Origin of the sequence: Bacillus sp. ABP14 (genome assembly GCF_001831375.1) — a bacterium.
GTDB lineage: Bacteria > Bacillota > Bacilli > Bacillales > Bacillaceae_G > Bacillus_A > Bacillus_A paranthracis.
In genome coordinates, this window is the sequence record NZ_CP017016.1 from 305,001 (window position 1) to 362,671 (window position 57,671).

A 57,671-nucleotide genomic window follows, 5' to 3' on the forward strand; every position below is an offset into this window, starting at 1 on the left:
AGGTTTCCTGAGGAAGGCTCGTCCGCTCAGGGTTAGTCAGGACCTAAGCCGAGGCCGACAGGCGTAGGCGATGGACAACAGGTTGATATTCCTGTACCACCTCTTTATCGTTTGAGCAATGGAGGGACGCAGAAGGATAGAAGAAGCGTGCGATTGGTTGTGCACGTCCAAGCAGTTAGGCTGATAAGTAGGCAAATCCGCTTATCGCGTATGCTGAGCTGTGATGGGGAAGCTCCTTATGGAGCGAAGTCTTTGATTCCCCGCTGCCAAGAAAAGCTTCTAGCGAGATAAAAGGTGCCTGTACCGCAAACCGACACAGGTAGGCGAGGAGAGAATCCTAAGGTGTGCGAGAGAACTCTGGTTAAGGAACTCGGCAAAATGACCCCGTAACTTCGGGAGAAGGGGTGCTTTCTTAACGGAAAGCCGCAGTGAATAGGCCCAAGCGACTGTTTAGCAAAACACAGCTCTCTGCGAAGCCGTAAGGCGAAGTATAGGGGGTGACACCTGCCCGGTGCTGGAAGGTTAAGGAGAGGGGTTAGCGTAAGCGAAGCTCTGAACTGAAGCCCCAGTAAACGGCGGCCGTAACTATAACGGTCCTAAGGTAGCGAAATTCCTTGTCGGGTAAGTTCCGACCCGCACGAAAGGTGTACGATTTGGGCACTGTCTCAACCAGAGACTCGGTGAAATTATAGTACCTGTGAAGATGCAGGTTACCCGCGACAGGACGGAAAGACCCCGTGGAGCTTTACTGTAGCCTGATATTGAATTTTGGTACAGTTTGTACAGGATAGGCGGGAGCCTTTGAAACCGGAGCGCTAGCTTCGGTGGAGGCGCTGGTGGGATACCGCCCTGACTGTATTGAAATTCTAACCTACGGGTCTTATCGACCCGGGAGACAGTGTCAGGTGGGCAGTTTGACTGGGGCGGTCGCCTCCTAAAGTGTAACGGAGGCGCCCAAAGGTTCCCTCAGAATAGTTGGAAATCATTCGTAGAGTGCAAAGGCATAAGGGAGCTTGACTGCGAGACCTACAAGTCGAGCAGGGACGAAAGTCGGGCTTAGTGATCCGGTGGTTCCGCATGGAAGGGCCATCGCTCAACGGATAAAAGCTACCCCGGGGATAACAGGCTTATCTCCCCCAAGAGTCCACATCGACGGGGAGGTTTGGCACCTCGATGTCGGCTCATCGCATCCTGGGGCTGTAGTCGGTCCCAAGGGTTGGGCTGTCGCCCATTAAAGCGGTACGCGAGCTGGGTTCAGAACGTCGTGAGACAGTTCGGTCCCTATCCGTCGTGGGCGTAGGAAATTTGAGAGGAGCTGTCCTTAGTACGAGAGGACCGGGATGGACGCACCGCTGGTGTACCAGTTGTTCTGCCAAGGGCATAGCTGGGTAGCTATGTGCGGAAGGGATAAGTGCTGAAAGCATCTAAGCATGAAGCCCCCTCAACGATGAGATTTCCCATAGCGTAAGCTAGTAAGATCCCTGAAAGATGATCAGGTTGATAGGTTCGAGGTGGAAGCATGGTGACATGTGGAGCTGACGAATACTAATAGATCGAGGACTTAACCATATAATATGTAGCAAATGTTATCTAGTTTTGAAGGAATATGCCTTCAATAGTTTGGTGATGATGGCAGAGAGGTCACACCCGTTCCCATACCGAACACGGAAGTTAAGCTCTCTAGCGCCGATGGTAGTTGGGACCTTGTCCCTGTGAGAGTAGGACGTCGCCAAGGCAAAAACCTAAGTCGTTTCGACTTAGGTTTTTTTGTGTTTATTTTTATATATCAAATGTCATAATCCGTAAATTTAGTAATCTTAATGAGAGAAAAGAATGAAAATGAGGCTATTGAGGGTAACTGTTATTTCTTACTACAAGTATATATTTTACATAATGAGAGTAAGAAAAGCGGGATGATATAAGAATGAAAATAAGTATTCAATCATTACAGTAATGAATGCGATACAAAGGAATAGAAACGATATGCTTTATTCCGCATTAACGGGCAGTAAGACCCCCACCTCAAATTTCAGCGGTAGCAAAGAAGCTAGGTGTGGGATCAACTGCCCGTAAAAGCCCGATTGTTGAAGGTTGATTAAAGTTTCACTTTATATAAAAGCATACGGAATTAATATACAAACCGTTTTGTGTATGGTAGATCTCTAGAAATATATATTCTAATTGCTTATCCTTCTTGCATATAGTTACAATTATTCTTTTGAATATAACTAAAACACGAACGTTATTGATGAGTAATAAAAAAACATTCGATTATTTGTTGACATTGTTTATAAAATATTGTTAATATAGCCATAGAAAGAATAATATATAAGACCTCATATAATCGCGGGGATATGGCCTGCAAGTCTCTACCTAACGACCGTTATTCGTTAGACTATGAGGGAAAGTCACTCGGTATTTTTCTATTCACAAGGGATACGTATGCCTGAGTAGAGCGCTTTCTCTCATAGTAAAAGAGAAAATGTTCTATTTCAGGCTTTTTTTATTTGAATCGGGGGGATTCTAATATGAAATCACTAGTTGGAGTCATAATGGGAAGCACGTCAGACTGGGAAACAATGAAATATGCTTGTGACATTTTAGATGAATTAAATATACCGTATGAGAAAAAAGTTGTATCCGCTCATCGGACTCCGGATTATATGTTTGAATATGCAGAGACGGCTCGTGAACGTGGATTGAAAGTTATTATTGCTGGAGCTGGTGGAGCAGCGCATTTACCAGGAATGGTTGCAGCGAAGACAAATCTTCCTGTAATCGGAGTTCCAGTTCAGTCAAAAGCGTTAAACGGCTTAGATTCATTATTATCCATCGTCCAAATGCCAGGAGGGGTTCCAGTTGCAACTGTTGCAATTGGTAAGGCTGGTTCAACAAATGCTGGTTTACTTGCTGCACAAATACTTGGATCATTCCATGATGACATATATGATGCATTAGAATTGAGAAGAGAAGCAATTGAAAAAGATGTGCGCGAAGGTAGTGAGCTAGTATGACGAGAATCATTTTACCTGGAAAAACAATCGGTATTATTGGAGGCGGCCAGCTAGGAAGAATGATGGCATTGGCAGCTAAGGAGATGGGATATAAAATTGCTGTTTTAGATCCTACAAAAAACTCACCATGTGCACAAGTTGCTGATATTGAAATTGTTGCATCATATGACGATTTAAAAGCAATTCAGCATTTAGCGGAGATCAGTGATGTTGTCACATATGAATTTGAGAATATTGATTATAGATGTTTACAATGGCTTGAAAAACATGCTTACTTACCGCAAGGCAGTCAGTTGTTAAGTAAAACACAAAATCGTTTTACAGAAAAGAATGCGATTGAGAAAGCAGGATTACCAGTAGCAACGTATAGATTAGTTCAAAATCAAGATCAGCTTACTGAAGCAATCGCTGAATTATCATATCCTTCCGTCTTAAAAACGACGACAGGCGGATATGATGGGAAAGGGCAAGTTGTTTTAAGAAGTGAGGATGACGTTGATACAGCGCGAGAGCTTGCGAATGCAGCAGAGTGTATTTTAGAGAAATGGGTGCCTTTTGAAAAAGAAGTATCAGTTATTGTCATTCGTAGTGTAAGTGGTGAAACGAAAGTATTTCCGGTAGCGGAAAATATTCATGTAAATAACATTTTGCATGAATCCATCGTTCCGGCTCGCATTACAGAAGAACTTTCTCAAAAAGCTATTGCTTATGCAAAAGTGCTTGCGGATGAACTAGAACTTGTGGGAACACTAGCGGTAGAGATGTTTGTTACAGCTGATGGTAAGATTTACATTAATGAATTAGCACCAAGACCTCACAATTCAGGACACTATACACAGGATGCATGTGAAACGAGTCAATTCGGCCAACATATTCGAGCAATCTGTAATTTACCTCTTGGAGAAACAAATTTGTTAAAACCAGTTGTCATGGTAAACATTTTAGGCGAACATATAGAAGGGGTCCTAAGACAAGTGAATAGATTAACCGGGTGCTATTTACACTTGTATGGAAAAGAAGAAGCAAAAGCGCAGCGAAAAATGGGGCATGTTAATATTTTAAATGATAATATTGAAGTCGCTCTAGAAAAAGCGAAGAGTTTGCATATTTGGGACCATCAAGAACAACTGTTGGAGGGAAAAAGATGATTAGTCGTTATACACGCCCAGAAATGGGTGCAATTTGGACGGAAGAGAACAAATTTAAAGCGTGGTTAGAAGTTGAGATTTTAGCTTGTGAAGCATGGGCTGAGCTTGGCGATATTCCGAAAGAAGATGTTAAGAAAATTCGTGAGCATGCATCATTTGATATTGATCGTATTTATGAAATTGAAAAAGAGACACGTCATGACGTAGTTGCATTCACTCGTGCTGTATCAGAAACACCAGCATTAGGCGAGGAACGTAAATGGATTCATTACGGTTTAACATCTACAGACGTAGTAGATACAGCGTTATCTTATATCTTAAAACAAGCGAATGAAATCATATTAAAAGACTTAGAAAACTTCGTAAGTATTTTAGCTAATAAAGCAAAAGAGCATAAATACACGATTATGATGGGAAGAACACACGGTGTTCATGCAGAACCAACAACATTCGGTTTAAAACTTGGTCTTTGGTATGAAGAAATGAAACGTAACGTAGAGCGTTTCAAACAAGCTGCTAATACAGTTCGTGTTGGTAAATTATCTGGTGCGGTTGGTACATATGCAAATATCGATCCATTCGTAGAAAAGTATGTTTGTGAAAACTTAGGATTAGAAGCAGCACCAATTTCAACACAAACATTGCAACGTGATCGCCATGCTCATTACATGTCAACACTTGCATTAATCGCAACGTCTATCGAAAAGATGGCAGTTGAGATTCGTGGTTTACAAAAGAGTGAAACACGTGAAGTTGAAGAAGCTTTCGCAAAAGGTCAAAAAGGTTCTTCTGCAATGCCGCATAAGCGTAATCCAATTGGATCTGAAAATATGACTGGTTTAGCTCGTGTTATCCGCGGTTATATGATGACAGCTTATGAGAATGTTCCATTATGGCATGAGCGTGATATTTCTCATTCTTCAGCAGAACGCGTAATTTTACCAGATGCTACAATCGCGTTAAATTACATGCTAAATCGCTTTGGTAATATCGTTAAAAACTTAACTGTATACCCAGAGAATATGAAACGCAATATGACAAGAACATACGGCTTAATTTATTCTCAGCGCGTAATGCTTACATTAATCGATAAAGGTATGGTGCGTGAAGAAGCTTACGATATCGTACAACCTAAAGCGATGGAAGCTTGGGAAACCCAAGTACAATTTAAAGAGCTTGTAGAAGCTGATGAGCGTATTACGAGCAAGTTAACACAAGAAGAAATTAATGAATGCTTCAACTATGAGCATCATATGCAACACGTTGATACAATCTTTGAACGCCTCGGATTAAACGAAGCGTAAAATTTCATATGGCACAGAATAGAGTCATTCTGTGCCATTCTTTATAAAAAAATTATTCACATTTTTCAAACTACAGGGGGCTTGCGAAATGCAAAAGCTAGAATTGCTGTATGAAGGTAAGGCAAAAAGAATTTATCGTACAGAATCAGCAGATATGGTTTGGGTAGAGTACAAAGATAGTGCGACTGCTTTCAATGGGGAGAAAAAAGAGACGATTACAGGAAAAGGTCGTTTGAACAATGAGATTACAACTTTATTGTTCAGAAAGTTACAAGAAGTAGGAATTAAAACACACTTTGTTGAGAAGCTATCTGAAACAGAACAACTTGTTAAAAAAGTGAGTATTATTCCTTTAGAAGTTGTCACAAGAAATGTAATTGCAGGAAGTCTTTCAAAACGATTAGGAATGGAAGAGGGAACTGTACTTGCAGAACCAATCGTAGAATTTTACTTCAAAGATGATGATTTAGGAGATCCGCTTGTAACGGAAGATCATATTCGTGTATTAAACGTTGCATCGCCAGAGCAAGTAAGCGTATTACGAGATATGGCTCTACAAATCAATCAAGTGTTGATTGATCATTTCGCAAGCTGTCGTGTAAGATTAGTAGATTTCAAATTAGAGTTTGGTGTAACCGATGAAGGAGAAATCATTTTAGCAGATGAAATTTCACCAGATACTTGCCGTTTATGGGATGAAACGAGCAATGAGAAGTTTGATAAAGACGTATTCCGTCGTGATCTTGGAAATTTAACAGATGCTTATGAAGAGATTTTAAAACGTTTAGGGGGAATTTCACATGTATAAAGTTAAGGTATATGTAACATTAAGAGAAAGCGTATTAGATCCACAAGGAACAGCAGTAAAAGGAGCACTTCATAGCCTTTCATTCACAGAAGTACAGGATGTTCGAATTGGAAAATACATGGAACTAACAATTGATAAATCGGTAACTGACTTAGATAGCAAGGTAAAGGAAATGTGTGAAAAACTATTAGCAAACGTTGTAATGGAAGACTTCCGTTATGAAGTTGAGGAGGTTGTCGCACAGTGAAATTTGCCGTAATAGTATTTCCAGGTTCGAACTGTGATGTCGATATGTTCCATGCAATTAAAGATGAGCTTGGCGAAGAAGTAGATTACGTTTGGCACGATACAGAGAATTTAGATGAATATGATGCAATTCTACTACCAGGTGGTTTCTCTTACGGTGACTACTTACGCTGCGGTGCTATTTCTCGCTTTGCAAATGCAATGAAAGCAGTACAAAAAGCTGCTGAGCAAGGAAAGCCAATTTTAGGTGTATGTAATGGATTCCAGATTCTTGTTGAATCAGGATTATTACCAGGAGCATTAATGAGAAATGAAAACTTAAAATTTATGTGTCGAACAGTTCAGTTACGTGTTGAAAATAATGAAACGATGTTTACATCACAATATGAAAAAGATGAAGTAATCAATATTCCAATTGCACATGGTGAGGGGAATTACTATTGTGATGAAGAGACTCTTAAACAATTAGAAGAGAATAATCAAATCGCATTTCGTTACGTAGAAAACCCGAACGGAAGCGTTTCAGATATTGCTGGTATTGTAAATGAAAAAGGAAATGTACTTGGTATGATGCCACACCCAGAGCGTGCTGTAGATGAACTACTTGGCGGTGCTGAAGGGTTAAAAGTCTTTCAATCTATCTTAAAACAGTGGAGGGAAACATATGTCGTTAATGCTTGAACCAAATCCAACACAAATTAAAGAAGAGCGCATATATGCGGAAATGGGGCTAACAGACGAAGAGTTTGCCATGGTTGAAAAGATTTTAGGTCGTCTGCCAAATTATACAGAAACAGGTTTATTCTCTGTAATGTGGTCAGAACATTGTAGTTATAAAAATTCAAAACCAGTGCTTAGAAAATTCCCAACAACAGGTGAGCGCGTCTTGCAAGGACCTGGGGAAGGTGCTGGAATTGTAGATATCGGTGATAATCAAGCGGTTGTATTTAAAATGGAAAGCCATAACCATCCTTCTGCTATTGAACCATATCAAGGAGCAGCAACAGGCGTTGGTGGTATTATCCGTGACGTATTCTCTATGGGAGCACGTCCAGTAGCTCTATTAAACTCACTTCGATTTGGGGAATTACAATCACCACGTGTGAAATATTTATTCGAAGAAGTAGTAGCAGGGATTGCAGGATACGGTAACTGTATCGGTATTCCGACTGTTGGCGGCGAAGTACAGTTCGATCCATGTTATGAAGGAAATCCACTTGTAAATGCAATGTGTGTAGGCTTAATTAACCACGAAGATATTAAAAAAGGGCAAGCGCACGGTGCTGGAAATACAGTAATGTACGTAGGAGCATCAACTGGTCGTGACGGTATTCACGGTGCAACATTCGCATCTGAAGAGTTATCTGAAAGCTCAGAAGCGAAGCGTCCAGCAGTTCAAGTAGGAGACCCATTTATGGAGAAACTTCTTATTGAAGCTTGCTTAGAACTTATTCAATCAGATGCACTTGTTGGAATTCAAGATATGGGGGCAGCTGGTTTAACATCATCTTCTGCAGAAATGGCAAGTAAAGCAGGAATGGGTATTGAAATGTACTTAGATGATGTACCACAGCGTGAAACAGGAATGACACCATATGAAATGATGCTATCTGAATCACAAGAGCGTATGCTAATAGTTGTGAAAAAAGGTAGAGAGCAAGAAATAGTAGATTTATTTGAGAAGTATGGTCTTGCAGCCGTTACGATGGGGAAAGTAACGGAAGACAAAATGCTTCGTTTATTCCATAAAGGTGAAATGGTAGCTGAAGTGCCAGCAGATGCCCTTGCAGAAGAAGCGCCAATTTATCATAAACCATCAAAAGAAGCAGCATACTTTGCTGAATTCCAGCAGATGAAAATGGAAACACCAAAAGTAGAAAATTATAAAGAAACGCTATTCGCTCTATTACAACAACCGACGATTGCAAGTAAAGAGTGGGTTTATGATCAATATGATTATCAAGTTCGCACAAGCACAGTTGTTACACCAGGTTCAGATGCAGCGGTTGTACGTGTACGCGGTACAGAAAAAGGATTAGCAATGACGACAGACTGTAACTCTCGCTACATTTATTTAGATCCAGAAATGGGCGGTAAAATTGCAGTAGCAGAGGCAGCACGTAATATCGTATGTTCTGGCGGGGAGCCACTTGCAATTACAGATTGCTTAAACTTCGGTAACCCAGAAAAACCAGAAATCTTCTGGCAAATTGAGAAATCAGTAGATGGTATGAGTGAAGCTTGTCGCACATTACAAACACCAGTTATTGGCGGAAATGTATCAATGTATAACGAACGTAGTGGTGAAGCGGTATACCCAACACCGACAGTTGGGATGGTTGGACTTGTACACGATTTAAAACATGTAACAACACAAGAGTTTAAGCAAGCTGGCGATTTAGTTTATGTTATCGGAGAGACGAAAGCTGAGTTTGGTGGAAGTGAATTACAGAAAATGCTTCACGGCAAAATTTTCGGCAAATCACCAAGTATCGATCTAGACGTAGAATTAAAACGTCAAAAACAAGTATTAGCAGCAATTCAAGCTGGCCTTGTTCAATCTGCACATGACGTTGCTGAAGGTGGTTTAGCAGTTGCGATTTCAGAAAGTGCAATTGGTGCTAACGGCTTAGGTGCTACTGTGAAATTAGACGGGGAAGCAACAGCGGCATTATTTGCGGAATCACAATCTCGCTTCGTGATAACTGTAAAACGTGAAAATAAAGAAGCGTTTGAGAAAGCGGTAGAAGCAATTCAAGTTGGAGAAGTAACAAATACAAATGAAGTGACAATTCATAATGAAGAAAATGAAGTGTTACTTACAGCAAATGTAGATGAAATGAGAAAGGCTTGGAAAGGGGCAATCCCATGCTTGCTGAAATAAAGGGGTTAAACGAAGAATGTGGCGTTTTCGGAATTTGGGGGCATGAAAATGCGGCACAAGTTTCATACTACGGATTGCACAGTTTACAGCACCGTGGACAAGAAGGCGCAGGCATTGTCGTAAATAATGGAGAAAAAATCGTCGGTCACAAGGGGTTAGGCTTAATATCAGAAGTGTTTTCAAGAGGAGAGCTAGAAGGATTGAACGGAAAATCAGCAATCGGACACGTACGATACGCGACGGCTGGTGGAAGTGAAGTGGCTAACGTTCAACCATTACTATTCCGTTTTTCTGATCATAGTATGGCATTAGCTCATAACGGGAATTTAATTAATGCAAAAATGCTTCGCCGTGAATTAGAGGCAGAGGGAAGTATTTTTCAAACAAGTTCAGATACAGAAGTACTTTTACATCTTATTAAACGTAGTACGAAAGATTCGTTAATTGAAAGTGTAAAAGAAGCTCTAAATAAAGTGAAAGGTGCGTTTGCATATCTTTTACTAACTGGAAATGAAATGATTGTTGCGCTAGATCCAAATGGATTCCGTCCCCTTTCAATTGGAAAGATGGGAGATGCTTACGTTGTAGCGTCTGAAACATGTGCTTTTGATGTAGTAGGTGCAACATACATTCGTGATGTAGAACCAGGTGAATTACTTATCATTAATGATGAAGGAATTCACGTAGATCGTTTTACAAATGATGTAGAACATGCAATTTGCAGTATGGAATACATTTACTTCGCACGCCCAGATTCAAATATCGCTGGTGTTAATGTCCATGCAGCACGTAAAAACATGGGGAAACGTTTGGCGGCAGAAGCTCCTATTGAAGCTGATGTTGTTACTGGTGTACCAGACTCTAGCATTTCAGCAGCAATTGGTTATGCGGAGGCGACAGGCATTCCATATGAGTTAGGATTAATTAAAAATCGTTACGTTGGACGTACGTTTATTCAACCTTCTCAGGAACTGCGAGAGCAAGGGGTTAAGATGAAGCTTTCAGCAGTAAGAGGTGTAGTTGAAGGGAAACGAGTTGTTATGATTGATGATTCTATCGTACGAGGAACAACGAGTAAACGAATTGTTCGTATGCTTCGCGAGGCTGGAGCGACAGAAGTTCACGTAAGAATAGCTTCACCACCTTTGAAATATCCATGTTTCTATGGCATTGATATTCAAACGAGAAAAGAATTAATTGCAGCAAATCATACGGTAGAAGAAATTCGTGAAATGATTGGTGCAGACTCATTAACATTTTTAAGTGAAGATGGATTAGTAGATGCAATTGGACGTCCATATGAAGGGAAATACGGTGGCCTATGTATGGCGTACTTCAATGGAGATTATCCAACAGCTCTTTATGATTATGAGCAAGAGCTTTTAGAAAGTATAAAATAAGAAGAAAAAAGCTTCTACTTCTTTTTGATGTAGAAGCTAGCTTCTTTCTTAAAACGGCCCGCACAGGATAGGGAGAAATTAAAAGACGAGGTGTAGATAACGATGGCGAATGCATATAAGCAAGCAGGAGTAGATATTGAAGCTGGATATGAAGCGGTATCTCGCATGAAAAAACACGTACAAACAACAATGAGAAAAGAAGTACTAGGCGGTTTAGGCGGTTTTGGAGGTATGTTTGACCTATCAAAATTTGCATTAGAAGAACCTGTATTAGTATCTGGAACAGATGGCGTGGGAACGAAATTGATGCTCGCTTTTATGGCAGATAAACATGACACAATTGGTATTGATGCGGTTGCAATGTGTGTAAATGATATTGTTGTGCAAGGAGCAGAGCCGCTTTTCTTTCTTGATTATATTGCTTGTGGTAAAGCTGAACCTAGTAAAATTGAAAACATCGTCAAAGGTATATCAGAGGGCTGTCGCCAAGCAGGCTGTGCTTTAATTGGTGGAGAAACAGCTGAAATGCCAGGAATGTATTCTACAGAAGAATACGATTTAGCTGGTTTTACAGTTGGGATCGTTGATAAAAAGAAAATTGTAACAGGTGAAAAAATTGAAGCTGGTCACGTATTAATTGGCTTAGCATCTAGCGGTATTCATAGTAACGGTTATTCTTTAGTACGAAAAGTATTACTAGAAGATGGAGAACTATCTTTAGATCGCATTTACGGACGCTTAGAGCTACCTCTTGGTGAAGAATTATTAAAACCAACGAAAATTTATGTCAAACCTATTTTAGAACTATTGAAGAAATATGAAGTATACGGTATGGCACATATTACAGGTGGCGGATTCATTGAAAATATTCCACGTATGTTACCAGAAGGAATCGGTGCAGAAATTGAATTAGGATCTTGGGAAATTCAGCCGATCTTTAGTTTACTTCAAGAAGTTGGCAAGTTGGAAGAGAAAGAAATGTTCAATATTTTTAACATGGGTATTGGTATGGTAGTAGCGGTGAAGGAAGAAGATGCAAAAGATGTTGTTCGTCTTCTTGAAGAGCAAGGAGAAACTGCTCGTATTATTGGACGCACTGTACAAGGAGCTGGCGTTACTTTTAATGGAGGCACAGCGCTATGAGTAGATTAGCAGTTTTTGCTTCTGGAAGCGGATCTAACTTTCAATCTCTCGTTAATGCAGTAGAAGAAAAAAGATTGGATGCGGAAATTAGTTTATTAGTATGTGATAAACCAGAAGCACGCGCTGTTGGGCGAGCACATTATCATCATATCCCGTGTTTCGCTTTTTCAGCGAAAGCATATGAGTCAAAAGAAGCGTTTGAAAAAGAGATATTAAAGAAGCTAGAAGAGTATGAAATTGATTATGTTATTTTAGCCGGATATATGCGTTTAATTGGACCAACTTTACTAGAAGCTTACGGCGGAAGGATTATTAATATTCATCCATCACTATTACCGAGTTTTCCAGGGAAAGATGCTGTTGGTCAAGCGTTAGAAGCAGGTGTGAAAGTAACTGGAGTAACGATTCATTATGTAGACGCAGGTATGGATACAGGGCCAATTATTGCACAAGAAGCAGTAGTTGTTTCTGAAGGGGATACGAGAGAAAGCTTACAAACGAAAATTCAACAAGTTGAACATAAGTTATACGTAAATACAGTGAATCAAATTGTTCAATCTACGAAAGAACCAACTGTTAACTAACATACAATCAGGGGTGAAGGGTAAATGAAAAAGCGTGCATTAGTAAGTGTTTCAGATAAAACAGGAGTAGTAGAATTTGTTAAAGGTTTACTAGAACAAGGGATCGAAGTTATATCAACAGGCGGTACAAAAAAATTACTAGAAGAAAACGGCTTACAAGTAATCGGTATTTCTGAAGTAACTGGTTTCCCAGAAATCATGGATGGTCGTGTGAAAACATTACATCCAAATATTCATGGTGGTCTATTAGCAGTTCGCGATAATGAAACGCATGTAGCACAAATGAACGAGTTAGGTATAGAGCCAATTGATTTTGTTGTCGTTAACTTATACCCATTCAAAGAAACAATCGCTAAGCCTGATGTAACATTTGCTGATGCAATTGAAAATATTGATATTGGTGGCCCAACAATGATTCGCTCTGCTGCGAAAAATCACAAATTTGTATCGGTAATTGTAGATCCAGTAGATTACGATGTTGTATTAGCAGAACTGAAAGAGAACGGTGAAGTAAAAGAAGAAACGAAACGTAAATTAGCAGCGAAAGTATTCCGCCATACAGCAGCATATGATGCGTTAATCTCTAACTACTTAACAGAGCAAATGGGTGAAGAAAGTCCTGAAACATTAACTGTGACATTTGAGAAAAAGCAAGATTTACGTTATGGCGAGAACCCACATCAAAAAGCAACTTTCTATAAAGCGCCATTCGCAGCAACTTCTTCTGTTGCATACGCAGAACAATTACATGGCAAAGAATTATCGTATAACAATATTAACGATGCAGATGCAGCGCTTAGTATCGTGAAAGAATTTACAGAACCAGCAGTAGTAGCAGTAAAACATATGAATCCATGTGGTGTTGGAGTAGGTACGGATATTCATGAAGCATACACACGTGCTTATGAAGCGGATCCAGTATCCATTTTTGGAGGCATTATTGCAGCGAATCGTGAAATTGATAAAGCTACAGCTGAAAAGTTACACGAAATTTTCTTAGAGATTATTATCGCACCTTCTTTCTCGAAAGAAGCTTTAGAAGTGTTACAAAGTAAGAAAAACTTACGTTTATTAACTGTAAATATTGAAAAGGCGACAAGCGCAAGCAAAAAATTAACTTCTGTACAAGGTGGCCTTCTCGTTCAAGAGGAAGATACGTTATCATTAGATGAAAGTACAATTTCAATTCCAACGAAACGTGAACCTTCAGAGCAAGAATGGAAAGATTTAAAATTAGCTTGGAAAGTTGTAAAGCATGTGAAATCAAATGCAATTGTTTTAGCAAAAGATGATATGACAATTGGTGTCGGTGCTGGACAGATGAACCGTGTAGGTTCTGCAAAAATCGCAATTACACAAGCTGGTGAAAAAGCACAAGGTAGCGCACTTGCATCTGATGCTTTCTTCCCAATGCCAGATACAGTGGAAGAAGCAGCAAAAGCAGGGATTACAGCAATCATTCAACCAGGCGGATCAATCCGTGACGAAGATTCTATTAAAGTGGCGGATACGTATGGGATTGCTATGGTGTTCACTGGCGTACGTCATTTCAAACACTAATAGAGGAAGTTTAAAAAGTCCGGTTAAGATAACCTTCCTTTTTAAACTTTGATTGATATGAAAAAACAAACTAGGAGCATAGCTTCTAGTTTGTACTTATTTAAATATTGGGGGATGAAATATGAATGTTTTAGTAATTGGACGCGGTGGGCGTGAGCATGCTTTAGCTTGGAAGTTTGCACAATCTGAAAAAGTAGAAAAGGTATATGTAGCACCAGGTAATGAAGGTATGCGTGATGTTGCAACACCAATTGATATTGATGAAAATGATTTTGATGCATTAGTTTTATTTGCGAAAGAGAATCATATTGAGTTAACTTTCGTTGGACCAGAAATTCCACTTATGAATGGAATTGTTGATCGTTTTAAAGAAGAGGGACTTCGCGTATTTGGTCCGAATCAAGCGGCTGCTGTTATTGAAGGTAGTAAAGCTTTTACAAAAGAGCTTATGAAAAAATATAATATTCCAACTGCAGCGTACGAAACTTTTACAGACTATGAAGAAGCAGTAAAGTACATTGAAAAGGTTGGTGCACCAATTGTTATTAAGGCAGACGGTTTAGCGGCTGGTAAAGGTGTAACGGTAGCAATGACACTTGAAGAGGCATTACAAGCTGTGAAAGAAATGCTGCAAGATGTAAAGTTCGGGGAAGCGAGTAAGAAAGTTGTTATTGAAGAGTTTTTAGATGGACAAGAATTTTCATTAATGGCATTTGTGAATGGAACAACTGTACATCCGATGGTAATTGCACAAGATCATAAACGAGCTTTTGATGGTGATAAAGGTCCAAATACTGGCGGAATGGGTGCATATTCTCCAGTACCACAAATTTCGGAGTCAGCAGTTCAAGAGGCGATTGAAACGGTGTTACATCCAACTGCTAAAGCGATGATCCAAGAAAATCGATCGTTTACAGGAATTTTATATGCGGGACTTATTTTAACAAATGATGGTCCAAAGGTAATTGAATTTAATGCACGTTTTGGCGATCCTGAAACTGAAGTTGTATTACCTCGTTTAGAAAATGATTTAGTGGACGTATGTAACGCTGTATTAGATGAAAGTGAGTTAACGTTACAATGGTCAGAGGAATCGGTAATTGGTGTTGTGCTTGCTTCGAAAGGATACCCGGAAGCATATAAAAAAGGTGAAATTATTAAAGGGCTAGATGCATTGCAAGATGTAATTGTTTTCCATGCGGGTACAGCAATGAAACATGGTGACTTTGTGACAAACGGTGGTCGTGTACTATTTGTTGCTTGTAAGGCGAATAGTTTACAAGAAGCAAAAGATAAAGTATATAAAGAAATCGGTAAAATTGAGAGTGATGGTCTATTTTACCGAAGTGATATAGGATATCGTGCAATTGGGCATGAGATGACGAGAAATTAATATGTGAAAAATCCCGCTGATTCCTCAGCGGGATTTTTTATGCATCTTTATCCTTTTTTAATTTCCCTTTTTGCTTTGCCATTTCTCGAAGTAAATATTCGATGTGTGCATTGACGCTACGAAACTCATCATTCGCCCATTTTTCGATGACTGCGTGTAATTCAGGATCAATACGTAATGGAAAGCTTTTCTTTTTAGCCATAAGGATTTACAACCTTTTAGTATAGGCTTCCTGTATTAATAACTGGTTGCGCACCTTTGTCTGAAACGATGGCAACTAATAAGTTGTTCACCATATTTGCTTTACGCTCGTCATCGAGTTCTAGTACGCCTTCTTCATCTAACATATGGATTGAATCTTTGGCCATCTTCACAGCACCTTCAACAATCTCTTTTCTAGCAGCTAATACTGCTTTTGCTTGTTGACGTTGTAGCATTGCATGGGCAATTTCTGTTGCGTAAGCTAAATGTGTTAAACGAGTTTCTAATACTTCTACGCCAGCAATTTCAAGGCGTGCTTCTAACTCACGTTTTAATTCTTCAGAGATTTCTTCAGTGTTTCCACGTAACGTAATGCAAGTTTCATCTTGAAAATTGTCATAAGGATATTTCGTTGCAACGTGGCGGATTGCCGTTTCGCTTTGAATTTCTACAAATCGATCATAATGTTCGACGCCGAACATTGCTTTTGCAGAATCAACAACTTTATATACGATAACAGCTGCAATTTCAATTGGGTTGCCGTCGACATCATTTACTTTTAATTTTTTACTATTAAAGTTTTCAACACGTAACGATACAGTTTGACGGAACGCGAACGGAATCGTTAAAAATAAACCGTTTTGACGAATTGTTCCTAAATAATTACCGAAAAACGTAATGACTTTTGCTTGATTTGGCTGAACAATCCCGATACCTGTAGCAAGAACTGCAGCTAAAATAATAGTTAATGCTGCTCCTATGAAAATTTCTTGTACAAGGAAAAATACACCGATAGCGGCTAAAATTAAAATTCCAATAATCCCAAGAAAACCATTAACGTAAAATACTTGTTTTTCTTTCATATGATCGCCTCCTGATATAAAAATGATATCACTTTTATATCATTTTAAGCAAGGGGTTTACACCTAATTTTCTGAATTTTATTGATTATGTATATTTAAATACTTAAAATAAGAATGTACGTTCTGTTTCGTGGTAAAATAAAGAAGACTTAACCGCCCACTGCAGCAGCTAAGTCCCTTTGAGAGCATCTTGCATCGTGACAAATGATTCAAAGCGGTTTTGCCAGGATTATATCTTCAATCGCTGACTCAATCTCTTTGTCAGAAGCGTCATAACTTCCATTTGACTGTGGTTTGTCGTGATTGGAAGTTTGATTCGCTTCTTCTTTAGTATGTCCCTTTTTAGCAAAATCCATGCTAGGCATTTTAAATGCCCCCATGTTCATGTATTTTCCGAATTTCCACATTTCAACAATAGGGCAGAAACGAACAATTCCCTCTGCAACTTTCATTGCACCAATCCATAGCAAAATGTTAGACCAAGTGCACCAAGGTTTGCGCACGAGTTTCGTTGCACTACAACCGAAGAGGACAAGTCCGAGTGTAATTCGAATTAGGGCATTTATTGTACCGATATTTTGCTTCATTAGAAAAACACTCCTTTTATGAAAGTTGAAATAGATAATACTATTTCTTTTATTAGTATCCCTTTTGATTTTTCGGATATGTAATCCAACATTTGACGTGGAAAAAGATGTTGGATTGTGCGTGTGTGTAAGTAGCTTTTTTTGTTATAATGAAAGAATGCATAAAAGGAAGTTCAAAATTAAATCCTCGCGTTTAAAAAATGTGGAACAGGGGATTTCAAGCTTAATTCTCCGCTTTAAACAAATATTTAAGGTGAACTAAAAAAATCCTAATGAAAATAAACTGTTATTTTAAACAGAAATATATACAACTTGAGAAAAGAAAGGGTGTTTTCATGTACGATATTTCCGGATGGAAACATGTATTTAAACTTGATCCGAATAAGGAATTAAGTGACGAACATTTAGAAATGATTTGTGAGTCTGGAACAGATGCTGTTATTGTAGGCGGAAGTGATGGGGTGACAATTGATAATGTACTACACATGCTAGTTAGCATTCGTAGATATGCAGTTCCTTGTGTGTTAGAGGTTTCTGATGTGGAAGCAATTACACCAGGATTCGATTTTTATTATATCCCAAGCGTTTTAAATAGCCGAAAGGTGGAATGGGTAACAGGCGTTCATCATGAGGCTTTGAAAGAATTTGGGGATATTATGGATTGGGACGAAATTTTTATGGAAGGATATTGTGTTTTAAATCCTGAAGCGAAAGTAGCCCAGCTTACAGATGCAAAGTGTGATGTAACAGAAGATGATGTAATTGCATACGCGCGTTTAGCAGACAAGCTATTACGTTTACCGATATTTTATTTAGAATATAGCGGTACGTATGGAGATGTTGAACTTGTTAAAAATGTGAAAGCAGAATTGAAACAAGCTAAGTTATATTATGGCGGTGGTATTTCTAATGCTGAACAAGCGAAGGAAATGGCGCAGTATGCTGATACAGTAGTTGTTGGAAATATTATTTATGATGATATAAAAGCAGCGTTAAAAACGGTTAAAGCAGTAAAAGGAGAGTAGGTGCAGGCATATATGAGTATGACAGATAGATTATTAAATGGTTTAAATCCGCAGCAACAAAAAGCAGTACAAACAACGAACGGACCACTTCTATTAATGGCAGGCGCAGGCAGTGGTAAAACACGTGTGTTAACACATCGTATTGCGTATTTACTTGGTGAAAAAGGAGTAGCACCATGGAATGTACTAGCTATTACCTTTACAAATAAAGCGGCTCGTGAAATGCGCGAGCGTATTGATACACTTGTCGGACCAGAAGCAGAAGATATTTGGATTTCTACGTTCCACTCTATGTGTGTACGTATTTTACGACGTGATATCGATCGCATTGGTATTAATCGTAACTTTACAATTTTAGATTCAGGTGATCAGTTAACTGTAGTCAAAAAAATTATGAAAGAGCGCAATATTGATCCGAAGAAATTTGAACCGCGCTCTATTTTAGCTGGTATTAGTAATGCGAAAAATGAATTGTTATCTGCGGATAAATATGCAAAGAAAATTACAATTGCTGATCCATATGAAAAATTAACGAGCGATGTATATACAGAATATCAAAAACGTCTTTTGAAAAATAACTCATTAGACTTTGATGATTTAATTATGACGACGATTCAACTATTTGAACGTGTTCCAGAAGTACTAGAGTTTTATCAGCGTAAATTCCAGTATATTCACGTGGATGAGTATCAAGATACGAACAAAGCGCAGTACCTTCTTGTTAAACATTTGGCAGCACGTTTTAAAAATTTATGTGTTGTAGGTGACTCAGATCAGTCAATTTATCGCTGGCGTGGTGCGGACATTTCTAACATTTTGTCATTTGAAAAAGATTATGAGAATGCGCAAGTTATTCTGTTAGAACAAAATTATCGTTCATCACAAAATATTTTAAATGCAGCGAATGCTGTCATTGAAAGAAATACGAATCGTAAACCGAAGAAATTATGGACAGATAATGAAGTTGGAAGCAAAATCTCTTACTATCGTGCTGCAACGGAAAAGGACGAGGCGTACTTTGTTGCGAAAAAAATTCGTGACGATATTCAAATGGGAAAACGAAAATATACTGATTTTGCGGTGTTATATCGTACAAATGCGCAGTCTCGTATGGTCGAGGAGATTTTCCTGAAATCTAATATTCCTTACAAAATTGTCGGCGGTACGAAGTTCTACGACCGTAAAGAGATTAAAGACATTTTGGCGTATTTACGCTTAATTGGGAATCCAGATGATGAGATTAGTTTCGCACGTATTATTAACGTGCCAAAGCGCGGAATTGGTGCGACTTCTATCGATAAAATTATTAATTACGGTGTACAAAATGGAATTTCATTAACAGCTGTATTCGATGAGATTGAGCACGTTGGAGTAAGTGCAAAGGTTACAAAGGCAGTAAAAGAATTCGCAGGTTTATTACACAACTGGGTAAATATGCAAGAGTATTTATCTGTTACAGAATTGGTAGAAGAAGTTATTGAGAAAACAGGCTATCGCGACATGTTGAAAAACGAGCGTACGTTAGAAGCGGAAGGTCGTCTAGAGAACTTAGATGAGTTTTTATCTGTTACGCAAACATTTGAATCTCAAAGCGAAGATAAGAGCCTTGTTGCATTCTTAACAGACTTAGCACTTGTTGCAGATATTGATCGTGTAGATGAAGACCCAACTGCTGGTGAGGAAGTTATTTTAATGACGATGCACTCAGCGAAAGGATTAGAATTCCCAGTTGTCTTTATTGTTGGTTTAGAGGAAGGAATATTCCCGCATACTCGTTCTCTAATGGAAGAAGATGAAATGCAAGAAGAGCGTCGTCTTGCTTATGTAGGTATTACTCGTGCAGAAGAAGAGTTGTATTTATCAAATGCACAAATGCGTACTTTATTTGGTAGAACAAGTATGAATGCCGCATCCCGATTCATTACAGAAATCCCGACAGAACTAGTAGAATCATTAAATGAAACAGCGCCGAAGCGTGAAACTTCGTTTGGTGCAAAAGGAAGAACGGCAAGTAGCAGTAAAACGACAACTACAACTACAACACGTTCTCGCTCAGCTTTCGCGCGTCCTGCAGCTAAGACGACAGGCGGCGAACAAATCGGCTGGGCAGTAGGCGATAAAGCTTCCCACCAAAAATGGGGAATCGGTACAGTTGTAAGTGTAAAAGGTGAAGGTGATGCAAAAGAATTAGATATTGCGTTCCCAAGCCCAATTGGTGTTAAACGCTTGTTAGCAAAATTTGCACCTGTGACGAAACAATAGGAAAGGAATGAGGATATGTCAAAAGAGATAGCAAAAAAACGTATAGAAGAACTACGTGATTTGTTAAATACATTTAACTATCAATATCACGTGTTAGACAATCCTTCTGTTTCTGATGCGGAGTATGACCGTAATATGCAGGAGCTTATAAAATTAGAAGCAGAGAACCCAGAGTTTATGAGTGAAGATTCTCCCTCCGTTCGCGTTGGGGGAACGGTTCTTGATATATTTGAAAAAGTAACACACAAGTCACCGATGTTAAGTTTGGGAAATGCATTTAACGAAGGAGATTTACGTGATTTTGACCGACGAGTACGTCAAGGAATTGATGATGCGAATGTAAGATATATATGCGAATTAAAAATTGACGGACTTGCTGTTTCACTTCATTATGAAAAAGGACGCTTCATTCAAGGGGCAACACGTGGTGATGGTGTAACAGGTGAAGATATTACCCAAAATTTAAAAACGATTAAAGCAATCCCGCTTCGTTTAAATGAAGAAGTAACGTTAGAGGCACGAGGCGAAGCTTATATGCCGAAGCGTTCATTCGTTAAGTTAAATGAAGAAAAAGAGCAAAATGGTGAAGATGTATTTGCGAATCCGCGTAATGCGGCAGCAGGTTCAATCCGCCAACTTGATCCGAAAATTGCAGCGAAGCGTAACTTATCTATGTTTGTATACGGTCTTGCGAATGTAGAAGAAAAAACAATCCTATCACATAGTGAATCGCTTGATTTCTTAGGTGAACTTGGATTCAAAACAAATCCAAATCGACGCACATGTGAAACAATTGAAGAAGTTATAGCTTATGTAGAAGAATGGCAAGAAAAACGTCCGCATCTTGATTATGAGATTGACGGGATCGTTATAAAAGTAGATGATGTTGCTCTTCAAGAAAGTCTAGGCACTACAGCAAAGAGTCCAAGATGGGCAATTGCTTATAAATTCCCAGCTGAAGAAGTTGTAACAAGATTAACAGGCATTGAATTAAGTGTTGGTCGTACAGGGGTTGTAACACCGACTGCAGAGCTAGAGCCAGTGCGAGTGGCTGGTACGATCGTTCGTCGTGCTTCTTTACATAACGAAGATTTAATTCGTGAAAAAGATATTCGAATTGGTGACTACGTTGTTGTGAAGAAGGCTGGAGATATTATTCCTGAAGTTGTGAATGTTATTTTCGATAAGCGTACTGGTGAGGAAGAAGAATATCATATGCCAACGCATTGCCCAGCATGTGAGAGTGAACTAGTTCGTTTAGAAGAAGAGGTAGCACTTCGTTGTATAAATCCAACTTGTCCTGCTCAAATTCGAGAAGGGTTAATCCATTTCGTTTCAAGAAATGCAATGAATATTGATGGACTTGGAGAACGTGTCATTACACAACTCTTTGAGGCAGATTATATTCGTACATTTGCTGATTTATATTCGTTGACGAAAGAGCAATTATTACAGCTAGAACGATTTGGAGAAAAATCAGCAACGAATTTAGTACAAGCAATTGAGAATTCTAAAGAAAACTCATTAGAGCGATTATTATTCGGTCTTGGTATTCGCCATGTTGGAGCGAAAGCGGCACGTACATTTGCAGAGCATTTCGAAACGATGGATGCGCTTGTGAAGGCAACGGAAGAAGAACTAAAAGCAATTAATGAAATTGGTGAAAAAATGGCTCAATCCGTAGTAACGTATTTCGATAATGAAGACGTATTAGAGTTATTACAACAATTTAAAGAATACGGCGTGAACATGACATATAAAGGCATGAAAATTGCTGATTTACAAAACGTTGAGTCGTACTTCGCAGGAAAAACTGTCGTTTTAACAGGGAAATTAGAAGTGATGGGACGTAGTGAAGCGAAGAAGAAGATTGAGGCATTAGGTGGAAAAGTAACAGGAAGTGTTAGTAAAAGTACAGATTTAGTTGTTGCAGGTGAAGCGGCAGGTTCGAAATTAGCACAAGCGGAGAAACATAATGTTGAGGTTTGGAATGAAGAGAGGTTCTTACAAGAGCTAAATAAGTAAGAGGTGCAAACTTACCATGAAAAAAATAGCATTAGCGGTATTAAGCCTTGGCCTACTTGTAAGTGGGTGTAGTGCAGGTGCCGATAAAGATGAAAAAGTGGTTGAGAAATCGGGGAAAGCAAAAGAGCAAGCAATCGTCCCGAATTACTCTATTTCGGATGAATATTATAAGACGACTATTCCATTTGAGGGAGGAAACGCACGTGGCTTAGTTGTGCAAGGAGTAAGTAATCGTCTTGATATAGATGAATTTGAAACAGGATTAATGCGTATTGCGAAAGAATCATTTAGTACGAAAGAACATTTCTTTAAAGGTGGAGATGTTCTAGATGCTCAAACTATACAAATGCTTGTTAAAAGAAAGCGTACAGTTGCTGAACAAAAAGAACTAGAGGACAAATTAAAAAAGGATGCAGTTAAGTTTCCAAACATTGGTTTAAACCCAGCGTTAGGTGAAGGATCTGGATCATTAGAGGAAAAAAATAAAAAAAATCCAATATATATTTCGAATATTTTAGAGCATGATTATTATGTGAAAAAAGACGAGAAAGATGAGAAAGGTGAGCTCCAAGGCATTGTAGTTGGCTTAGCGATGAATTCGGTTCATTATTATGAGGAAGAGCATGGTTATCCGCGTGAGGCTAAAATTGAGCAAGAAAAAATGTTAGCTGAAGGGAAAAAAATGGCGCAAGAAATCTTGAAAGTTATGCACGAAAAAAAGTCTGAAGCAAAAAATGTTCCGATAACATTTGCGATTTATCGTCAGGCTCCAAAGTCTTCGCTCGTACCAGGTAACTTTGTTTCTTATGCGAATGTTGAAAAAGGCAGTGAAACGGTTGAGGATTGGAAACAAATTAATGAGAAATACTATTTGTTCCCATCTGAACAAGCGAAAACAGATAATAAACGTGAAGATCTGGCGAGAGTATCAAACTTCAAGGCAAAATTAAGCGATTATTTCCAAGGCGACTATACAGCTGTTATCGGTACTGGTATGTATAGAGACGATGAATTAAGAGAAATAAAGCTCGATATTCCTGTCCAGTTTAATGGGAAAGCAGAAATAATTGGCTTTACACAATATGTAGCCGGGCTGGTTATGGAATACTTCCCGAATTATATGAAAGTACAAGTAACGATTAAATCTGTAGAACGTCCAGAAGCGATTATTATACGTGAGGCGAAGCAAGATGAGCCGTATGTGAAAATTTTAGATTAATTAGAAGGGCCGTTCCTTTATGGAACGGCTTTTTTTCTTGGGTAATTTTGTTATAATTTAAAATGTTATAAATAATGGGATAAGGGGTAAAGCGCATGGACGAATTAAGTTTTCAAGTCATTATTTTATTAATTGCATTCGGTTTTTTAGCAGCTTTTATTGATTCAGTTGTTGGTGGTGGAGGATTAATTTCGCTTCCGGCACTTATGTTTGTTGGTTTACCACCAGCTTCGGCAATTGCAACGAATAAATTAGCTGCAACGATGGGGACGTTTACGAGTGCGATTTACTTTATTCGATCGGGAAAGGTCGATTTTAAAATTGTAGGAAAGTTAATCCCGTTAACTGTTATAGGAGCAGTAGCAGGTGCTTTAGTAGTAAAGTTTATTCCTCCAGATATTTTACGTCCGTTAGTGCTTGTAATGTTGGTATTTATTGCTATTTATATTATTGCGAAAAAGGATTGGGGAAGTGTATCTACCTATAAGAAGATGACGAAAAGAAAAACATTAATATTTTTCTTTGTTATTTTAATGATAGGGTTTTACGATGGATTTTTTGGACCAGGGACAGGATCCTTTTTAATTTTTGCATTTTTATTAATTGGTTTGGATTTTATTCAAGCGGCAGCATCTGGAAAACTTTTGAATTTTGTTAGTAATATCGTATCGTTAATCACTTTTTTATTTTTAGACGTAATTCATTTTGAATACGGTATTATTATGGGATTATCGATGATTTTGGGCGCTTATTTTGGATCGAAATTTGCAGTTCAAAAAGGTGTTGGATATGTAAGAACTTTATTCTTGTTAGTAACTATTTTATTGATTAGCAAAAACGTTTTGGAATATACTCATATTTTGTAGAGTTATACATTTGTATAACTCTGTTTTTTTATTATATTTTAAAAATTAATTAATTTTTAAAATATAAGTCTAGGAATATTTGAATAAATCTAAATTATCGTGTAGAATAATGTTGTAAAATGTAAACGTTTTTCTAAGGGGAGGCTAAAAATAATGGTAGTAGCATACAAACATGAGCCATTTACAGATTTTTCAGTGGAGGCTAACAAATTAGCGTTTGAAGAAGGTTTAAAGAAAGTAGAATCTTATCTTGGGCAAGACTATCCATTAATTATTGGGGGAGAAAAAATCACTACAGAAGACAAAATTGTTTCTGTAAACCCTGCAAATAAAGAGGAACTTGTTGGTCGTGTTTCAAAAGCAAGCCGTGAGTTAGCTGAAAAAGCAATGCAAGTAGCGGATGAAACATTCCAAACTTGGAGAAAATCAAAGCCAGAAATGCGTGCAGACATTTTATTCCGTGCTGCAGCGATCGTTCGTCGTAGAAAACATGAATTCTCTGCTATTCTTGTAAAAGAAGCAGGTAAACCATGGAATGAGGCAGATGCTGATACAGCAGAAGCAATCGACTTTATGGAATATTATGGTCGTCAAATGTTGAAATTAAAAGACGGAATTCCAGTAGAAAGCCGTCCAATTGAATATAATCGTTTCTCTTACATTCCATTAGGAGTAGGTGTTATCATTTCTCCTTGGAATTTCCCATTCGCAATTATGGCAGGTATGACAACAGCTGCTTTAGTTTCTGGTAACACAGTATTACTAAAACCAGCTAGTACAACTCCTGTAGTAGCAGCGAAATTCATGGAAGTATTAGAAGAAGCTGGCTTACCAGCTGGCGTAGTAAACTTCGTACCAGGTAATGGTTCTGAAGTTGGTGACTACTTAGTAGATCACCCTCGTACACGTTTCATTAGCTTCACTGGATCTCGTGATGTAGGTATCCGTATTTATGAGCGCGCAGCGAAAGTAAACCCAGGCCAAATTTGGTTAAAACGCGTTATCGCTGAAATGGGCGGTAAAGATACAATCGTTGTTGATAAAGAAGCAGATCTTGAATTAGCAGCTAAATCTATCGTTGCATCAGCATTCGGATTCTCAGGACAAAAATGTTCTGCATGTTCTCGTGCAGTAATCCACGAAGATGTATACGATCACGTATTAAATCGTGCTGTTGAATTAACGAAAGAATTAACAGTTGCTAACCCAGCTGTATTAGGTACAAACATGGGTCCTGTTAATGACCAAGCTGCATTCGATAAAGTAATGAGCTATGTTGCAATTGGTAAAGAAGAAGGTAGAATTTTAGCAGGTGGCGAAGGAGACGATTCTAAAGGCTGGTTCATCCAACCAACAATCGTTGCTGACGTTGCAGAAGATGCTCGCCTAATGAAAGAAGAAATCTTCGGACCAGTAGTAGCATTCTGTAAAGCAAAAGACTTTGACCATGCACTTGCAATTGCAAACAATACAGAATACGGTTTAACAGGAGCAGTTATCTCTAACAACCGTGACCATATTGAAAAAGCACGTGAAGACTTCCACGTAGGTAACTTATACTTCAACCGTGGATGTACTGGTGCAATCGTAGGATACCAACCATTCGGTGGCTTTAACATGTCTGGTACAGACTCTAAAGCTGGTGGCCCTGACTACTTAGCACTTCACATGCAAGCAAAAACTACTTCTGAAACTTTATAAGAAATAGTAGAAGAGATCTTCGCAGTCTGCGAAGATCTCTTTTTTTTGAAAAACTTTCTATATGTGGATTAAGATACATATAAGTAGAAAAACTAATATAAGGTTTACTTCAGTAAAATAAGGTATATTATATTGGTTGAATAAATTCTCTTTCAAGATAAGAAAAGTAGGTGAACAAAGTGGGAAAATATCAATTGGATTACAAAGGTCAGGTAGCTGTCGCGAAGTTTCATGAAAAACAGACGCCTGTCAAATTTGATAAAAAGCAGCAAATTGAAAAATTGCGTGCGGAGTATTTGAAAAAGAAACAAAAACAAACAGATAAATAATAGGAGAAATTAGTTAATTTGCATTAAAAAACACTTACCATATATTACTATTTGGTAAGTGGAACTAGCTAAAACCTATTCATATCGGGATAAACATGTAAATAGAAATAAAACAATGAGAAAAGTTGACTTATTAGTCACATTTTTTTGTATTCATTTTAAGGATTTCCTGTATAATACAATTTGAAAGAAAATCTATGGTTTGACAAGAAACACTCTTTTCGGTTTTGCTCACTGAAGAGAGTGTTTTTTTGTAGCTAAAAACTCCTCTGTACTCATTACATTTGCATATACGCCATTTAAACTAGCTAAAATTGTATTATGAATATAAACAGCTGGTATCGTAGCATTCTTAAAAGAAAGATCTTTTGTCGCACAAGCATCATGTATAACAGTACATTGCAAGCCGAAATCAAAGGCAGCCCTTACGGTAGCATCAATACACATATGAGTCATCATCCCGCATATGACGAGGTGCTCAATATTTAAACGTTGTAATTGCTCTAGAAGATCGGTTTCGCGAAAACTATTTGGATAATGTTTGAGTATAACGGTTTCTTCTTTAAGTGGGCGTACGCTTTCATGAATATGTACACCTTCTGTATTGGGTAGGAAAAAAGTAGCGTCCTCTTTTATTGCTACATGTTGGATATGAAAAATAGGTTCGTTTTTCTTTCTAAAGAGCTGTAGTAGCCGACGGGCATATGCGCTTGCTTCGACTGGATTACGTAATTCCATTTTGCCGTGTGGAAAATAATCATTTTGAATATCAATGAGTAAAAGAGCTGTTTTCATATATTTATCTTCCTCCGATTTCATATTCAAATAATGGTATTCAATTAGTAGAGAAGATTATCCTTTTAAAAAATATGCAAGAGGATAATTTTACATAACTTTAAAGATTACTATTTTTTCTTGAATTTTTCATCTGAAAATTTTAATAAAGAAATAATTAATATTTTTCTAAAAAATGTATTGACTCTTATTATTCTGAGTTCTATAATGAGAATTAATTAAACGACAATTAAATCGATACATTCTTATCCAGAGAGGTGGAGGGACTGGCCCTACGATACCTCAGCAACGGGTTTTTTTAATACCGTGCTAACTCCAGCAAGTCTATGAAAGGCTTGGAAGATGAGAAGATGTGAACGAGTACATATAAGTGCTCTCCTTCTTATCTTTATGGTTGATAAGAAGGAGAGCACTTTTTATTTTACCTCGAGAGCTCTGCTTCAAGTTTTCACAGCATATAGGAGGGGAAAAAATGATTTCTTTTAACAATGTAAGTAAAGTATATGAAACAGGTGGGCAATCTGTTCATGCGGTGGAGGATGTAACGTTATCAGTTGAGAAAGGCGAAATTTTTGGCATTATTGGTTTTAGTGGCGCTGGAAAGAGTACGTTATTACGCCTAGTAAACATGTTAGAGAGACCAACGGCAGGAACGATTTCAATAGATGATAAAGAGATTACATCATTATCGACGAAAGAATTACGGAAGCTAAGACAAAGAATCGGGATGATTTTTCAAAGCTTTAATTTATTTAATTCAAGAACAGTATTTGGGAATATTGCTTATCCATTAAAGTTAGCAAAAGTACCAAAGAATGAAATAAAAGAAAGAGTAAATGAATTGCTGAAGTTTGTAGGGTTAGAAGATAAAGCAAACAATTACCCAGAGCAGCTATCAGGCGGACAAAAGCAGCGTGTAGGTATTGCTAGAGCACTTGCAACATCACCAGATATTCTTATATGTGATGAGGCAACATCAGCTTTAGATCCAGAAACAACGACAGAAATTCTAAACTTATTAAAGAAAGTAAATCGAGAATATAATTTAACAATTCTTCTTATTACACATGAAATGCATGTCGTGAAAGAAATTTGTCACCGTGTAGCTGTAATGGAAAAAGGAAAAGTTATTGAAGAAGGAAAACTGTTTGATGTTTTCACACAACCAAAAACAACGACGACTCAAAACTTTGTACGTTCTGTTATTAATGATCATTTACCGGAAAGTGTTTTAGCGAAAATTCAAAATGGTGGTCAGATTTATCACCTAACATTTACTGGTGAGGAAACAGGACAGCCGGTACTATCATATATCGCAAAAAACTATAACGTGGATGTAAATGTACTGTACGGAAATATTATTGAACTTCAAAATGTGCTATTTGGAAATCTTCTTGTAGAATTGCAAGGTGAACAGAGGGAAATTCAAAAAGCATTACAACATCTAAGACTGCAAGTGCAGCTGAAGGAGGTAGAAGCTCATGCGAGTTGATTGGAGTATATTTTGGCCGCGCATACTAGATGCGACGGGAGATACCCTCTTAATGGTAATTGTAACCCTTATATTCGCTACAATTCTTGGTATACCTCTAGGTTTACTTTTATATGTAACGAGAAAAGGAAACTTTTTAGAAAATAAATGGGTCTTTTCTATTCTTAATATCATCATTAATACAATTCGTCCGATTCCATTCATTATCTTCTTAGTAGCTTTAAGCCCGTTAACAAGAAGTGTTATCGGAACGACAATTGGAACAGCAGCAGCAATTTTTCCAATGACGTTAGTTGCATCAATTGGTATCGCTAGAATGGTTGAAACAAATCTTGTTTCTGTTCCGAAAGGGGTAATTGAAGCAGCGCAAGCGATGGGTGCTTCACCAATTAGAATTGTTTTTGAAATCCTTGTACCAGAAGCGTTAGCGCCATTAATTTTAGGTGTTACATTTATGACAGTTGGTTTAATTGAATTTTCTGCAGTTGCTGGGCTTGTCGGTGGTGGCGGTCTTGGTGATTTAGCAATGACATATGGTTATCAACGTTTTGATACATCAGTTATGTTCGTAACGGTCGTTTTACTTATCATTCTCGTACAATTAGCTCAAAACTTAGGAAACTATTTTGCGAAAGTCTTTTTACGCAGATCATAAAAAGGAAGAGGGGAAAAGAAAATGAAGAAAATTTTAGCATTTGCATTATCAGCAATTGTAGGGGTTTCAGCATTAAGCGGCTGCTCAAGTGGAGACACAGGGGCAGGGGCGAAAGAAAAAGTAGTTCGCGTCGGTGTAACTGGAACGGATGGAGACGCTTGGGAAATTTTGAAGAGGAAAGCTGAAAAAGAAGGAATTAAAATTAAACTGGTTGAGTTCTCTGATTACACAACGCCAAATAAAGCGTTAGCTGATGGAGATATTGAATTAAACTCATTCCAGCACATTGCATTCTTAGAACAATTTAAAAAAGAGCATAAGCTAGATATTACAGCTGTTGGTACAACGCAAATTGCGCCAATGGGTTTATACTCTGAAAAATATAAGAAAGCAAATGAAATCCCAGATGGTTCGGAAATTGCAATTCCAAACGATCCAACGAACCAAGCACGTGCTTTAAAACTTCTTGATGCAGCTGGATTATTAAAGCTTAAAAAAGACTTTGGTCTATTTGGAGATCCAAGTGGTATTGCTGAAAATCCGAAGAAATTAAAAATTACACCGGTTATCGCACAGCAAACACCTCGTGTGTTAAAAGATGTTGCAGCATCAGTTATTAATAACGGTGTTGCTGGTCAAGCTGGATTAGATCCAGCGAAGGATCCAATTTTCTTAGAAGATCCAAAGAATGAAAATGCGAAGCCATATATTAATATTTTCGCAGCTCGTACGAAAGATAAAGATGATCCAACACTGAAAAAAGTAATTGAATTATATCATTCAAAAGAAGTAACAGATGCAATTAAGAAAGAAACAAATGATGGTTCAATTTCAGTAGATCTTTCACTTGATGAGCTTGAAAAAATCGTAAAATAATGATTGGGTTTAATGGACTAACAGAAGGAACCCCTCCGCTGTTAGTTCGTTCAACATATAATCTACTTAACAAACAAAACAAACCCTAATTCTGTACCTTCCAATTCTGTATAACATAGAATCCAATGTTTGTTAAGTAGAGTAATGGACCAGGAGTTTTCCTGGTCTTTTTTATGAATGAAAGTAGCTAGCGAATAGTAAGGTAATCCAAATTATAATAGGATAAGAAAATAAGCTGAAAGCGAGTGTAATTAAGAATTTATTTTTATGAATTAAGTGTTTTTGGGATGAAAAAAAGAAAATAGAAAAGATAACAATGAAAACTGCGGATATTACGCCAGGATTATAGGAGCGATAAATAAAAAACAAAATAATATGTTGAACAGAGTTGAAGAAGATAGCCCCCTGTATAAAAATAATCCAGTATATAGAAGACAAGATGTTTATTTGATATAGAAAGACGATAAGTAAAACAAAGAGAGTCAATATAGAAATCGCAATGGAAAATTGTTGACTAGTTATAAAAGTAATTGAAAATTGATTAGCAAGATATTGTGGCATTTGGAAAGATTCTTCAAGGTTATGAATGAGAAATAACAAGGGAATCATCCAAAGCATAATAGTGGAATGTTTTTTAAACAACTTACATCACTCCAATATAGAGATAGAAAGCCTAGAAAGGCCCTCTATCCAGAGATGTTCATTCAATTATAATACTTTTCAAATTATCTTCACGATGCCCTTGTTCTTTCGGATAAGCAGCTAGCTCCTCTTGTAAAATATTTAGTATTTGCTTAGCTGATTGCTGGATTGGTGCAGGTAACTCTTCTAATATATGCATACCGATTTTTATTTTTGTACGAATTACCTTCCTTATTAATTCCTCATGCATGCACGACACCTCCAAATCGAATGTTTAGTACATCATCTTCGAATTTTGCTCCTTGAATAGAAAGGTGTGTTAACGTTTTGGGTAATGTGATGTTTCGTTTAACAGAACCAGCACGAATGATAAGCTCGTCACCTTTTTGATTTAATGCAAGTTCACTTTTGTTAGAGAAGGGAATGGACAGAACGAAAATATACTCATCGCCATCTTTTTTTACATATTGAGTGCGACCGTTAAATTTTACTTCAGTAGGACAATAATCTTTTTTAAATAAAGCATCTCCAACGCGTTCTAACATAGGTAAGCCAACAACTTCTTGTTCAAACATTGGAGCTTCGTAAATAGGAAGCGGATCAAAGCTATTTTGAATTAATGTTTTATATTTCTTTTGAGTATCTTTCCAAGCTTGAAAATAAGGATCGATGACAGTGTTAGGGATGACGCGGTTAATCATAATCGCATCTACGTTATAATCGTATAAATTTAAATACGTAAAGCTACGCTGAGCCTCTTTAATAACCATTTTTTCGGGATTTACAACGATGCGGATACTTGTTACGTCTCGGTTTGATAAAATATCTCTCATCTCTCCAAGTTGTTCAAGTGTATTTGTTAATTCGTCCATAATATCATCGGTTGGAAGGGGGACGCCAAGAAGTGGTTGCGCTACAGGGCGAACAACTTTTAAAACTTTTCTTTTAATAGGGAAGAGTTTTTCCATCCACCAGCCGAGCATGTCTGGAAAACTGAGCATGGCTAATGTTTCTCCTGTTGGGGCACAATCAATGATAATAACATCATATGTGTTTTGTTTATAATAATCGAGTACACGAAGTAAGCTAATTAAATCTTCCATACCAGGAAACATTGTTAACTCTTCTGTTGTAATATCATCAGCTGCTTTGGAAGTGAAGAGTAGTGTAATATATTTCTGTAATTTCCCCCAGCCTTTTTCCATCTCATAAATCGTATTAATTTCTTGTGCCCATAGGTTTTCACGAATTTCTAATGGTTCAGAAGATAGTTTTACACCAAATGAATCTCCTAAACTATGAGCTGGGTCTGTGCTCATTACTAAAGTTTTTAATCCTTGTTTTGCGCTTTGAAGTGCAGTTGCTGCTGAAATACTAGTTTTTCCCACGCCGCCTTTACCTGTATACAAAATAATTCTCATCATTCATATCCCCCTTATTTCGAGTATCGAATATTACGAGTGGCGAAATAAACGATTGAATAAAAACCCAGCTAGGGTTTTATTCAATCGGAATGTTTTTCATTTTAGGTGTTGAAACCTTTTCTTCTGTTTTTTGTTGTGACGTAGCAATGTGATTCATAATCTTTTGGAAGATTTGTAGTAAAAATGCTTTTTCTTCTTCCGATAATGCTTCGGTCACTAGGTTAAAATAATGGGCTGCATTTTGTTTTACTTCTTGAACGAGCAATACGCCGTTTTCTGTTAAACGAATTAATACAATGCGTCGGTCATTTTCGTCACGGTATCTTTCAATATATCCCTTTTTTACAAGACGATTTACAACACCTGTCGTTGTACTCATCGGTATATCAAGAAGGTCAGCGATTTTTGTCATTGTAATATCTGTATTTCGCTCCATCCAAAGTAAACAAAATACTTCAGTTTTAGAAAGTGTTAAATCTAAGCTTACCCATTCTTCAGGATAGAAAAGTTTCTTGGCATTATCTAGCAGTAAGTCTAAAAAATGTTCGTATTGCAACAATTAATTCCACTCCCGTATATTTCGAGGTTCGTAATATTTGTTTTTATTTTATGTAGAATTGAAATAAATGTCAATGGTTTCAATTGTTTTTTCGGATTAGACAGAAAATTCACCTTGAAATATTATTCTTTTATGAAAGATTTATAAATATAAAACTAGAATTTACATAAAGTGAAACTTTAATCAGTGGGGATTTTCTTCATCCCCACTGATTATTAGTTGAACCAATCGGACTTTTATGGGCAGTTGATCCCCCACCTAACTTCTTTGCTTTCGCTGAATTTTGAGGTGGGGGTCTTACTGCCCATTAAAGTGGGATAAAAATTCATCATAGTAAATATACTTATCTATAATAGATGTACAGCTAACGAGGGGGAGAACGATGAGAAGACGTAATACGCAAGCGTTCACGTTTTTAGCATGGACTTCATTTGTTTGCGCGCTTTCAGGTATGCTAATTGGGATTTATACGCTAGATGAAACGCTTAGTGTAAAAGGATACTATTTAATTGGAACACTATTTTTAACGATGTCTTGTTTTGTATTACAAAAAACAATTCGTGATAATGAAGAAGATAACGAGAGATTTCCGAAAAATAAACCGTCAGATAAAGAGTAAATCGTAAAGAAAGGCGTTTGCCTTTCTTTTTTTATGTAAAAATGCTGTAAGTGCCGTGTGTTGACTTGCTTGAAGTACTGAAAATTTGGTATCATCAATAGTATTGTAGATTGAACGATATATTATGGAGGTGGCCTAGCCGTGTCAAGAATTTCCGTTGAGAATGTAAAGCACGTAGCACATTTAGCACGTCTTGCAATTACTGATCAAGAAGCAGAAAAATTTCAAAAACAACTAGATGCAATTGTTACATTTGCAGAACAGTTAAATGAATTAGATACAACAGATGTAAAACCAACAACTCATGTATTAACTATGAAAAATGTTATGCGTGAAGATGTACCAGAAAAAGGTTTACCAGTTGAAGAAGTATTAAAAAATGCACCGGATCACAAAGATAATCAAATCCGTGTTCCAGCAGTATTAGAATAGAGGAGGGGAATTTCGATGTCATTATTTGATCATTCAGTATCAGAGTTACATAAGAAATTAAACAACAAAGAAATTTCCGTTACGGATTTAGTAGAAGAATCTTACAAACGTATTGCGGATGTTGAAGATAACGTAAAAGCTTTTCTTACATTAGATGAAGAAAACGCACGCGCGAAAGCGAAAGAATTAGACGCGAAAATTGGTGCTGAAGATAATGGTTTATTATTCGGTATGCCAATCGGTGTTAAAGATAACATTGTAACTAACGGTCTTCGTACGACTTGTGCAAGCAAAATGTTAGCAAACTTCGATCCAATTTATGATGCGACAGTTGTGCAAAAGCTAAAAGCTGCTGACACAATTACAATCGGTAAATTAAATATGGACGAGTTCGCAATGGGTTCTTCAAATGAAAACTCAGGTTTCTACGCTACGAAAAATCCATGGAACTTAGATTACGTTCCAGGTGGATCTAGTGGTGGTTCTGCAGCAGCTGTAGCAGCAGGAGAAGTATTATTCTCTCTAGGTTCTGATACGGGTGGTTCTATCCGTCAACCAGCTGCATATTGTGGCGTTGTAGGTTTAAAACCAACCTACGGACGTGTATCTCGTTACGGATTAGTAGCATTTGCATCTTCACTTGACCAAATCGGACCGATTACACGTACAGTAGAAGACAATGCATACTTATTACAAGCTATTTCAGGTCTTGACCGTATGGATGCAACTTCTGCTAACGTTGAAGTAGGAAACTACTTAGCTGGTTTAACAGGCGACGTTAAAGGTTTACGCATTGCTGTACCGAAAGAATACTTAGGAGAAGGTGTTGGCGAAGAAGCTCGTGAGTCAGTACTAGCTGCTTTAAAAGTATTAGAAGGTATGGGCGCAACTTGGGAGGAAGTATCTCTTCCACACTCTAAATACGCTCTAGCAACGTATTACTTATTATCTTCTTCTGAAGCATCAGCTAACCTTTCACGCTTTGATGGTGTACGTTATGGTGTTCGTTCTGATAATGTGAATAACTTAATGGATCTTTACAAAAACACACGTAGCGAAGGCTTCGGTGATGAAGTAAAACGTCGTATTATGCTTGGTACATTTGCTCTTAGCTCTGGTTACTATGATGCATATTACAAAAAAGCACAACAAGTACGTACATTAATTAAAAACGACTTTGAAAATGTATTTGCTAACTACGATGTTATTATTGGACCAACAACGCCAACTCCAGCATTTAAAGTGGGCGAAAAAGTTGATGATCCAATGACAATGTATGCAAATGACATTTTAACAATCCCAGTAAACTTAGCAGGTGTTCCAGCGATTTCTGTTCCATGTGGATTCGGTGCTAACAACATGCCACTTGGTTTACAAATCATTGGTAAACACTTCGATGAAGCGACAATTTACCGCGTTGCACATGCGTTTGAGCAAGCAACAGACCATCATACAAAAAAAGCAAGTCTGTAAGGAGGCGAGCATAGATGAATTTAGAAACAATTATTGGTTTAGAGGTTCACGTTGAGTTAAAAACAAATTCGAAAATTTTCTCTGCGAGTCCAACAGAATTCGGAGCGGAACCAAATACACAAACAAGTGTAATTGACTTAGGATACCCAGGAGTACTTCCTACTTTAAATAAAGAAGCAGTTAACTTTGCAATGAAAGCTGCAATGGCATTAAACTGTGAAATCGCAACAGAAACGAAGTTTGACCGTAAAAACTATTTCTATCCAGATAATCCGAAAGCTTACCAAATCTCTCAGTTTGATAAGCCAATTGGTGAAAATGGTTGGATTGAAATTGAAGTAGACGGTAAAAAGAAACGTATCGGTATTACACGTCTTCATTTAGAAGAAGATGCTGGTAAATCAACGCATACAGCTGACGGCTCATTAGTAGACTACAACCGTCAAGGTATGCCTTTAATTGAGATCGTATCTGAGCCAGATATGCGTACGCCAGAAGAAGCATATGCATACTTAGAGAAGTTAAAATCAATCATTCAATACACTGGCGTATCTGATTGTAAGATGGAAGAAGGTTCCTTGCGTTGTGATGCGAACATTTCCCTTCGTCCAGTTGGACAAGAGAAGTTCGGTACAAAAGCGGAACTGAAAAACTTAAACTCTTTTACTTACGTACAAAAAGGTCTTGAGTTTGAGCAAGCTCGCCAAGAAAAAGAATTATTATCTGGTGGTATCATCCAACAAGAAACACGTCGTTATGATGAAGCAACGAAGAAAACAATCTTAATGCGTGTGAAAGAAGGATCTGATGATTACCGTTACTTCCCAGAGCCGGACTTAGTTGAACTTTATATCGACGATGAGTGGAAAGAAGCAGTTCGTGCTTCTATTCCAGAACTTCCAGATGCACGTAAAGCTCGCTACGTTGCAGAATTAGGCTTACCAGCTTATGATGCACACGTATTAACATTAACGAAAGAAATGTCTGATTTCTTTGAAGCAACTGTTGCAGACGGTGCTGATGCGAAATTAACATCAAACTGGTTAATGGGTGAAGTACTTGCATACCTAAACAAACAACAAAAAGAATTAAAAGACGTTGCATTAACGCCTGCTGGTTTATCTAAAATGGTTCAATTAATTGAAAAAGGTACAATTTCTTCTAAAATTGCGAAGAAAGTATTTAACGAATTAATTGAAAAAGGTGGAGACCCAGAAGAAATCGTTAAAGCGAAAGGCCTTGTTCAAATTTCTGACGAGGGTACACTTCGTAAAGTTGTAACAGAAATTCTTGATAATAATGAGCAATCTATCGAAGACTTTAAAAACGGTAAAGACCGTGCAATTGGCTTCTTAGTTGGTCAAATTATGAAAGCTACAAAAGGACAAGCAAATCCACCGCTTGTTAACAAAATCTTACTTGAAGAGATTAATAAGCGATAATAGTAGTAACTTTTAAAGATTAAGCAGAAAAACACCCGTACATGGGTGTTTTTCTAGGTTAATCAAACGTTTGTTTAAATGAGAGAAAATTATTTAAACAAACGTTTGATTAACTGTCAAAAGTGGAAAAATGTTTGTATAGCAACTATGGTATGATAGTTGCAAAAAGGTGGGAATAATGATAAATCTAGAAATAGAGGTTTTTTCATCTCATGAAATAATAGATAATTATTATTCGTTATATGTAAATTGTTGTGAGGAAATAGATGGACATAAATTTTTTGTCAAATAAAACAAAACCATTGAAATGAATATTTACTTTTGATGGGCTACACGAATCGGGTTCTTACTGCCTGTTTGAGCGAGATAAAAGAAGGATAGGAAGATGAGAGGAGGTAGGCATGGGAATACTGAATAGAAGTTCGGTATGTTCTTTGTCGATACATAAAGAAATTTCCTGTGCTAATAAATGATGAAGCGAGCAAGAATTATTTATAATCCTACTTCTGGGCGTGAGCTATTTAAGAAGAGCTTACCGGAAGTATTACAAAAATTAGAACAAGCTGGATATGAAGCATCTTGTCATGCGACAACGGGTCCTGGAGACGCAACTGTGGCGGCGAGGCAAGCTGTAGAGCGTAAATTTGATGTTGTTATTGCGGCTGGTGGTGACGGCACGTTAAATGAAGTCGTAAACGGTCTAGTTGGTCATGAATTCCGTCCGAAATTTGGAATTATTCCAGTTGGAACGACAAATGACTTTGCACGTGCAATCGGTGTACCTCGTTCTATTGAAGAGGCAGCGGATATTATTTGTGAAGGAAAAACTGTGCCATTAGACCTTGGTAGAGCAAACGATACATATTTTATTAACATCGCTGGTGGCGGTCGTATTACAGAATTAACATATGAAGTACCAAGTAAGCTAAAGACTGTATTAGGACAACTTGCTTATTATTTAAAAGGTATCGAAATGCTACCATCACTACATCCAACATACGTTGAAATTGAGTATGATGGAAAATTACTACAAGAAGAAATTACGATGTTTTTAATTACGAATACTCGTTCAGTGGGTGGCTTTGAAAAGGTAGCACCATATGCATCGATTAACGATGGCTTATTTGATTTATTAGTGCTGAAAAAAGGTTCGATTGCAGACTTAATTAAAGCTGCAACACAAGCGCAGCGTGGTGAACATATTAACAATCCAAAAGTACTATACACACAAGCGAACCGAATTAAAGTGCATTCACCAGATAAACTAATGATTAATTTAGATGGTGAATATGGTGGAGATGCACCGATGGAATTCGAAAATATGTATCATTGTCTGGAACTATTTGTTCCTGAACATCAAGAGGATGCCCTGTAAAGGCATCCTTTTTTATTATATAGAAGAATTGTAAATTTGAAGTTAGTTTGATTTTCATGGTATTTTTACAATTCGTTTATTTTATATCCATATTTTATTGATACACTGGAGGATATAAGAAACGAGAGGTGGGGTGTTATGGAGAAGGTAAAAGCAATACTATTTGATAAAGATGGAACATTAATGGATTTTCATTCAATTTGGATAAAAGTAGCTGAAGAACTTGTGGCGGAATGTATCAATTTATATGAACTACCAAAGTCAATGCAGCCTACTTTACTAAAAGAAATCGGTGTGGAGGGGGTATTTGTTAACCCTCGTAGCGCAATAGCGGCAGGAACAAGCCTTGATGTTGCAAAGGGGCTTTGTAAGTATATTACGTCATGTAAGGAAGAGGAAATGCATGAGTGGGTAAGTGAAAAGTTATTTTCTCTTATGTATGAGCATCGTTCCTATATGAAAATGACGGCGGATTTACCGAGAGTTTTACAAGGTTTAAAGGATAGAGGATTTATTTTAGGCGTTGTTACAGCTGATGATTTCGCACCGACAGAATTATTTTTAAAACAGTATCAATTAGAGTCTTATTTTGATTATGTTGTAGCTTCAGATACGTTTCCGGCACAAAAACCAGATAAAAGAATTGTAGAATCGTTTTGCGAAAGGTTTCATTTAGAGGCGTGTGAAGTAGCGGTCGTTGGAGATACACCAACTGATTTATATTTAGCGAGAAATGGCGGTGATTGCTATGCAATTGGAGTGCTATCTGGTACGGGAGACCGTCAAACGTTAGAACCACTTGCTGATTTAGTAGTGCAATCTGTTGGTGAGTTTATTTCTCATTCGGGTGAGTTCATTTGGGAACAAGGAAAGTCTAATGTGTAAGAAAAATAAGTCTATAAAGACTCTTAATGAGTCTTTATAGACTTATTTTTTATGTTGAAATAGAAGGCATATAGGATGAATGCTTGAAAAGAATGTTGGCATACATTTTGCAATGAAAAGAGAAAACAATGTAAAGAAAAGGATGGGATACGTAATGAACACAAAAAAATTTGCTAAAGTAAATGAACAAATTCCTGGACCGAAAGCAGCGTCTTTATTAGAACGCCGCCAAAATATAGTACCAAAAGGAGTAAGTAACGGCATCCCAACGTTTGTACAATCTGCAAATGGTGCTCTTGTAACAGATGTTGATGGCAATCAGTACATTGATTTCGCGGGAGCAATTGGAACAATTAACGTAGGACATTGTCACCCAGCTGTGAAAGAAGCACTCCATAAACAAGTAGATCAATACATTCATACTGGATTTAATGTCATGATGTATGAGCCATATATTGAATTAGCAGAAAAACTTGCGGCATTAGCGCCAGGAAGTTTTGATAAGCAAGTACTATTTCTAAATAGTGGTGCAGAAGCAGTTGAGAATGCGGTGAAAATCGCTCGTAAATATACAAAAAGACCTGGTATTATTGCGTTTTCTAAAGGTTTCCACGGACGTACATTAATGACAATGACGATGACAAGTAAAGTAAAACCATATAAATTTGGATTTGGCCCATTTGCACCGGAAGTATATAAAGCGCCATTCCCATACGAATATCGTCGCCCAGAAGGACTAACTGAAGAGCAGTACGATAACTTTATGATTGAAGAGTTTAAGAATTTCTTCGTATCAGAAGTAGCACCAGAAACGATTGCGGCCGTTGTAATGGAACCTGTTCAAGGGGAAGGTGGATTTATCGTCCCAAGTAAGAAGTTTGTGCAAGAAGTACGCAATATTTGCTCAGAACACGGCATCTTATTTGTAGCGGATGAAATTCAAACTGGATTTAGCCGTACAGGAAAATATTTCGCCATTGATCATTATGATGTCGTTCCGGATTTAATTACGGTATCTAAATCATTAGGTGCTGGTGTACCGATTAGTGGTGTTATTGGGCGCAAAGAAATTATGAATGAGTCTGCACCAGGAGAACTTGGTGGAACGTATGCAGGAAGCCCGCTAGGATGTGCGGCAGCATTAGCAGTACTTGATGTAATAGAAAAAGAGAATTTAAATGATAGAGCGATAGAATTAGGAAAAGTCGTAATGAACCGATTCGAAGAGATGAAAAATAAATATAATTGCATCGGTGATGTGCGTGGTTTAGGAGCAATGTGTGCATTTGAGCTCGTTCAAGATCGTAAGACGAAAGCACCTGATAAAACGTTAACAGCTAATTTATGCGCAGAAGCAAATAAACGTGGCTTACTTCTACTATCAGCAGGAACATACGGTAATGTTATTCGTGTGCTAATGCCATTAGTGATTACAGATGAGCAACTGGAAGAAGGATTAACAATCATTGAAGAATCGTTGCAAGTCTGTTATGAGAAAGCAAATATTGCTCGTGTTTAAAAGTTAAATAATAAAACAGCAAACATTCTAGCTGACTCTATATAAAATGCAGAAAATTCACTTTATAATAAAGGTATTGAAGTGAATCGATGGATTGGAAGTTAGGGGTGGCTAGGATGGTTGCAGAAAAGGAACGAGTGTTAATGGATTTACAAGATGTATTTGAATATGCGTTTGACGAAATTTTTGTGACTGACGAAAAGGGAATCGTTGTACGTGTAAATAGTACATGTGAAAGGCACTATCAATTGGCTGCAAAAGAGTTAGTAGGTAAACATGTAAAAGAATTGCAGAAAGATGGTATCTTTTATCCATCAGCAACGTTAGAAGTAATTGAAAAAAAGAGACCGATTGAACTCGTTCAAACGACAAAATCAGGAGAGTATTTACACGTTCGTACAAGGCCTGTTTTTGATGAAGAGGGCAATTTAAGAAGAGTAATTAGTTACTCTCGTGATCTTACAGAACTCTATCAATTACGTCAAAAGGTAGAAGAAATGGATAATCAGTTAAAAACATATAAAAAAGAATTAAGAGAAACATATGAACATGAAGGACTTATTTTTAAAAGTATCGCTATGCAAAAAATAGTCGAGACAATCAAGAAAGTATCCGTAGTAGATAGTACGGTTCTCGTTTTAGGTGAGACAGGAGTAGGAAAGAGTCGATTGGTGCGTCATTTACATGAAGTGAGTAACCGGAAGAATGAAAGTTTCTATGAAATTAACTGTGCGGCATTGCCGACAAATTTAATTGAATCAGAGCTTTTTGGATACTCAGGCGGATCCTTTACAGGTGCGAATCGTGAAGGGAAAAAGGGACTATTAGAATCAGCGCATAAAGGAACGCTATTCTTAGATGAAATTGGCGAAATGCCGCTTGAAACTCAAGCAAAGCTTTTGCAAGTGTTGCAAGAAAAAACGTTTCGCCCTATAGGCGGAAGAGAATTAAAAAAGGTGGACGTTAGAGTTGTAGCGGCAACAAATAGAGATTTAAGTATGATGGTGAAACAAGGAACATTTCGGAAAGATTTATATTATCGTCTGAATGTCATTCCCATTGTAATCCCGCCACTACGGGAAAGAACAGAAGACATTTTGCCACTTATTTATCATTATTTACAACACTTTAACGAGAAATATGGTAGAAATGTAAAATTAGCGCCTAGCACATTACAAATGTTTGTTGGTTACCCGTGGGAAGGAAATAATAGAGAGATTGAAAATGTGATTGAGCGAATTGTTATAACTGCCGATGATATCGTTACGATAGAAGATTTACCAATAGCGATGCAAGAATCAACGGTTGAACAGTCCGGTCAAAGTCTCTATAAAATGTTAGAAGAAGTAGAACGGAATATTATTTTGAAAGCATATAAAACATATGGATCGAGTTATAAGGTAGCGGAGTTTTTAAAAATAAGTCAATCTGCTGCGACTAGGAAAATAAAGAAACTTATAGAGGAGGAAGAGAATATTGGATAAAAAAGCGACGTTTGTAAATGTAGAGAAAAAGGCGATGTATATAAATGGTGAGTGGATTACATTGCAAGAGCAAATCGAAGTAAATAATCCAGCAACGAAGGAAATATTTGCGACTGTACCAAAGGGCGGGGTAACAGAGGCAAAGCAAGCTGTTGATGCTGCGCATGAAGCTTTTAAATTATGGTCTAAGTTAACAGCGGCAGATCGTGCAGCGAAATTAAAAAAATGGTTCACACTTATTGAGGAAAATAAAGAAGAGATTGCAGCGATCATGACGAAAGAACAAGGAAAGCCGTTTGCAGAAGCGCTTGGTGAAGTGAATTATGCAAATAGTTTTGTTGAATGGTATGCAGAAGAAGGAAAACGCGTATATGGTGAAATGATTCCTGCTTCTCATCAGAATAAACGTATTTTAGTCATGAAGCAACCAGTTGGCGTTATGGCAGCTATTACGCCTTGGAACTTCCCGGCTGCTATGATTACGAGAAAGGTAGCTCCGGCGCTTGCAGCAGGATGTACAGCGGTTGTAAAACCTGCAAGTCAAACGCCGTTAACTGCGTTAAAATTAGCTGAATTAGCTCATGAAGCAGACATTCCAAAAGGCGTAATAAATATTGTAACAGGTAGTGCGAAAGCAATTGCTGATACGTGGATGGAAGATGGGCGTGTTCGAAAAGTGTCCTTTACAGGATCAACGGAAATTGGGAAAGAGTTAATGGCTAGTGCGGCACAAACGATGAAAAAGGTTTCACTTGAGTTAGGTGGTCACGCACCGTTTATTGTTATGAATGATGCAGACTTAGATAAAGCAGTAGAGGCAGTAATCGGTTCGAAATTCCGTAACGCAGGACAAACGTGTATATGTACAAACCGAGTATTTGTTCAGGAAGAAGTTTACGAAGTATTCGCAGAGAAGTTTCAAAAGGCAGTAGGGAAGTTGAAAGTAGGAGACGGTTTCGGTGACGGAACGACTGTAGGACCACTTATTGACGAGAATGCAGTTTCAAAAGTACAAGAACATATTGAAGATGCTATTCAAAAAGGTGGAACAGTTTTATATGGTGGTCAAAAGGTTGCAGAGCTAGACGGACACTTTATGCAACCGACTGTAATTGGATTGGCGAATGATACGATGCTTTGTATGAATGAAGAAACATTTGGACCGGTTGCACCAGTTGCGAAATTTAAAACGGTTGAAGAAGTAATTGAGCGTGCAAATAATACGCCATATGGTTTAGCCGCGTACATTTTCACGAAAGATATTAGTCAAGCATTCCAAATTAGTGAAGCGTTAGAGTACGGTATTATTGGTTTAAATGATGGCCTCCCATCAGTTGCACAAGCACCGTTCGGTGGGTTTAAAGAAAGCGGTATTGGCCGTGAAGGTGGTCATTTCGGTATCGAGGAATATTTAGAAATTAAATATATTTCATTAGGACTATAAGTAGTATACTAGAATCTCTATAAGGTAACAGAGAAGGAGATTCTAGTATGGTATATTGGCTATTATTACTTGTAACAATTATTTTTGAAGTAGCTGGAACAATTGCGATGAAATTATCAAACGGTTTAACAAAGCTCATTCCAAGTGTACTTATTTTTGTATTTTACGGAATTTGTTTCAGCGTGTTCGCCATCGTTGTAAAAAAGATTCATTTAAGTATTGCTTATGCAATTTGGTCTGGTGTTGGGACGTTACTTATTACGATTATTAGTGTGTACTTTTTTAAAGAGCACATTAGCCTATTCCAAGCATTTTGTATTCTTTTCATCGTGTTAGGAGTAATTGGGCTTAAGGTTTCATCTGCATCATAAAAGGCTATCTTCCAGTGTGGAAGATAGCCTTTTGCTTTTATTAAAACGCCCAATTACCTTTACGGAAGATTGGTTCATGTCTGCCATCAGCTGTAATGCCGTCGATATCAAGCTCAGCTGATCCAATCATGAAATCTTCGTGTGTAATACTAGCGTTTGCGCCATTTTCAGCAAGTTCTTCTTTAGACATCGTTTTTCCGCCAACTAAGTTAAATGCATAAGCATTTCCGATTGCAAGGTGGCAAGATGCGTTTTCATCAAATAGCGTGTTGTAGAATAAAATATTTGTGTTTGAAATTGGTGAATCATGAGGTACTAAAGCTACTTCTCCTAAGAAGTGAGAACCTTCATCTGTTTCTACTAAATGTTTTAAAGCTTCTTCTCCAACTTCAGCTTTATAATCTACGATACGTCCGTTTTCAAATGTTAACGTGAAGTTATCGATAATGTTACCTGCAAATGCTAACGGTTTTGTACTAGATACTTGGCCATTTACACCTGTTTTAAGTGGCATTGTAAACACTTCTTCAGTTGGAATGTTCGCCATAAATGGTACGTTCTTTTCATTTAAGCTACCAGCACCAGCCCATACATGTTTTTCTGGAAGTTCGATCGTTAAATCTGTTCCAGGACCTGTATAGTGAAGAGCTTTATAATGCTTTTCGTTTAAGTAATCAACTTTTGTATGTAATGTTTTATCGTGTTCTTTCCATGCTTCCACAGGATTTTCTAAATCAGCACGAGTAGCTTTGAAAATAGCATCCCATAGTTTTGCTTCTTGTTCTTCTGGTGCAACGTCAGGGAATACTTTCGCAGCCCATTCTTTCGTAGGAACAGAAATGACACACCAGCTTACTTTATCAGCTTGTACGTAATCACGGTATACTTTCATTGCTTCACCAGCTACTTTATGAGCTGTTGCGATACGCGTTGGTTCTACACCTTTTAATAAATCAGGGTTTTCTGCATAAATAGACATAAATGCAGCGCCTTCTTTTGCTAATTCTTCACGAGCGTGTGCTTTCCAAGATGGAAACTCAGCGAATGCTTCTTCAGGAGCTAGATCGAACTTTAAGCGTGTTAACGTCTCATCATTCCAATCCACATATACGTGTTTTGCACCAGATTTATATGCTTTTTCTGTAACGAGGCGTACAAATTGTACAGCTTCAAGAGGTGCGCTAATTGATAATGTTTGTCCTGGTTGAATATTAACACCAACATTGACTGCAAGGGCAGCATATTTCTCTAACGTTTGTTCAAATGACATATGTATAATCTCCTTTAATTTGAAAGATTTCTTACTATATATAATACAAGAAAATTCAAAAAATATATATAAATATAGCGTAAAAAGAGAGCTCAAAATATATTGAGCCCTCATCGTTATTTAATCGAAGAAGCAAACTGTTCTCCGGTCGTCGTATGGTGTATGCGAACACGCTTCATTTTTAACAATTCATCGGGTTCACCTTTTGTAATGAATTTTCCGGGTTTTGTTGTCGTCGCAAATTGATAATATTTCTTCGTTTCTGCAACGACTTTATCATCTACATGACCGAATGGATAAGCAACTGCGATAACGGGTTTACCTGTTATTTTTTCTAACTTTTCTTTTGATCCTTTTAATTCCTCTTCATAGTTTGTAATTTTCGGTAAGTCTGCATGCGTCGCTGTATGAGATTGCACTGAGAAAATGCCGGAATCGACCATTTCTTTTATTTCAGAAGTAGACAGTGATCCTTCTACATCAACGTTATCAACAATCATATATTCTGTTGCCGCCGGTTTAAATGTATCGTCTTTTAGCTTTTGTAAAACATGGAATGCATTCATATTATTTTTCATACCGTCATCAAATGTAACAAAGATAGGTTTATTTACTTTATTAATATCACCCCAACGTTCAAAAGTTAGTAATGTATAGCTGTTGTCTTTTAAATATTTCATTTGGGCTTCAAAGTTAGCAGGTGAGACGAATAAATCTTTAATGCCTTGTCCGTGATAATCATCGATTGCATGATACATAAGAACGGGAACCTTTTGTTCGAAAGTAATAGCAGATTTTGTGAGTGGAATGGTTTTCCCATCTTCTTTTATGCCTATTGCTTCAATTTGGAACTCACCACGTTTTCCTTCAAATTCTTTTATATCAAAAAGAAGTGTAAACTGTTTCTCCTTTTCTTTAGAAGAAAAAGATTTAGTGTGTTCCTTTCCATCAGCAGTACGCCAAATTTTATATTGTACTTCAGTTAAAGTATCTTTTATATCTGTCATATGAATAGTAGTATTTGTAGACTCGTGTGTAATGGGCTGATAAGAAATTTTACCTTGTTCTTGCACAGTTTCTGTTTGTTTCTTAACTTCTTGAACCTTTTTCTCTTTTTTAGGTTCCTGGCTTACATTGCTAGTATTACAACCTGCTAGAATGGCAGATGTACATAAAGCAATTGCTGCGTATTTTCTCATAAAATCACCTTCTATTGTGTAGTATGTTACATATTTACATTAAAATCCCCACCGCTATAAGAGTGGTGGGGGTATACCCTTGTTCATCATATCATTTGAAGAAAATGGATGGAATGAGAAAAGTAACAATAGATAAAAAAATCACCTTACTTCAACGAGTAAGGTGATTTTTACTAAATAAACAATCCAGCGATTGTTGCAGATAAAATAGAAGCAAGTGTTGATGCAAATAGCATTTTCCAACCAAATTTCGATACGACGCTTCCTTGTTTCTCAGAAAGAGCACGAATTGTACCAACGATCGCGCCAATTTGGCTAATACTTGCGAAGCTAATTAAAAATACTGTAACGATTCCAACTGTACGTGGAGATAATGTTGCTGCAACACCTTTTAAATCAAGGATTGCTACAAACTCGTTTAATACAATCTTCGTACCCATAATTCCGCCAGCTGGGATAATATCTTGAGCTGGAATCCCCATTAAGAATGCGAATGGAGCAAGTACGTAACCGAAGATTTGTTGTAACGTAATAGCATGTCCCATTGCACCTGAAGCTGCGCTAATTACGTAGTTTACAACTTCCATAACACCGATGAAAGCGATCATTAATGCGGCAACGATACCAGCTACTTTTAAACCATCAAGCGCACCGTTAATCATTGCGCCAATAAAGCTGTCTCCGAATAAAGTACGATCAAATTTCTGAACTACTTCGTCTTCTTTTTTCGTATCAACAGGTGTTAATAACGAACAAACGATTAAGCTTGAGAATAAGTTTAGCGGAAGAGCTGCTAGTACGTATTTTGCATCTAACATCATTACGTATGATGCTGTAACAGAAGCAGAAACTGAGCTCATTGCAGAACAACAAATGATAAACATACGGTTTTTATTGAAATGTTGTAAATCATTTTTAATAACGATTAACGCTTCACTTGAACCGAAGAATACAGAGTTTACCGCATGGAACGATTCAACGCGTGGTAAACCAGTAATTTTTGAAATCGCACCGCCGACAACGCGAACGATGAATGGTAAAACACCTAAATAACTAAAGATAGAAAGTAGTGCTGAGAAAAATACGATAATTAATAGTACGTTTAAGAAAAAGACAAAGTCTCTTTGAATTCCATTAAAGAGAAAATCAACACCTGTCGTACCAAGTTTAATTAGTTTGTTGAAAACTTTACCAATGAAAATAATGATTTGTTGACCAATCTTTGTGCCAAACATAAACCAACCGATTAAAATTTGAAAACCAATCATAATAGCAATTGCACGGAAGTTGATTTTACTTTTGTTGTTTGACAAAGCAAAACATAAACCTAAAACGACAAGAATACCGATAATGCTCATTACATATTGCATGTAGTTGCCCCTTTCAGAAGTTCGTATAAAGTTTGTACATAAAACGCTCGTTGTATTACTAAAAATAAAACAAAGAGGTTTTATGTCATACGTAAGATGTCTGACCTTTTAGAAAAATGAAAATAAAAAAAGACCCATATGGATTCACTTTCATCTATGAGAGAAAGCTAATCAATATGAGTCCTTTTTTGCACATAGGCTAATATTCATTAGTTTTCCCCATAGTCCAGCAATTTAAGGTTGCCGGGTAGAAACTCTCGATCCATATTATCGAGTATATATGAGGTAACATCGTCCGTATTAAATTAGTAGTAGCGTAACATTAACAGAGAACTATCGTCAATAGCTTTTTTTCTTCCAATAGAAATAGACCATATAAGTATGATAAAATGTAACGCAGTGTTATGAAAAAGAGAGGTCGGAAAATGAGTACAAAAATGACGCCACCAGTTGAAAAAAACGAGTTTATAGATGTAGTATTTGAAGATTTAACACATGATGGTGCCGGTGTTGCGAAAGTAAAAGGCTATCCTATTTTCGTTAAAAACGGATTACCAGGTGAAGAAGCGCAAATTAAAATTATTAAAGTGAAGAAAAACTTCGCATTCGGTCGTCTAATGAAGCTTCATACAGAGAGCCCATATCGTAAAGATGCAGAATGCCCAGTGTACAATCAGTGCGGCGGTTGTCAGCTTCAGCATTTAACATATGAAGGACAATTACAAGCGAAAGAAAAACAAGTACGCGACGTTATGCAGCGCATTGGAGGACTAAGCGATGTTCCTGTTCATCCTGTACTTGGCATGAAGAATCCGTGGGTATACCGTAATAAAGCACAAGTACCAATTGGAGAACGTGAAGGCGGACTTGTAGCTGGTTTCTATCGTCAAGGAACGCATGACATTATTAATATGGAATCATGTTTAATTCAAGCAGAAGAAAACGATACATTGATTCAAGAAGTAAAACGAATTTGTGAAAAACACGGTATTTCGGCGTACAACGAAGAGCGTAACAAAGGAACACTTCGTCACGTAATGGCTCGTTACGGACAAGTAACAGGGGAGATTATGCTTGTCTTCATTACTCGTACAGCAGAACTACCAAACAAAAAAGCAATCATTGAAGAAATTGCTACGAAATTCCCAGAAGTAAAATCAATTGTTCAAAACGTAAACCCGAAACGTACAAATGTAATCTTCGGAGACAAAACGACAGTACTGTACGGATCAGAATATATTTATGACTTTATCGGCGATATTAAATTTGCGATTTCAGCACGTTCATTCTACCAAGTAAACCCAGAACAAACGAAAGTGTTATACGATAAAACGTTAGAATATGCAAAATTAGATGGCAATGAAACAGTAATTGATGCCTATTGCGGAATTGGATCAATCTCCTTATTCCTAGCACAAAAAGCGAAAAAAGTGTACGGCGTTGAAATCGTCCCAGAAGCAATCGAAGACGCAAAGCGTAACGCAGCATTAAACAACATGACAAACGCTGAATTTGGCGTAGGAGAAGCAGAAGTAGTTATTCCAAAATGGTATAAAGAAGGCGTAATCGCTGACACAATGGTCGTAGATCCACCGCGTAAAGGTTGTGATGAAGCATTACTAAACACAATTATCGACATGAAACCAAAACGCGTCGTATACGTATCATGTAACCCAGCAACATTAGCACGTGATTTAAAAGTACTAGAAGAAGGTGGATATAAAACACAGGAAGTACAACCTGTTGATATGTTCCCACATACGACTCATGTAGAGTGTGTGGCTTGGCTTAAGTTGGTATAATAGAAAAGCAGTTGATATAGGAAAATCTATACCATCTGCTTTTTGGTTTATTGAGAGTTTGAAATTGTATTCATAGTGAGAGGATTTGAATTTGAAATGATAGATAATTTTTGGCGTGAATTACCACGACCGTTTTTCGTACTTGCACCAATGGAAGATGTGACAGATGTTGTTTTCCGTCACGTAGTAAGTGAAGCTGGTCGTCCGGACGTATTCTTCACAGAGTTTACAAACTCGGATAGCTATTGTCATCCAGAAGGTATGAAAAGTGTACGTGGCCGTTTAATTTTTACAGAAGACGAACAACCGATGGTAGCACATATTTGGGGAGACAATCCCGAATACTTCCGTCAAATGAGTATTGGTATGGCAGAACTAGGATTTAAAGGCATCGATATTAACATGGGTTGTCCAGTACCGAACGTTGCATCAAGAGGAAAAGGGAGTGGCCTTATTCTACGTCCAGATGTTGCGGCAGAACTTATTCAAGCTGCAAAAGCAGGCGGACTACCTGTTAGCGTAAAAACACGACTTGGCTTTAAAGAGTTAAGCGAATGGGAAGATTGGTTAACGCACATTTTCAAACAAGATATTGCGAACCTTTCTATTCATTTACGCACAAGAGAAGAAATGAGCCAAGTAGATGCACACTGGGAGCTAATTCCGGAAATTAAAAAATTACGTGATCGTATTGCACCAAATACGCTACTAACAATAAATGGTGACATCCCTGACCGTAAGACTGGGCTGGAACTTGCTGAAAAATACGGCATTGATGGCGTAATGATTGGACGAGGTATCTTTAAAAATCCGTTTGCTTTCGAAAAAGAACCAAGAGAGCATAGCAGTAAAGAACATCTAGATCTTTTAAGACTACAACTTGATCTTCAAGATCAATATGCAGAAGTACTGCCACGCTCAATCACAGGACTTCATCGCTTCTTCAAAATTTATGTAAAAGGCTTCCCAGGAGCTGCTGAATTGAGAAATCAATTGATGAGTACGAAATCGACTGATGAAGTGCGTGCATTGCTTGATAAGTTTGAGGCGAGTGTTAGTGAGACACAGGGTAGTGAAACGGTGTAACTTTTGAAAGTTAGAGGGGGTGGAGTGTAGTAATTTTATTAGTGTAAGGTGAACCGTATCATAAGTAAGTGAGGTATTCTATATAAAACGAGGGTAAGAAAAGAATACAGGAGAAAATGGTAGGTTGATCTTGATGTTCACTGATATTAGCATGTTTATTTTACCCCGCTATTTGCGGGCAGTAAAACTCCCACCTTAAAATTCTGCTAGTGCAAAGAGGTTAGGTTGGATTCAGGCTGATAATAAGTGGGGGGGATGAATCACCCCCCCCTCACTTATTAAAGTTGCACTTTATTACGCCTATAATTGGAGGCTATGCAAATGTTAAGTGATCAGACGAGATATTCTAGGCTCGCGAATATAACCAAAATAATAAATACAAAATTAGAATTACGTGAAGTATTGCAGCGTGTAACAATGGCGATATCAGAGGAGATTGTTAGGTGTGACGCTGTTGGAATTTATTTACCTGAAGAAGATGGAACATTTAGAGGGTTTGCAGGAAAACCAGAGACCATAAATGGCGTAACGCTCGATACGCAGGTAATTGATCCTGAAGTAGACTTACTGGCAAAAGAAGTTATTGAAACTAAAAAAACCATCTATATTCCTGATACCTCAAAGGATCATCGACCGGATTCGAGACCAGTCGATGCGTTTAAAATTAAGTCTTTATTAGCTCTGCCTATCTCATTTGGGCAAGAGTTATTTGGTCTTGTTTTTTTATTTGATTATGGAGTTCCAATGAACTTAACAGATTCAGAAATTCAAAGTGTTGAAGCTTATGTAAACATGGCGGCGGTCGCCATTCAAAACGCAAAAAATTTAACCCAAAAAGAAAATCTTATTGCCGAGAAGCAGCTGTTACTAAATGTTACCCGTGATTTATCAATGTGTTCCTCAATACAGGAGAGTTTTGATAAATGCTTTTTTTACTTAGGACAGATTTTAGAGAGTAAAAACATGGCTGCCCACCTTTTAGATCCGCTAGACAAAACAACGATTAAGACAACGAAGTTAAGCTCGGGCTGTGATTGGATAGAAGCAGATTGGATGGAGAAAAACTATGAAGCCAAGATTCAAGAGATTATTCGAACAAAAAATATAGATAGTAAGGGTTTACTGATGATTCCATTGGTTTCAATGGGAGAAGTATTAGGGGTAATCGTCGTTGGCAAAGAGGAAAAAACTCATAATTACGATGATTCCCGAATTCAACTGGCAAAATCTATCGTTGATGCCACAGCTCCTACGTTTTCAAACTTGTTATATATGGATCAACTTGAAAGCATGGTGGAAGAAAGAACGAGAGAACTAGCTGCTGCTAATGAAAAAGTTACAAGTGTGATTGAAAGTATTACGGATGGATTCTTGACTTTGAATAATAAATGGGAATTTATGTATGTAAATAAACATCAACATTTCCCGCAAAGAAAAACAGTAAAAGACGTATTAGGTAAGAATATATGGGAGGTCTTCCCAAGTAGCGTAGATACGGTTATATATAAGGAGCTTCATCGTGTAATGTCAGAGCGAACTACAGTCCATTTTGAATTTTTTTCTACCTCTGATGAATATTGGCATGAAGTTATTGCATATCCGTATGATGATGGTATTTGTTGTATTTGTAAAAACATAACAGAAAAAAAGCAATATGAGCAGGAATTGAAAAGGTTATCCAACATAGAGTTAATAGGGCAAATGGCAGCAGGTATCAGCCACGAGATTAGAAATCCAATGACAACAGTACGAGGATTTTTGCAGTTATTAAAAGAAGAGAACAACTATGAGAAACATAGTAAGTACTTTAATTTAATGGTTGAAGAACTTGATCGTGTCAATTCTATTATTACTGAATTTCTCTCAATAGGTAATACAAAGAAATCAGATTTACAGATGTTAGATTTAAATTCGATTATCCACGATATTATTCCTTTAATAAAGATAGATACGCATAATCAAAATAAATATATTCAAGTCGATACAAATGACGTTCCAGTATTACTTTTAAATCGTAATGAGATACGGCAATTATTAATGAACCTATACCGTAATGGCTTAGAAGCGATGAGTACAGGGAAAACTCTAACTATTAGCACCTATAAGGAAGGGCAAAATTGTGTGGTGCTTGCAGTGCGGGATGAAGGGAAAGGTATCAGCCCTGAAGTATTAGAGAAACTGGGGACTCCATTTTACACAACCAAAGATAATGGAACTGGATTGGGATTAGGCGTATGTTATGCCATTGCTACCCGTCATAATGCAAAAATAGAAATTCAAACAGGATCAGAAGGCACTACCTTTTTTGTTAAATTCAATTATCAAGATAATGGAAACTAATCTTATTTAGATTAGTTTTGTTGAACTGTACCAAAAATATTTATATTTGAGTAGTATAAAAAATGGACAAACCTATATTAGATTTGTCCATTTTTAAGTGTGTTAATTAATAGTAAATCCCCAACCGTAATTTCGCACGGTTATCCCATCCTGTTTTGCTTTATTAATATCATCCTCAAAGGAAGGTGCTATCCCACTACCAACTAAAATACCTTTTACAGTATTTAATTTTAATTCTTTTTTACATAGTTTAATATAATGTTTAATTTGATTTAAAGCGTTTCTATCAATAGGTCCTTTCTTAATTTCTACTACAATAAATTCGTTATTAGTAGTATCTCTTAATAACAAATCTAAACGTGATTCATCTGAGAAGATATGTTGGGATTTTTCAATTGTATAGTTTACATCAAGTATTGAAGGGTTAGAAATAATAAATTTCTCGATATCTCTTTCTAAGATTTGAAATACTTCTTCAGCGGTTAAAACTCTATTAGTAAGTCTACCCTTGGACTCATTTTGCTCAATTAAATCTAGTAATAAATTGATATCAGATGTATTCAATTCTTTCCAAGTACGAAGAGCAGAAGAAATTGCACTTAATAAAGATTGATTAGGATTAAGGTTTGCAGGCCTAGATAATTTACTCAATAATTCAGGCGTAATTTCCAAAGGAACTTGAAGGACTTTAGATTGAATAGGGTTTCCAAACGCAATACATTCACTTGGTGTCAGTTGTTGTATCTCTTTCTTTAGGTGGGGATTATCATATTTATTTATGATTAAACGATTCTGTTTGATATCTTTTACAAGCACGACTTCTTCGACCAGATAATATGCGGTTATATATCGCTTGTTATGTATTGTTTTATGAAAGAATAGAAAATCTCCCTTTTGTACTTTTTGGAGTTTGTCGGTATTAGCCCCTGACTCTCCATATGTATATTCTGTTAGCATCGGGTCCTCATGTCCGAAATTTCGTTCAGCATCTTTATAACCAATTAGATAATTCACTATTGATTCCCTCCCATATAAACTCTAGTATCATTATAATCCAATTGGTTTTAAATGGATAATTTTAAGCGCCTAATCAGCATATGTTGCTGTTTTAAAATCATCTCCACAAGCATTAATCCACCTAAGACTACAAAACCACCTCCTAAAATGTTAAAGTAGTAATTTGACGACATTCATTTACACATGCTACAAGCATTATGATAATCAACATTTCAGGAGGAAACCCAATGGCAATGAGCAACAACGATATATTAAAAAGAGTAAGATATGCTTTAGATATAAAAGATATAGATATGGTAGAAATTTTTAAACTTGGCGGAATGGAAGTAACGAAAGAAGACGTAGTTGATATGCTTACAAAAATAAAGAGAGCGCCTCAGCACGAACCTGAAAACCCTGATGTGGAAGAAGATGAGTACGTAAAAACATGCGATATGATGATGTTAGAGGCATTTTTAAATGGATTTATTACTTTAAAAAGAGGTAAGCAAGATCCGAAACCAGGGCAACCGGCACCTGTACAAAGCAAAGAAAGTGCGAATAACCTTCTTCTAAAGAAAATGAAAATAGCACTATCTTTAACGAGTGAGGATGTACTTGATATATTAGATAGCGTAGGCGTTACGGTGACTAAGGGAGAACTAGGCGCTCTATTAAGAAAAAAAGGCCATAAAAATTACAAAGAGTGCGGCGATAGATACGCAAGGAATTTCATTAAAGGATTAGCTGTAAAGTATAGAGGATAATGATTCCGTTAAAGCGGTAAATGATATAATAGGTAGAGTAGGGTGTTCGTATCCTACTCTTTTTTATATGTAAAATAATACGTTAGGTGATGAAATGGTACATACATATTTAGGTGAGACAATTAATTTTCATATAACTTATAAAAAGAAAAGATCGGTGCGTTTTTTGGTAGATTCTTACGGAAATGTGGAAGTACAGGCGCCGAAAGGGACCCCTGTTGAATACTTAATCCAGTTGCTAGAAGAGAAGTGGGATTGGATTCAGACAACACGTAAGGAAATGGCGGAGCGAGCGCGTGGACCACAGGAAAAGGATTATGATCAAGGAGAAGGCTTTTTGTATTTAGGAAGTACGTATCCGATACAAATTTCTCAAGATACAAATATTACGCAAGACAATGCAGTGTTTGAAGGGGATAAGCTACATATTTATGTGAAAGATCTTAAAGATGAGAAAATACAGCAAGCTTTAAAACGATTTTACTATAAGCAGTGTAAGTCATTAGTAGAGAAGAGTATTAAAGCGCATCAAAGTAACTTTAAAACAAAACCACGTTCTATTCGTATTACAGATAGTAGTCGCACGTGGGGTACTTGTGATTCGAATTTACAACTAACCTTCAATTGGAAGCTAGCGATGGCACCACAGCGAGTAATTGATTATGTAGTCGTTCACGAAATGTGCCATATGGTTCATTTAAATCATGATCGCTCTTTTTGGCGTCTTGTCGGGAAGATAATGCCTGATTATAAGGAAATGGAGAATTGGTTAGCGTTATCTAGTTGGAAGATGACGGTTTAATGTTACGCTTTGTATAGGTTGCGATTATTGTCAATCTTTGTCGGTAAGTCGATATATTTCAAAAATCGCTGATATATTTGGAGTTGCGCCGATATATTTTGGAAATCGCTGATATATTTGGAGTTGCGCCGATATATTTTGGAAATCGCTGATATATTTGGAGTTGCGCCGATATATTTCAAAAATCGCTGATATATTTGAAGTTGCAATCGATATGTTCAATGAAGAGAAAGCAAAAGGAGATGTCACAGCAGACATCTCCTTTTTTTCTGGCGTAGCAATTATCGTCCAAACTTCACAATAAAATCTCCATCCACCTTCTCCATCTCATACCCACGATAACCCTCCGAAAGCAACGCCTGCTGTCCACCAGCATCACTCATCGGAACGATCTTAATATCCGTCCAATCTTGTTTTTTAACTCCGCGCAATTCCTTCACAAAAACATACCGCATACTACCACCATATTTCTCCTTCAGCGCAGCAATCTCCATCCCTTGTGAGAACTTATCTTTTAAGCTTGGAATGTTAAAAGGTGCAACGGTGCAGCACACATAATCATATTTGCTGTTTTCTTTTTGTAATTCGTCCATGATGACTGTCGCTAATATTTTTTGCATCCCATTTCCGCGGTAGTTCGGATGAACGTTTGAGATTTCTTGATAGATGACGTGGTGTAGTTCACTTTCTGGTAAGCCGATATCAAGTCCTAAATGTTCATCGTCGATAGGAGGGACGAGTAGGGCGCGAAATGCGATGAGTTCGTTTTCGATAAAAGCACCGATCATCATGCCGTTTCCTTCTAGAATGTATTGAAATTCTTCTTGGGAGAGTGGTTGTAGACGACTTTTATCTTCTAGTGCTTCAACTACAACGTTTTGTAATAATAAAATTTGTTCGATGTGATCTAGTGATAGTAATGTAACGTGAAATAGCTCGTTATTTTGTTTTAATCTGCCCTCGTATAGAACTGTCATGCGTTAGTCCTCCTTTAGCGTACAACGTCTTGAAAGACGGTGAGTTCTTGCAGGATATCCTCATTTATTTCAATGCCGAGTCCTGACTTTTCGTTTAAGCGAATAAATGGTACGTCGTAATGTAAGTTTCCGATGTCTTTCGTGAACTTTAATGGACCGGTTAGCTCGACGCTCGTAATGATTTTTTTCGAGAAAGCGACATGGAATCCTGCGGAAGAGGCAACGGATGATTCGCCCATGGATCCAACTTGGCATTCGATGCCGGCCATTTCTGCTTGGTGAGCGAGTTTTACAGCGGGATATATGCCACCGCATTTCATTAGTTTTATATTTACTTTATCAGCCGCGTCTAATTTAATGATTTGGCGCATTTCACGAGAACCTTTTAATCCTTCATCAATCATAAGCGGAAGGTCTGTTTTCGAACGAATGTGAGCCATTGCGTCAATATCGTCTGCAATGACAGGCTGTTCAATCCAGTCGATGTTTAAATGACCTAATGAACGAAGTGCTGTTAATGTGTTGGCGCTATTTTTCCAACCTTGGTTTACATCAACACGAATCGCAATATCATTTCCTACACGTTCACGTACCGCTTCAATTCTTTTTACATCTTCTTTTACATTTGTACCGACTTTCATTTTGAAAGATTGGTAACCTTTTTGAATCATGGAAGCAGCTTCTTTTGCCATGGCTTCAGGTTCGGCGATACTTAAGACGTGAGTGACAGGAAATTCCTCATGATATCGTCCGCCAATTAATTGATATACAGGTTGATTTAATTTTTTACCCATTATATCGAAACAGGCAATATCTATTGCAGCTTTTGCAGTAGGAACACCGTAAATTGTATTATCCATCATATCGTGTATTTTCTCGATATTCATTGGATTTTGCCCGATAAGAGTAGGAGCTAGTGTATGCTTTAAAGTATGGAAAGTACTTTCCCACGATTCACCTGTAACGTGATCATCAGCGACGCCTTCACCATAACCGATAATGCCTTCATCTGT

At 37.4% G+C, this 57,671-nt stretch carries 52 protein-coding genes, 2 rRNA genes and 3 riboswitches (2 of these 57 cut by a window edge); of the genes, 40 read left to right on the top strand and 14 right to left on the bottom strand.

Annotation, left to right across the window (positions count from 1 at the left end):
- The 14 genes from BGI23_RS01675 to purD form a co-directional block, all read left to right on the top strand.
- A 23S ribosomal RNA gene (locus BGI23_RS01675) occupies positions 1–1,569 on the top strand; it begins 1,350 nt to the left of the window's first position.
- Positions 1,570–1,619: 50 nt separating this feature from the next.
- Positions 1,620–1,735: ribosomal RNA gene (rrf, locus tag BGI23_RS01680) — 5S ribosomal RNA — on the top strand.
- Positions 1,736–2,316: 581 nt separating this feature from the next.
- Positions 2,317–2,418: riboswitch (purine riboswitch) on the top strand.
- A gap of 110 nt (positions 2,419–2,528) precedes the next feature.
- Entirely contained in the window at positions 2,529–3,014 is a 486-nt protein-coding gene (gene purE, locus BGI23_RS01685; RefSeq protein WP_000839371.1) for a 5-(carboxyamino)imidazole ribonucleotide mutase, read from the top strand.
- The gene (gene purK / locus BGI23_RS01690) at positions 3,011–4,162 is read left to right on the top strand and encodes a 5-(carboxyamino)imidazole ribonucleotide synthase (protein ID WP_000196793.1); all 1,152 of its coding nucleotides are present in this window, start codon (positions 3,011–3,013) and stop codon (positions 4,160–4,162) included. The genes purE and purK overlap by 4 nt, the downstream gene beginning before the upstream one ends.
- Positions 4,159–5,466, top strand: coding sequence for an adenylosuccinate lyase (gene purB / locus BGI23_RS01695; RefSeq protein ID WP_000625677.1), 1,308 nt, complete (start codon positions 4,159–4,161; stop codon positions 5,464–5,466). The genes purK and purB overlap by 4 nt, the downstream gene beginning before the upstream one ends.
- Before the next feature lie 88 nt (positions 5,467–5,554).
- The gene (gene purC / locus BGI23_RS01700; protein ID WP_001170542.1) at positions 5,555–6,274 is read left to right on the top strand and encodes a phosphoribosylaminoimidazolesuccinocarboxamide synthase; all 720 of its coding nucleotides are present in this window, start codon (positions 5,555–5,557) and stop codon (positions 6,272–6,274) included.
- Positions 6,267–6,521 carry a phosphoribosylformylglycinamidine synthase subunit PurS gene (gene purS, locus BGI23_RS01705; protein WP_000278826.1) on the top strand — a complete coding sequence of 85 codons (255 nt, stop codon included), beginning with the start codon at positions 6,267–6,269 and terminating at the stop codon, positions 6,519–6,521. Before purC ends, purS begins: the two co-directional genes overlap by 8 nt.
- Positions 6,518–7,201, top strand: a complete 684-nt coding sequence (purQ, locus tag BGI23_RS01710) for a phosphoribosylformylglycinamidine synthase subunit PurQ (protein ID WP_000666779.1) — start codon at positions 6,518–6,520, stop codon at positions 7,199–7,201. The genes purS and purQ overlap by 4 nt, the downstream gene beginning before the upstream one ends.
- Complete coding sequence (gene purL, locus BGI23_RS01715; RefSeq protein ID WP_000055576.1) at positions 7,185–9,404, top strand: phosphoribosylformylglycinamidine synthase II; 2,220 nt, start codon at positions 7,185–7,187, stop codon at positions 9,402–9,404. Before purQ ends, purL begins: the two co-directional genes overlap by 17 nt.
- Entirely contained in the window at positions 9,389–10,804 is a 1,416-nt protein-coding gene (gene purF, locus BGI23_RS01720) for an amidophosphoribosyltransferase (RefSeq protein WP_000879024.1), read from the top strand. Before purL ends, purF begins: the two co-directional genes overlap by 16 nt.
- Before the next feature lie 102 nt (positions 10,805–10,906).
- Positions 10,907–11,947: a phosphoribosylformylglycinamidine cyclo-ligase gene (purM, locus tag BGI23_RS01725; protein ID WP_001262432.1), complete on the top strand. Its 1,041-nt coding sequence runs from the start codon at positions 10,907–10,909 to the stop codon at positions 11,945–11,947.
- On the top strand, positions 11,944–12,531 hold the full coding sequence (gene purN, locus BGI23_RS01730; protein ID WP_000088582.1) for a phosphoribosylglycinamide formyltransferase: 588 nt from the start codon (positions 11,944–11,946) through the stop codon (positions 12,529–12,531). Before purM ends, purN begins: the two co-directional genes overlap by 4 nt.
- A gap of 24 nt (positions 12,532–12,555) precedes the next feature.
- Positions 12,556–14,091 carry a bifunctional phosphoribosylaminoimidazolecarboxamide formyltransferase/IMP cyclohydrolase gene (gene purH / locus BGI23_RS01735; RefSeq protein WP_000745404.1) on the top strand — a complete coding sequence of 512 codons (1,536 nt, stop codon included), beginning with the start codon at positions 12,556–12,558 and terminating at the stop codon, positions 14,089–14,091.
- Positions 14,092–14,212: 121 nt separating this feature from the next.
- A complete protein-coding gene (gene purD, locus BGI23_RS01740; RefSeq protein WP_001101940.1) occupies positions 14,213–15,484 on the top strand; it encodes a phosphoribosylamine--glycine ligase in 1,272 nt (423 codons plus the stop codon).
- Positions 15,485–15,521: 37 nt separating this feature from the next.
- On the opposite strand, the gene BGI23_RS01745 is transcribed toward purD, so the two are convergent.
- The 3 genes from BGI23_RS01745 to BGI23_RS01755 all read right to left on the bottom strand — a co-directional run bounded on the left by BGI23_RS01745 (position 15,522) and on the right by BGI23_RS01755 (position 17,135).
- Complete coding sequence (locus BGI23_RS01745) at positions 15,522–15,686, bottom strand: type II toxin-antitoxin system antitoxin (RefSeq protein ID WP_001085171.1); 165 nt, start codon at positions 15,684–15,686, stop codon at positions 15,522–15,524.
- A 16-nt stretch (positions 15,687–15,702) separates the two neighbouring features.
- Positions 15,703–16,548, bottom strand: coding sequence for an SPFH domain-containing protein (locus tag BGI23_RS01750; protein ID WP_000660683.1), 846 nt, complete (start codon positions 16,546–16,548; stop codon positions 15,703–15,705).
- 209 nt (positions 16,549–16,757) lie between these two features.
- Positions 16,758–17,135 (bottom strand): YgaP family membrane protein, encoded by a 378-nt coding sequence (locus BGI23_RS01755; RefSeq protein WP_000812349.1) that lies wholly within the window; start codon positions 17,133–17,135, stop codon positions 16,758–16,760.
- Positions 17,136–17,470: 335 nt separating this feature from the next.
- Here BGI23_RS01755 and pcrB point away from each other — a divergent pair, with 335 nt between their 5' ends.
- The 7 genes from pcrB to BGI23_RS28245 all read left to right on the top strand — a co-directional run bounded on the left by pcrB (position 17,471) and on the right by BGI23_RS28245 (position 26,562).
- Positions 17,471–18,160, top strand: coding sequence for a heptaprenylglyceryl phosphate synthase (pcrB, locus tag BGI23_RS01765; protein WP_000272090.1), 690 nt, complete (start codon positions 17,471–17,473; stop codon positions 18,158–18,160).
- Positions 18,161–18,172: 12 nt separating this feature from the next.
- Positions 18,173–20,422, top strand: a complete 2,250-nt coding sequence (gene pcrA / locus BGI23_RS01770) for a DNA helicase PcrA (protein ID WP_014481546.1) — start codon at positions 18,173–18,175, stop codon at positions 20,420–20,422.
- A gap of 15 nt (positions 20,423–20,437) precedes the next feature.
- Positions 20,438–22,447, top strand: a complete 2,010-nt coding sequence (ligA, locus tag BGI23_RS01775) for an NAD-dependent DNA ligase LigA (protein WP_000031440.1) — start codon at positions 20,438–20,440, stop codon at positions 22,445–22,447.
- A 16-nt stretch (positions 22,448–22,463) separates the two neighbouring features.
- A complete protein-coding gene (locus BGI23_RS01780) occupies positions 22,464–23,666 on the top strand; it encodes a CamS family sex pheromone protein (RefSeq protein WP_000717042.1) in 1,203 nt (400 codons plus the stop codon).
- A gap of 95 nt (positions 23,667–23,761) precedes the next feature.
- Complete coding sequence (locus tag BGI23_RS01785; protein ID WP_000343968.1) at positions 23,762–24,532, top strand: TSUP family transporter; 771 nt, start codon at positions 23,762–23,764, stop codon at positions 24,530–24,532.
- Between the two features lie 153 nt (positions 24,533–24,685).
- On the top strand, positions 24,686–26,233 hold the full coding sequence (gene pruA / locus BGI23_RS01790) for an L-glutamate gamma-semialdehyde dehydrogenase (RefSeq protein WP_000259550.1): 1,548 nt from the start codon (positions 24,686–24,688) through the stop codon (positions 26,231–26,233).
- Between the two features lie 179 nt (positions 26,234–26,412).
- A complete protein-coding gene (locus tag BGI23_RS28245) occupies positions 26,413–26,562 on the top strand; it encodes a hypothetical protein (RefSeq protein WP_000521648.1) in 150 nt (49 codons plus the stop codon).
- A gap of 231 nt (positions 26,563–26,793) precedes the next feature.
- Here the strand turns inward: BGI23_RS28245 and BGI23_RS01800 are convergent, their stop codons facing one another.
- Positions 26,794–27,357 carry a cysteine hydrolase family protein gene (locus tag BGI23_RS01800; RefSeq protein ID WP_000844889.1) on the bottom strand — a complete coding sequence of 188 codons (564 nt, stop codon included), beginning with the start codon at positions 27,355–27,357 and terminating at the stop codon, positions 26,794–26,796.
- Positions 27,358–27,599: 242 nt separating this feature from the next.
- Positions 27,600–27,706: riboswitch (SAM riboswitch) on the top strand.
- A gap of 123 nt (positions 27,707–27,829) precedes the next feature.
- Between BGI23_RS01800 and BGI23_RS01805 the strand changes: the two genes are divergently transcribed.
- Genes BGI23_RS01805 through BGI23_RS01815 form a run of 3 tightly spaced genes read left to right on the top strand, consistent with a single transcriptional unit; the run spans position 27,830 to position 30,380 of the window.
- The gene (locus BGI23_RS01805; RefSeq protein WP_070805113.1) at positions 27,830–28,849 is read left to right on the top strand and encodes a methionine ABC transporter ATP-binding protein; all 1,020 of its coding nucleotides are present in this window, start codon (positions 27,830–27,832) and stop codon (positions 28,847–28,849) included.
- Positions 28,839–29,504, top strand: coding sequence for a methionine ABC transporter permease (locus BGI23_RS01810; RefSeq protein ID WP_001261859.1), 666 nt, complete (start codon positions 28,839–28,841; stop codon positions 29,502–29,504). The genes BGI23_RS01805 and BGI23_RS01810 overlap by 11 nt, the downstream gene beginning before the upstream one ends.
- Before the next feature lie 21 nt (positions 29,505–29,525).
- Positions 29,526–30,380, top strand: a complete 855-nt coding sequence (locus BGI23_RS01815) for a MetQ/NlpA family ABC transporter substrate-binding protein (RefSeq protein ID WP_000721604.1) — start codon at positions 29,526–29,528, stop codon at positions 30,378–30,380.
- Positions 30,381–30,551: 171 nt separating this feature from the next.
- Here BGI23_RS01815 and BGI23_RS01820 read toward each other — a convergent pair whose 3' ends face one another.
- The 4 genes from BGI23_RS01820 to BGI23_RS01835 form a co-directional block, all read right to left on the bottom strand.
- Entirely contained in the window at positions 30,552–31,022 is a 471-nt protein-coding gene (locus BGI23_RS01820; protein WP_041184062.1) for an HXXEE domain-containing protein, read from the bottom strand.
- A gap of 58 nt (positions 31,023–31,080) precedes the next feature.
- Positions 31,081–31,272, bottom strand: a complete 192-nt coding sequence (locus BGI23_RS01825; RefSeq protein WP_000544083.1) for a DUF3926 domain-containing protein — start codon at positions 31,270–31,272, stop codon at positions 31,081–31,083.
- Positions 31,265–32,446 carry an ArsA family ATPase gene (locus BGI23_RS01830; protein ID WP_000984536.1) on the bottom strand — a complete coding sequence of 394 codons (1,182 nt, stop codon included), beginning with the start codon at positions 32,444–32,446 and terminating at the stop codon, positions 31,265–31,267. Before BGI23_RS01830 ends, BGI23_RS01825 begins: the two co-directional genes overlap by 8 nt.
- Before the next feature lie 76 nt (positions 32,447–32,522).
- Complete coding sequence (locus BGI23_RS01835; protein WP_044821657.1) at positions 32,523–33,005, bottom strand: MarR family winged helix-turn-helix transcriptional regulator; 483 nt, start codon at positions 33,003–33,005, stop codon at positions 32,523–32,525.
- A gap of 382 nt (positions 33,006–33,387) precedes the next feature.
- On the opposite strand from BGI23_RS01835, the gene BGI23_RS01840 reads away from it, so the two are divergent.
- The 10 genes from BGI23_RS01840 to BGI23_RS01885 all read left to right on the top strand — a co-directional run bounded on the left by BGI23_RS01840 (position 33,388) and on the right by BGI23_RS01885 (position 44,049).
- Positions 33,388–33,624 carry a YiaA/YiaB family inner membrane protein gene (locus BGI23_RS01840; protein WP_001254394.1) on the top strand — a complete coding sequence of 79 codons (237 nt, stop codon included), beginning with the start codon at positions 33,388–33,390 and terminating at the stop codon, positions 33,622–33,624.
- 141 nt (positions 33,625–33,765) lie between these two features.
- The gene (gatC, locus tag BGI23_RS01845) at positions 33,766–34,056 is read left to right on the top strand and encodes an Asp-tRNA(Asn)/Glu-tRNA(Gln) amidotransferase subunit GatC (protein ID WP_000086999.1); all 291 of its coding nucleotides are present in this window, start codon (positions 33,766–33,768) and stop codon (positions 34,054–34,056) included.
- A gap of 15 nt (positions 34,057–34,071) precedes the next feature.
- A complete protein-coding gene (gene gatA / locus BGI23_RS01850) occupies positions 34,072–35,529 on the top strand; it encodes an Asp-tRNA(Asn)/Glu-tRNA(Gln) amidotransferase subunit GatA (protein ID WP_000051445.1) in 1,458 nt (485 codons plus the stop codon).
- Between the two features lie 14 nt (positions 35,530–35,543).
- Positions 35,544–36,971 carry an Asp-tRNA(Asn)/Glu-tRNA(Gln) amidotransferase subunit GatB gene (gene gatB, locus BGI23_RS01855; RefSeq protein WP_001047674.1) on the top strand — a complete coding sequence of 476 codons (1,428 nt, stop codon included), beginning with the start codon at positions 35,544–35,546 and terminating at the stop codon, positions 36,969–36,971.
- A 469-nt stretch (positions 36,972–37,440) separates the two neighbouring features.
- A complete protein-coding gene (locus BGI23_RS01860; RefSeq protein WP_000977677.1) occupies positions 37,441–38,346 on the top strand; it encodes a diacylglycerol kinase in 906 nt (301 codons plus the stop codon).
- Between the two features lie 138 nt (positions 38,347–38,484).
- Positions 38,485–39,231, top strand: a complete 747-nt coding sequence (locus BGI23_RS01865) for an HAD family hydrolase (RefSeq protein ID WP_000416643.1) — start codon at positions 38,485–38,487, stop codon at positions 39,229–39,231.
- Positions 39,232–39,385: 154 nt separating this feature from the next.
- Positions 39,386–40,750, top strand: coding sequence for a 4-aminobutyrate--2-oxoglutarate transaminase (gene gabT, locus BGI23_RS01870; protein WP_014481549.1), 1,365 nt, complete (start codon positions 39,386–39,388; stop codon positions 40,748–40,750).
- Between the two features lie 116 nt (positions 40,751–40,866).
- Positions 40,867–42,234, top strand: coding sequence for a sigma-54 interaction domain-containing protein (locus BGI23_RS01875; protein ID WP_000225165.1), 1,368 nt, complete (start codon positions 40,867–40,869; stop codon positions 42,232–42,234).
- A complete protein-coding gene (gene gabD / locus BGI23_RS01880) occupies positions 42,227–43,678 on the top strand; it encodes an NADP-dependent succinate-semialdehyde dehydrogenase (protein ID WP_070805114.1) in 1,452 nt (483 codons plus the stop codon). The genes BGI23_RS01875 and gabD overlap by 8 nt, the downstream gene beginning before the upstream one ends.
- A 47-nt stretch (positions 43,679–43,725) precedes the next feature.
- A complete protein-coding gene (locus tag BGI23_RS01885; RefSeq protein WP_000263254.1) occupies positions 43,726–44,049 on the top strand; it encodes a DMT family transporter in 324 nt (107 codons plus the stop codon).
- A 40-nt stretch (positions 44,050–44,089) separates the two neighbouring features.
- Here the strand turns inward: BGI23_RS01885 and BGI23_RS01890 are convergent, their stop codons facing one another.
- From BGI23_RS01890 to BGI23_RS01900, 3 genes are all read right to left on the bottom strand, one after another.
- Positions 44,090–45,319, bottom strand: a complete 1,230-nt coding sequence (locus BGI23_RS01890; RefSeq protein ID WP_000007360.1) for an aminopeptidase — start codon at positions 45,317–45,319, stop codon at positions 44,090–44,092.
- 116 nt (positions 45,320–45,435) lie between these two features.
- On the bottom strand, positions 45,436–46,518 hold the full coding sequence (locus BGI23_RS01895; RefSeq protein WP_001233742.1) for a polysaccharide deacetylase family protein: 1,083 nt from the start codon (positions 46,516–46,518) through the stop codon (positions 45,436–45,438).
- Positions 46,519–46,691: 173 nt separating this feature from the next.
- Positions 46,692–47,888 (bottom strand): NupC/NupG family nucleoside CNT transporter, encoded by a 1,197-nt coding sequence (locus BGI23_RS01900; protein ID WP_070805115.1) that lies wholly within the window; start codon positions 47,886–47,888, stop codon positions 46,692–46,694.
- Between the two features lie 202 nt (positions 47,889–48,090).
- Positions 48,091–48,192: riboswitch (purine riboswitch) on the bottom strand.
- Between the two features lie 121 nt (positions 48,193–48,313).
- Here BGI23_RS01900 and rlmD point away from each other — a divergent pair.
- The 3 genes from rlmD (at position 48,314) to BGI23_RS01915 (ending at position 53,116) form a co-directional block, all read left to right on the top strand.
- Positions 48,314–49,690, top strand: coding sequence for a 23S rRNA (uracil(1939)-C(5))-methyltransferase RlmD (rlmD, locus tag BGI23_RS01905; protein WP_000105046.1), 1,377 nt, complete (start codon positions 48,314–48,316; stop codon positions 49,688–49,690).
- A 96-nt stretch (positions 49,691–49,786) separates the two neighbouring features.
- Positions 49,787–50,776 (top strand): tRNA dihydrouridine synthase, encoded by a 990-nt coding sequence (locus tag BGI23_RS01910; RefSeq protein ID WP_044790840.1) that lies wholly within the window; start codon positions 49,787–49,789, stop codon positions 50,774–50,776.
- Positions 50,777–51,097: 321 nt separating this feature from the next.
- Positions 51,098–53,116: a GAF domain-containing sensor histidine kinase gene (locus BGI23_RS01915; RefSeq protein ID WP_070805116.1), complete on the top strand. Its 2,019-nt coding sequence runs from the start codon at positions 51,098–51,100 to the stop codon at positions 53,114–53,116.
- 102 nt (positions 53,117–53,218) lie between these two features.
- On the opposite strand, the gene BGI23_RS01920 is transcribed toward BGI23_RS01915, so the two are convergent.
- On the bottom strand, positions 53,219–54,130 hold the full coding sequence (locus BGI23_RS01920) for an endonuclease NucS domain-containing protein (RefSeq protein WP_070805117.1): 912 nt from the start codon (positions 54,128–54,130) through the stop codon (positions 53,219–53,221).
- A 230-nt stretch (positions 54,131–54,360) separates the two neighbouring features.
- Here BGI23_RS01920 and BGI23_RS01925 point away from each other — a divergent pair, with 230 nt between their 5' ends.
- The 3 genes from BGI23_RS01925 to BGI23_RS28250 all read left to right on the top strand — a co-directional run bounded on the left by BGI23_RS01925 (position 54,361) and on the right by BGI23_RS28250 (position 55,985).
- Entirely contained in the window at positions 54,361–54,879 is a 519-nt protein-coding gene (locus BGI23_RS01925; RefSeq protein WP_001251709.1) for a YehS family protein, read from the top strand.
- A gap of 94 nt (positions 54,880–54,973) precedes the next feature.
- Positions 54,974–55,681 carry a M48 family metallopeptidase gene (locus BGI23_RS01930; protein ID WP_070805118.1) on the top strand — a complete coding sequence of 236 codons (708 nt, stop codon included), beginning with the start codon at positions 54,974–54,976 and terminating at the stop codon, positions 55,679–55,681.
- 157 nt (positions 55,682–55,838) lie between these two features.
- Positions 55,839–55,985: a hypothetical protein gene (locus BGI23_RS28250; protein ID WP_172801676.1), complete on the top strand. Its 147-nt coding sequence runs from the start codon at positions 55,839–55,841 to the stop codon at positions 55,983–55,985.
- Here the strand turns inward: BGI23_RS28250 and BGI23_RS01935 are convergent.
- Together BGI23_RS01935 and BGI23_RS01940 are read right to left on the bottom strand one after the other, a co-directional pair.
- Complete coding sequence (locus BGI23_RS01935) at positions 55,963–56,658, bottom strand: N-acetyltransferase (RefSeq protein WP_070805119.1); 696 nt, start codon at positions 56,656–56,658, stop codon at positions 55,963–55,965. The two genes, BGI23_RS28250 and BGI23_RS01935, sit on opposite strands and share 23 nt — an antisense overlap.
- A 14-nt stretch (positions 56,659–56,672) precedes the next feature.
- On the bottom strand, positions 56,673–57,671 hold the 3' portion of the coding sequence (locus BGI23_RS01940; protein WP_070805120.1) for a mandelate racemase/muconate lactonizing enzyme family protein. Its footprint extends 111 nt past the window's final position; the window shows 999 of its 1,110 coding nt (coding positions 112–1,110); its start codon lies beyond the right edge, outside the window; its stop codon occupies positions 56,673–56,675.

Coding starts and splice junctions, on each gene's coding strand:
- BGI23_RS01865 (WP_000416643.1), top strand. CDS start 38,485: ATGGAGAAGGTAAAAGCAATACTATTTGATAAAGATGGAACATTAATG.
- ligA (WP_000031440.1), top strand. CDS start 20,438: ATGTCAAAAGAGATAGCAAAAAAACGTATAGAAGAACTACGTGATTTG.
- BGI23_RS01935 (WP_070805119.1), bottom strand. CDS start 56,658: ATGACAGTTCTATACGAGGGCAGATTAAAACAAAATAACGAGCTATTT.
- purS (WP_000278826.1), top strand. CDS start 6,267: ATGTATAAAGTTAAGGTATATGTAACATTAAGAGAAAGCGTATTAGAT.
- BGI23_RS01745 (WP_001085171.1), bottom strand. CDS start 15,686: ATGGCTAAAAAGAAAAGCTTTCCATTACGTATTGATCCTGAATTACAC.
- pcrA (WP_014481546.1), top strand. CDS start 18,173: ATGAGTATGACAGATAGATTATTAAATGGTTTAAATCCGCAGCAACAA.
- purC (WP_001170542.1), top strand. CDS start 5,555: ATGCAAAAGCTAGAATTGCTGTATGAAGGTAAGGCAAAAAGAATTTAT.
- BGI23_RS01805 (WP_070805113.1), top strand. CDS start 27,830: ATGATTTCTTTTAACAATGTAAGTAAAGTATATGAAACAGGTGGGCAA.
- rlmD (WP_000105046.1), top strand. CDS start 48,314: ATGAGTACAAAAATGACGCCACCAGTTGAAAAAAACGAGTTTATAGAT.
- BGI23_RS01910 (WP_044790840.1), top strand. CDS start 49,787: ATGATAGATAATTTTTGGCGTGAATTACCACGACCGTTTTTCGTACTT.
- purN (WP_000088582.1), top strand. CDS start 11,944: ATGAGTAGATTAGCAGTTTTTGCTTCTGGAAGCGGATCTAACTTTCAA.
- gatA (WP_000051445.1), top strand. CDS start 34,072: ATGTCATTATTTGATCATTCAGTATCAGAGTTACATAAGAAATTAAAC.
- BGI23_RS01860 (WP_000977677.1), top strand. CDS start 37,441: ATGATGAAGCGAGCAAGAATTATTTATAATCCTACTTCTGGGCGTGAG.
- BGI23_RS01800 (WP_000844889.1), bottom strand. CDS start 27,357: ATGAAAACAGCTCTTTTACTCATTGATATTCAAAATGATTATTTTCCA.
- BGI23_RS01915 (WP_070805116.1), top strand. CDS start 51,098: ATGTTAAGTGATCAGACGAGATATTCTAGGCTCGCGAATATAACCAAA.
- BGI23_RS01895 (WP_001233742.1), bottom strand. CDS start 46,518: ATGAGAAAATACGCAGCAATTGCTTTATGTACATCTGCCATTCTAGCA.
- purM (WP_001262432.1), top strand. CDS start 10,907: ATGGCGAATGCATATAAGCAAGCAGGAGTAGATATTGAAGCTGGATAT.
- BGI23_RS01885 (WP_000263254.1), top strand. CDS start 43,726: ATGGTATATTGGCTATTATTACTTGTAACAATTATTTTTGAAGTAGCT.
- purE (WP_000839371.1), top strand. CDS start 2,529: ATGAAATCACTAGTTGGAGTCATAATGGGAAGCACGTCAGACTGGGAA.
- gabT (WP_014481549.1), top strand. CDS start 39,386: ATGAACACAAAAAAATTTGCTAAAGTAAATGAACAAATTCCTGGACCG.
- purL (WP_000055576.1), top strand. CDS start 7,185: ATGTCGTTAATGCTTGAACCAAATCCAACACAAATTAAAGAAGAGCGC.
- BGI23_RS01825 (WP_000544083.1), bottom strand. CDS start 31,272: ATGCATGAGGAATTAATAAGGAAGGTAATTCGTACAAAAATAAAAATC.
- BGI23_RS01750 (WP_000660683.1), bottom strand. CDS start 16,548: ATGAAAGAAAAACAAGTATTTTACGTTAATGGTTTTCTTGGGATTATT.
- purF (WP_000879024.1), top strand. CDS start 9,389: ATGCTTGCTGAAATAAAGGGGTTAAACGAAGAATGTGGCGTTTTCGGA.
- purD (WP_001101940.1), top strand. CDS start 14,213: ATGAATGTTTTAGTAATTGGACGCGGTGGGCGTGAGCATGCTTTAGCT.
- purK (WP_000196793.1), top strand. CDS start 3,011: ATGACGAGAATCATTTTACCTGGAAAAACAATCGGTATTATTGGAGGC.
- BGI23_RS01755 (WP_000812349.1), bottom strand. CDS start 17,135: ATGAAGCAAAATATCGGTACAATAAATGCCCTAATTCGAATTACACTC.
- BGI23_RS01925 (WP_001251709.1), top strand. CDS start 54,361: ATGGCAATGAGCAACAACGATATATTAAAAAGAGTAAGATATGCTTTA.
- BGI23_RS01890 (WP_000007360.1), bottom strand. CDS start 45,319: ATGTCATTTGAACAAACGTTAGAGAAATATGCTGCCCTTGCAGTCAAT.
- BGI23_RS01830 (WP_000984536.1), bottom strand. CDS start 32,446: ATGATGAGAATTATTTTGTATACAGGTAAAGGCGGCGTGGGAAAAACT.
- BGI23_RS01900 (WP_070805115.1), bottom strand. CDS start 47,888: ATGCAATATGTAATGAGCATTATCGGTATTCTTGTCGTTTTAGGTTTA.
- purH (WP_000745404.1), top strand. CDS start 12,556: ATGAAAAAGCGTGCATTAGTAAGTGTTTCAGATAAAACAGGAGTAGTA.
- purB (WP_000625677.1), top strand. CDS start 4,159: ATGATTAGTCGTTATACACGCCCAGAAATGGGTGCAATTTGGACGGAA.
- BGI23_RS01875 (WP_000225165.1), top strand. CDS start 40,867: ATGGTTGCAGAAAAGGAACGAGTGTTAATGGATTTACAAGATGTATTT.
- gatB (WP_001047674.1), top strand. CDS start 35,544: ATGAATTTAGAAACAATTATTGGTTTAGAGGTTCACGTTGAGTTAAAA.
- pcrB (WP_000272090.1), top strand. CDS start 17,471: ATGTACGATATTTCCGGATGGAAACATGTATTTAAACTTGATCCGAAT.
- BGI23_RS01785 (WP_000343968.1), top strand. CDS start 23,762: ATGGACGAATTAAGTTTTCAAGTCATTATTTTATTAATTGCATTCGGT.
- BGI23_RS01810 (WP_001261859.1), top strand. CDS start 28,839: ATGCGAGTTGATTGGAGTATATTTTGGCCGCGCATACTAGATGCGACG.
- BGI23_RS01930 (WP_070805118.1), top strand. CDS start 54,974: ATGGTACATACATATTTAGGTGAGACAATTAATTTTCATATAACTTAT.
- BGI23_RS01840 (WP_001254394.1), top strand. CDS start 33,388: ATGAGAAGACGTAATACGCAAGCGTTCACGTTTTTAGCATGGACTTCA.
- BGI23_RS01780 (WP_000717042.1), top strand. CDS start 22,464: ATGAAAAAAATAGCATTAGCGGTATTAAGCCTTGGCCTACTTGTAAGT.
- BGI23_RS01815 (WP_000721604.1), top strand. CDS start 29,526: ATGAAGAAAATTTTAGCATTTGCATTATCAGCAATTGTAGGGGTTTCA.
- pruA (WP_000259550.1), top strand. CDS start 24,686: ATGGTAGTAGCATACAAACATGAGCCATTTACAGATTTTTCAGTGGAG.